Origin of the sequence: Cellvibrio fibrivorans (assembly GCF_031457055.1) — a bacterium.
GTDB classification, from domain to species: Bacteria; Pseudomonadota; Gammaproteobacteria; order Pseudomonadales; family Cellvibrionaceae; genus Cellvibrio; species Cellvibrio fibrivorans.
Genome location: NZ_JAVDVX010000011.1, coordinates 1 through 57,671, shown reverse-complemented (window position 1 = coordinate 57,671; position 57,671 = coordinate 1). Strand labels below are relative to the sequence as shown.

The 57,671-nt window shown below is 46.8% G+C and carries 45 protein-coding genes (1 of these 45 running past the window's edge); 22 read left to right on the top strand and 23 right to left on the bottom strand.

What is annotated here, in order from left to right; all coding sequences use genetic code 11:
• Positions 1-339: part of a hypothetical protein coding region (locus J2X05_RS20535; RefSeq protein WP_310076203.1), annotated on the top strand (this coding region is incomplete at its 5' end). Its footprint begins 579 nt before the window's first position; the window shows 339 of its 918 annotated nt.
• An 80-nt stretch (positions 340-419) separates the two neighbouring features.
• Here the strand turns inward: J2X05_RS20535 and J2X05_RS20530 are convergent.
• Positions 420-857, bottom strand: a complete 438-nt coding sequence (locus tag J2X05_RS20530; protein WP_310076202.1) for a site-specific integrase — start codon at positions 855-857, stop codon at positions 420-422.
• 171 nt (positions 858-1,028) lie between these two features.
• Here J2X05_RS20530 and J2X05_RS20525 point away from each other — a divergent pair, with 171 nt between their 5' ends.
• From J2X05_RS20525 to arsJ, 8 genes are read left to right on the top strand one after another with little or no spacing between them, the layout of a single operon-like run.
• A complete protein-coding gene (locus tag J2X05_RS20525) occupies positions 1,029-1,445 on the top strand; it encodes an arsenate reductase ArsC (protein WP_310076200.1) in 417 nt (138 codons plus the stop codon).
• A 3-nt stretch (positions 1,446-1,448) separates the two neighbouring features.
• Complete coding sequence (locus J2X05_RS20520) at positions 1,449-1,790, top strand: metalloregulator ArsR/SmtB family transcription factor (protein WP_261948128.1); 342 nt, start codon at positions 1,449-1,451, stop codon at positions 1,788-1,790.
• A 35-nt stretch (positions 1,791-1,825) separates the two neighbouring features.
• Positions 1,826-2,317 carry an arsenate reductase ArsC gene (locus J2X05_RS20515; RefSeq protein WP_310076197.1) on the top strand — a complete coding sequence of 164 codons (492 nt, stop codon included), beginning with the start codon at positions 1,826-1,828 and terminating at the stop codon, positions 2,315-2,317.
• 46 nt (positions 2,318-2,363) lie between these two features.
• Entirely contained in the window at positions 2,364-3,083 is a 720-nt protein-coding gene (arsH, locus tag J2X05_RS20510) for an arsenical resistance protein ArsH (protein WP_445343912.1), read from the top strand.
• 27 nt (positions 3,084-3,110) lie between these two features.
• Entirely contained in the window at positions 3,111-4,142 is a 1,032-nt protein-coding gene (gene arsB / locus J2X05_RS20505) for an ACR3 family arsenite efflux transporter (protein WP_310076195.1), read from the top strand.
• A gap of 38 nt (positions 4,143-4,180) precedes the next feature.
• Positions 4,181-4,693 (top strand): cyclin-dependent kinase inhibitor 3 family protein, encoded by a 513-nt coding sequence (locus tag J2X05_RS20500; RefSeq protein ID WP_310076193.1) that lies wholly within the window; start codon positions 4,181-4,183, stop codon positions 4,691-4,693.
• A gap of 23 nt (positions 4,694-4,716) precedes the next feature.
• On the top strand, positions 4,717-5,733 hold the full coding sequence (locus J2X05_RS20495; RefSeq protein WP_310076191.1) for an ArsJ-associated glyceraldehyde-3-phosphate dehydrogenase: 1,017 nt from the start codon (positions 4,717-4,719) through the stop codon (positions 5,731-5,733).
• 2 nt (positions 5,734-5,735) lie between these two features.
• Complete coding sequence (arsJ, locus tag J2X05_RS20490; protein WP_310076189.1) at positions 5,736-6,965, top strand: organoarsenical effux MFS transporter ArsJ; 1,230 nt, start codon at positions 5,736-5,738, stop codon at positions 6,963-6,965.
• 74 nt (positions 6,966-7,039) lie between these two features.
• Here arsJ and J2X05_RS20485 read toward each other — a convergent pair whose 3' ends face one another.
• The 4 genes from J2X05_RS20485 to J2X05_RS20470 all read right to left on the bottom strand — a co-directional run bounded on the left by J2X05_RS20485 (position 7,040) and on the right by J2X05_RS20470 (position 11,466).
• Entirely contained in the window at positions 7,040-7,315 is a 276-nt protein-coding gene (locus J2X05_RS20485; protein ID WP_261948121.1) for a hypothetical protein, read from the bottom strand.
• Between the two features lie 85 nt (positions 7,316-7,400).
• A complete protein-coding gene (locus tag J2X05_RS20480) occupies positions 7,401-8,459 on the bottom strand; it encodes an ArsO family NAD(P)H-dependent flavin-containing monooxygenase (protein WP_310076186.1) in 1,059 nt (352 codons plus the stop codon).
• A 105-nt stretch (positions 8,460-8,564) separates the two neighbouring features.
• The gene (locus tag J2X05_RS20475) at positions 8,565-10,505 is read right to left on the bottom strand and encodes a cytochrome c/FTR1 family iron permease (RefSeq protein ID WP_261948116.1); all 1,941 of its coding nucleotides are present in this window, start codon (positions 10,503-10,505) and stop codon (positions 8,565-8,567) included.
• Positions 10,498-11,466, bottom strand: coding sequence for an arsenic resistance protein (locus tag J2X05_RS20470; protein WP_261948115.1), 969 nt, complete (start codon positions 11,464-11,466; stop codon positions 10,498-10,500). Before J2X05_RS20470 ends, J2X05_RS20475 begins: the two co-directional genes overlap by 8 nt.
• Before the next feature lie 183 nt (positions 11,467-11,649).
• On the opposite strand from J2X05_RS20470, the gene J2X05_RS20465 reads away from it, so the two are divergent.
• A complete protein-coding gene (locus J2X05_RS20465) occupies positions 11,650-12,018 on the top strand; it encodes an ArsR/SmtB family transcription factor (RefSeq protein WP_261948114.1) in 369 nt (122 codons plus the stop codon).
• 15 nt (positions 12,019-12,033) lie between these two features.
• Here the strand turns inward: J2X05_RS20465 and J2X05_RS20460 are convergent, their stop codons facing one another.
• Positions 12,034-12,444: a MerR family transcriptional regulator gene (locus J2X05_RS20460; RefSeq protein WP_261948113.1), complete on the bottom strand. Its 411-nt coding sequence runs from the start codon at positions 12,442-12,444 to the stop codon at positions 12,034-12,036.
• Positions 12,445-12,533: 89 nt separating this feature from the next.
• Here J2X05_RS20460 and J2X05_RS20455 point away from each other — a divergent pair, with 89 nt between their 5' ends.
• Positions 12,534-12,818, top strand: coding sequence for a hypothetical protein (locus J2X05_RS20455; protein ID WP_261948112.1), 285 nt, complete (start codon positions 12,534-12,536; stop codon positions 12,816-12,818).
• Positions 12,819-12,859: 41 nt separating this feature from the next.
• Here J2X05_RS20455 and J2X05_RS20450 read toward each other — a convergent pair whose 3' ends face one another.
• From J2X05_RS20450 to J2X05_RS20415, 8 genes are all read right to left on the bottom strand, one after another.
• The gene (locus J2X05_RS20450; protein WP_261948111.1) at positions 12,860-14,908 is read right to left on the bottom strand and encodes a heavy metal translocating P-type ATPase; all 2,049 of its coding nucleotides are present in this window, start codon (positions 14,906-14,908) and stop codon (positions 12,860-12,862) included.
• Positions 14,909-14,964: 56 nt separating this feature from the next.
• Positions 14,965-15,381, bottom strand: a complete 417-nt coding sequence (locus J2X05_RS20445) for a hypothetical protein (protein ID WP_261948110.1) — start codon at positions 15,379-15,381, stop codon at positions 14,965-14,967.
• 111 nt (positions 15,382-15,492) lie between these two features.
• The gene (locus tag J2X05_RS20440) at positions 15,493-18,612 is read right to left on the bottom strand and encodes an efflux RND transporter permease subunit (protein WP_261948109.1); all 3,120 of its coding nucleotides are present in this window, start codon (positions 18,610-18,612) and stop codon (positions 15,493-15,495) included.
• A gap of 10 nt (positions 18,613-18,622) precedes the next feature.
• The gene (locus J2X05_RS20435) at positions 18,623-19,780 is read right to left on the bottom strand and encodes an efflux RND transporter periplasmic adaptor subunit (protein WP_261948108.1); all 1,158 of its coding nucleotides are present in this window, start codon (positions 19,778-19,780) and stop codon (positions 18,623-18,625) included.
• A complete protein-coding gene (locus J2X05_RS20430; RefSeq protein ID WP_261948107.1) occupies positions 19,777-21,051 on the bottom strand; it encodes a TolC family protein in 1,275 nt (424 codons plus the stop codon). Before J2X05_RS20430 ends, J2X05_RS20435 begins: the two co-directional genes overlap by 4 nt.
• A gap of 754 nt (positions 21,052-21,805) precedes the next feature.
• A complete protein-coding gene (locus J2X05_RS20425) occupies positions 21,806-22,519 on the bottom strand; it encodes a hypothetical protein (protein WP_261948105.1) in 714 nt (237 codons plus the stop codon).
• Positions 22,520-22,605: 86 nt separating this feature from the next.
• Complete coding sequence (locus J2X05_RS20420) at positions 22,606-24,201, bottom strand: alkaline phosphatase family protein (protein ID WP_261948104.1); 1,596 nt, start codon at positions 24,199-24,201, stop codon at positions 22,606-22,608.
• A 1,075-nt stretch (positions 24,202-25,276) separates the two neighbouring features.
• Positions 25,277-25,468 carry a hypothetical protein gene (locus J2X05_RS20415; protein ID WP_261948103.1) on the bottom strand — a complete coding sequence of 64 codons (192 nt, stop codon included), beginning with the start codon at positions 25,466-25,468 and terminating at the stop codon, positions 25,277-25,279.
• Between the two features lie 142 nt (positions 25,469-25,610).
• Between J2X05_RS20415 and J2X05_RS20410 the strand changes: the two genes are divergently transcribed.
• Positions 25,611-26,012, top strand: a complete 402-nt coding sequence (locus J2X05_RS20410) for a PIN domain-containing protein (RefSeq protein ID WP_261948102.1) — start codon at positions 25,611-25,613, stop codon at positions 26,010-26,012.
• Between the two features lie 1,232 nt (positions 26,013-27,244).
• On the opposite strand, the gene J2X05_RS20405 is transcribed toward J2X05_RS20410, so the two are convergent.
• A complete protein-coding gene (locus J2X05_RS20405) occupies positions 27,245-28,153 on the bottom strand; it encodes a carbohydrate-binding domain-containing protein (RefSeq protein ID WP_310076179.1) in 909 nt (302 codons plus the stop codon).
• A 782-nt stretch (positions 28,154-28,935) separates the two neighbouring features.
• On the opposite strand from J2X05_RS20405, the gene J2X05_RS20400 reads away from it, so the two are divergent.
• The 5 genes from J2X05_RS20400 to J2X05_RS20380 all read left to right on the top strand — a co-directional run bounded on the left by J2X05_RS20400 (position 28,936) and on the right by J2X05_RS20380 (position 43,384).
• Entirely contained in the window at positions 28,936-32,205 is a 3,270-nt protein-coding gene (locus J2X05_RS20400; protein WP_310076177.1) for a glycosyl hydrolase, read from the top strand.
• A gap of 88 nt (positions 32,206-32,293) precedes the next feature.
• Positions 32,294-35,401 (top strand): TonB-dependent receptor, encoded by a 3,108-nt coding sequence (locus J2X05_RS20395; RefSeq protein WP_310076175.1) that lies wholly within the window; start codon positions 32,294-32,296, stop codon positions 35,399-35,401.
• A 521-nt stretch (positions 35,402-35,922) separates the two neighbouring features.
• Positions 35,923-38,436 carry a CBM35 domain-containing protein gene (locus J2X05_RS20390; RefSeq protein ID WP_310076174.1) on the top strand — a complete coding sequence of 838 codons (2,514 nt, stop codon included), beginning with the start codon at positions 35,923-35,925 and terminating at the stop codon, positions 38,434-38,436.
• Between the two features lie 390 nt (positions 38,437-38,826).
• Positions 38,827-39,993, top strand: coding sequence for a carbohydrate-binding domain-containing protein (locus J2X05_RS20385; protein ID WP_310076172.1), 1,167 nt, complete (start codon positions 38,827-38,829; stop codon positions 39,991-39,993).
• A 361-nt stretch (positions 39,994-40,354) separates the two neighbouring features.
• Positions 40,355-43,384 carry a two-component regulator propeller domain-containing protein gene (locus J2X05_RS20380; protein WP_310076170.1) on the top strand — a complete coding sequence of 1,010 codons (3,030 nt, stop codon included), beginning with the start codon at positions 40,355-40,357 and terminating at the stop codon, positions 43,382-43,384.
• A gap of 56 nt (positions 43,385-43,440) precedes the next feature.
• Here the strand turns inward: J2X05_RS20380 and J2X05_RS20375 are convergent, their stop codons facing one another.
• The 4 genes from J2X05_RS20375 to J2X05_RS20360 all read right to left on the bottom strand — a co-directional run bounded on the left by J2X05_RS20375 (position 43,441) and on the right by J2X05_RS20360 (position 49,852).
• Positions 43,441-44,925, bottom strand: coding sequence for a glycoside hydrolase 5 family protein (locus J2X05_RS20375; RefSeq protein WP_310076169.1), 1,485 nt, complete (start codon positions 44,923-44,925; stop codon positions 43,441-43,443).
• Positions 44,926-45,021: 96 nt separating this feature from the next.
• Positions 45,022-47,025, bottom strand: coding sequence for a methyl-accepting chemotaxis protein (locus J2X05_RS20370; protein WP_310076167.1), 2,004 nt, complete (start codon positions 47,023-47,025; stop codon positions 45,022-45,024).
• A gap of 1 nt (position 47,026) precedes the next feature.
• Positions 47,027-48,286: an ABC transporter substrate-binding protein gene (locus tag J2X05_RS20365; protein WP_310076165.1), complete on the bottom strand. Its 1,260-nt coding sequence runs from the start codon at positions 48,284-48,286 to the stop codon at positions 47,027-47,029.
• Positions 48,287-48,850: 564 nt separating this feature from the next.
• The gene (locus J2X05_RS20360) at positions 48,851-49,852 is read right to left on the bottom strand and encodes a LacI family DNA-binding transcriptional regulator (protein ID WP_310076163.1); all 1,002 of its coding nucleotides are present in this window, start codon (positions 49,850-49,852) and stop codon (positions 48,851-48,853) included.
• 222 nt (positions 49,853-50,074) lie between these two features.
• Here J2X05_RS20360 and J2X05_RS20355 point away from each other — a divergent pair, with 222 nt between their 5' ends.
• The 3 genes from J2X05_RS20355 to J2X05_RS20345 all read left to right on the top strand — a co-directional run bounded on the left by J2X05_RS20355 (position 50,075) and on the right by J2X05_RS20345 (position 54,488).
• Positions 50,075-51,946: a sodium:solute symporter family protein gene (locus J2X05_RS20355; RefSeq protein WP_310076161.1), complete on the top strand. Its 1,872-nt coding sequence runs from the start codon at positions 50,075-50,077 to the stop codon at positions 51,944-51,946.
• 139 nt (positions 51,947-52,085) lie between these two features.
• Positions 52,086-53,267, top strand: coding sequence for a 4-O-beta-d-mannosyl-d-glucose phosphorylase Mgp130 (mgp130, locus tag J2X05_RS20350; protein WP_310076159.1), 1,182 nt, complete (start codon positions 52,086-52,088; stop codon positions 53,265-53,267).
• 3 nt (positions 53,268-53,270) lie between these two features.
• On the top strand, positions 53,271-54,488 hold the full coding sequence (locus J2X05_RS20345) for an AGE family epimerase/isomerase (protein WP_310076157.1): 1,218 nt from the start codon (positions 53,271-53,273) through the stop codon (positions 54,486-54,488).
• A gap of 285 nt (positions 54,489-54,773) precedes the next feature.
• Here J2X05_RS20345 and J2X05_RS20340 read toward each other — a convergent pair whose 3' ends face one another.
• Both J2X05_RS20340 and J2X05_RS20335 read right to left on the bottom strand, forming a co-directional pair.
• Positions 54,774-54,983 (bottom strand): IS110 family transposase, encoded by a 210-nt coding sequence (locus tag J2X05_RS20340; RefSeq protein ID WP_310076155.1) that lies wholly within the window; start codon positions 54,981-54,983, stop codon positions 54,774-54,776.
• A complete protein-coding gene (locus J2X05_RS20335; protein ID WP_310076153.1) occupies positions 54,983-55,348 on the bottom strand; it encodes an IS110 family transposase in 366 nt (121 codons plus the stop codon). Before J2X05_RS20335 ends, J2X05_RS20340 begins: the two co-directional genes overlap by 1 nt.
• Positions 55,349-55,467: 119 nt before the next feature.
• Between J2X05_RS20335 and J2X05_RS20330 the strand changes: the two genes are divergently transcribed.
• Positions 55,468-55,782: a hypothetical protein gene (locus J2X05_RS20330; RefSeq protein ID WP_310076152.1), complete on the top strand. Its 315-nt coding sequence runs from the start codon at positions 55,468-55,470 to the stop codon at positions 55,780-55,782.
• Between the two features lie 40 nt (positions 55,783-55,822).
• Here the strand turns inward: J2X05_RS20330 and J2X05_RS20325 are convergent, their stop codons facing one another.
• Both J2X05_RS20325 and J2X05_RS20320 read right to left on the bottom strand, forming a co-directional pair.
• Positions 55,823-56,344 carry a transposase gene (locus tag J2X05_RS20325; RefSeq protein WP_310076150.1) on the bottom strand — a complete coding sequence of 174 codons (522 nt, stop codon included), beginning with the start codon at positions 56,342-56,344 and terminating at the stop codon, positions 55,823-55,825.
• 187 nt (positions 56,345-56,531) lie between these two features.
• Positions 56,532-56,711 (bottom strand): hypothetical protein, encoded by a 180-nt coding sequence (locus tag J2X05_RS20320; protein WP_310076147.1) that lies wholly within the window; start codon positions 56,709-56,711, stop codon positions 56,532-56,534.
• Between the two features lie 727 nt (positions 56,712-57,438).
• On the opposite strand from J2X05_RS20320, the gene J2X05_RS20315 reads away from it, so the two are divergent.
• Positions 57,439-57,671, top strand: a 233-nt coding sequence (locus tag J2X05_RS20315) for a hypothetical protein (protein WP_310076145.1), incomplete at its 3' end; no start/stop codon positions are given.

The window sequence follows — 57,671 nt, the reverse complement described above, 5'->3', positions numbered from 1 at the left end:
AACGAGGCGTGCCATGAACTGGAAATTACAAGACATCAGCTCAGGCAATTATTGGATAGCCAAATACTAACCGCAATTCAAAAGCCAAACCGCCTTAATCGGGACTGGGTAATCGACAAAAATCACTGTGAAAAATTTATTCGTGACTTGAGCCTCAAGGCTCGCATTGGAGTGCCCAAGAAGCCCATATCTAGAACTGGAGTCCAGCACCAGGGATTCTCTATAGTTCAGCTAGTTACGGCCATGAAGACTGGAGGTGTTACCTTCGATTTCTCTCCAAACATCGACCACCGCGTCAGTTTTAAACAATTTTCTAATTTCGAAATTAATATTGTGTAATCAAAGCTACAGCTTTCAGGCTGAATACTCCACGTTTGCCAATATGAAACGTGCGAATTATGTATAAGTACGCCTGAGTTTTACTGCGGACATAAAGGAGCATCCTCCACGCGTCCTTGTTGATTAAATCTATCAAATAACCAGACCAATACTTCTTGACGCAGCAATCCGGCAATGAACATCGAATCCCAATTATTTTTCCCCATGTGAGCTTCAGTTAGAGGCGTGATTTCAAACTGCACTGGCTGATGAGTTTTCTGCTGCATCACGGTGGCGCGATGTAAGAGTTGAGTGCCGTGGCTGATATCGCGGACTTTCAGCTTAACCAAATCACATGCTCGAAGCTTGCTATCAATGGCAAGGTTAAACATCGCGAGCTCACGGATTCGATGAGAAATCTGTAAACGCACCCGGATTGCCCATACGTCACTGACTTTTAGTGGCGCTTTTTGACCTATAAGTTTTCCTTTATTCCAGGGTTCTTTGAGTAAGTGTTTATCAATGCTGGATGTAAACATAATGAAATACCTCCTGAGATGAGGGGCTTCTATTATGCGCCTGTGTCACGGAGGTGGTCTGGCTGGACTTCGTTGATGCATTAGATCTGGTGCCGACAAGTCTACCCATACTTGTCATCATATTCGTTTATCCGTATATTTGCATTTCCATATGTACAGGATTGAACCATCATGTCCTACAAAATCCCCGTTCTCTTTGTTTGCACCGGAAATTCCGCCCGCTCCCAGATCGCAGAGGCTTTGCTTCGCCATACGGATAGCCAGAACTTTGAAGTGGCCAGTGCCGGGACCAATCCCAAACCGATCAATCCCAAGGCGTTAGATGTACTGGAAAAGGCCGGGGTTTCGACCGAGGGGATTTACAGTAAATCGCTGGAGACGCTTGCTGATCGACGCTTCGATGTCGTGATTACCCTGTGCGACAAGGCCGCCCAAGAGTGTCAATTGCTGGCAAATCCTGCTGAGGTGTTGGCCTGGAATTTTGAAGATCCCTCTGCAAGCAGCGACCCCAAAGCCTTTGAGCATACGCTGCAAGCGATTCACGAACGCATCAAGTTGTTCGTACTGGTAAAAACTAAACGGAACTAAGTTATGCCCTTGACCCCGGATCAATTCAGTAAATGCCTTGCGGATGAAACCCGTGCCCGGATCGCCTTGCTGGTCGCGGGTGAGAAAGAGCTTTGTGTGTGCGAGCTTACCTGCGCGCTTGATGAAATCCAGCCCAAAATCTCCCGCCATTTGGCGCAACTGCGCACCGGTGGTGTGTTGGCAGATCGCCGTCAAGGTCAATGGGTTTATTACCGCTTACACCCGGATCTCCCGACTTGGGCGGTCAAGACCTTGAAGCTGATGCGCGAGGCACACAGTGACTGGCTCGCTCCCAATGTGAGCCGCTTATGTGGCATGGAAGATCGTCCCCAGCGTTGCTGCTAACTCCGTTCCCAGACCGGTATTCCCGAGGCGTTCCCATGAAAATTTTATTCCTCTGCACCCACAACAGTTGCCGCAGCATTCTCAGTGAAGCGCTGTTTAACCATATGGCACCTAAAGGCTGTACGGCCTACAGCGCAGGCAGTTTCCCCAGTGGTGAAGTTAACCCTCTGACACTTGAGGCGCTGGTACGCGCCGGGGTATCCACAGCTGGCTTGCGCAGCAAATCATCCGATGAATTCGAAGATTTGGAACCGGACATCGTGATTACCGTGTGCGACAAAGCCGCCGGTGAAGCCTGCCCACTGTATCTCGGGCGTGCGGTACGCGCGCACTGGGGGCTGAATGATCCCTCCGAGCTTGCACGAGGTGATGCTGCACTCAATGCCGACCAGGTTGCCACTGCTTTTGACGAGTGCGTGGCAATCATCCGGCAGCGGATCGATACGATGTTGGCCTTACCGCTGGAGGTGCTTGCCCTTAATCGGGATCAACTCCAAGCCGCGTTAAATGGCATCGGTGAGTTGTAATTTTTCGATGCGACAGTAACCCCCTGACTTCTGCTGTGGTGAATTGATGATGACTGATTTGACGCTACCCAATCTCAATACGGATTTGATGGATATTCCCGAGTCCCTGTCTTCCGGGCAGGAAAAGATGTCCACCCACAAACCGCGCATTTTGTTGCTCTACGGCTCTAACCGCCCACGCTCCTTTAGCCGTTTGTTGGTGGAAGAAGCTGAGCGTCTGTTGCAGCACCTGGGCGCGGAAACGCGAGTATTTAATCCCAGTGGATTGCCATTGCCCGACGATGCACCGGATAACCATCCCAAGGTGCAGGAGTTGCGCGAGTTGGTGCTGTGGTCGGAAGGACAAGTCTGGTGCTCACCCGAGCGTCACGGTGCAATGAGTGGCGTATTTAAAGCGCAAATTGATTGGATTCCGTTAACCATGGGCGCTGTTCGCCCCACACAAGGGAAAACACTCGCCGTCATGCAAGTCTGCGGTGGTTCGCAATCGTTTAACGTGGTCAATCAACTGCGTGTGCTCGGCCGCTGGATGCGCATGTTTACCATTCCCAATCAATCGTCTGTTGCCAAAGCATTTCTGGAATTTGACGAACAGGATCGTATGAAACCATCTGCTTATTACGACCGCGTGGTAGATGTCATGGAAGAGCTAGTGAAATTTACGTTGCTCCTGCGCGACCGCAGCGATTATTTGGTAGACCGTTATTCCGAGCGTGTTGAGTCAGCGGAAGCTTTGAGCAAACGCGTGAATCAATCGGCTATTTAATGCAGAAAATTAAAGCAGGCAAAAAACATGGGTTTATTTGAACGCTATTTATCACTCTGGGTTGCATTGTCCATCGCCGCCGGTGTGATTCTGGGCAATTATTTTCCAGCGGTATTTGCGCAGATTGCTGCACTGGAATTTGCCCATGTGAATATTGTCGTTGCAGTTTTAATTTGGGTAATGATTTACCCGATGATGGTACAAATCGACTTCAGCGCGATCAAAAATATCGGCCAGCGCCCACAGGGATTGATCTTAACCGTCGTTATCAACTGGCTGATAAAGCCCTTCACTATGGCCGCCTTGGGTTGGTTATTTTTTAAAGTACTTTTTGTTGACTGGGTTGATCCACAAACGGCACAGGAATATATCGCGGGTATGATCTTGCTCGGCGTTGCGCCCTGTACCGCGATGGTATTTGTGTGGAGCCAACTGACTAAGGGCGATCCCAATTACACATTGGTGCAAGTGTCGGTTAATGATGTGATTATGATTTTTGCCTACGCGCCTATCTGTGCATTTTTGTTAGGCGTCAGCGATATCCATGTGCCTTGGCAAACGCTGATTATTTCTGTTGTGCTTTACGTTCTCTTGCCGCTAATTGCAGGCGTGATGACTCGTCGCTGGTTGGAATCCAAATCCGGCATCAACGCCAGTCTGCAATTGCAACAATTCCTTGCCGCCTGTAAACCCTGGTCGGTGATTGGTTTACTCGCCACCGTGGTGCTGTTATTTGCCTTTCAAGCGCAGACGATTCTGACCAAACCACAAGCCATCTTTTTAATTGCTATTCCACTTCTGATTCAGACCTACGGCATTTTTGCGATCAGTTTTGTAGCCGCCAAGGCGATGAAACTGCCATACAACATCGCCGCACCTGCTTGCATGATCGGTACTTCAAACTTTTTTGAGTTGGCAGTGGCTGTGGCCATTTCACTATTTGGCTTGCACTCGGGTGCCGCGCTCGCCACGGTGGTGGGTGTGCTGGTTGAAGTGCCGGTGATGTTATCCCTGGTCGCGATTTGTAATCGCACCCAACACTGGTTTGATCGACCCTAAATTTAATTTTTATTGTTATCTATTTTTAAGGAAACCTTATGTCACTAGCTCATCCCTTCACGCCGCTTACGATTAACGATGAAGTAGGACAATTATTGTTTACGCCGTGCCCCGGAACCAAAGAGGTGGGTTTACAGCAGTCACTGGAACAGTTAGCCGCTGCGGGTGCAAACGCGATTCTCACGCTTATGCCAAATGACGAAATGCAGCGCAATGCAGTGATTGATTTACCCGAACTCTGTGCAAAGTTGGGGTTGGAATGGTTTCACTTGCCGATTGAGGATGATCATGCACCTGAACAACTTTTTCAGGACGCTTGGCAGAACGCTAGAGAGAAAATTCATGCATTGGTCAATGCCGGTAAAAGCATTGCGATTCACTGCAAAGGTGGCTCAGGGCGCACAGGTCTAGTCGCAGCGCAAATTCTATTGGAGCGCGGCATTCCACTGGATGACGTTATCACGCGCGTTCGCGCGATTCGCCCCAACGCACTACAGGTTCCTGCACATCAGGAATATATCGCTAAGCTCGCACAACAAATCTCTATTTAATGACGTGGATAAAGGATTAGATTATGAAAAAAATCAAAGTCGGTATTAACGGTTTTGGCCGTATTGGTCGTTTGGCATTGCGCTCATCCTGGCATTGGCCAGAGTTTGAGTTTGTGCAAATCAATGACCCCGCTGCCGATGCAGAAACTTATGCGCATTTGCTGAAATTTGATTCGGTACAGGGCACTTGGCCGGAAACGGTTAGTGCAGAAAATGGTGCGCTGATCATTAACGGGAAATCGATTCGCATCACCACCAACAAGGCAATTGCCGACACCGACTGGTCGGATTGTGATCTGGTGATTGAAGCCAGTGGCAAGATGAAAACCGTTGCCGTATTGCAAGCTTATCTTGACCAAGGCGTTAATCGCGTTGTCGTGAGCGCGCCAGTAAAAGAAACTGGCGCACTGAATATTGTGATGGGTGTAAACCAGCATCTGTTTAATCCCGCCGAGCATCGCATCGTCACCGCTGCATCCTGCACCACCAATTGCCTGGCACCAGTTGTGAAAGTGATTCACGAAAAACTGGGAATCAAACACGGTTCTATTACGACTATTCACAATCTCACCAACACCCAATCCATTCTGGATCAACCGCATAAAGATTTGCGCCGTGCACGTGCATCCGGTTCCAATTTAATTCCGACCACAACCGGATCGGCGACAGCGATTGCTGAAATATTTCCGGAATTGCGCGGCCGCTTGAATGGTCATGCGGTACGAGTTCCTTTGGCCAATGCGTCACTGACGGATTGTGTCTTTGAAGTGGAACGCGCCACCACGGTTGAAGAAGTGAATGGCTTGCTGAAAGCCGCCAGTGAAAACGAACTGCTGAATATTCTGGGCTATGAAGAGCGCCCCCTGGTGTCTACCGATTACTGCGGTGATCCACGCTCGTCAATTGTGGATGCTTTATCCACCATGGTGATTAACGGCACCCAGGTAAAAATCTATGCCTGGTACGACAACGAATGGGGTTATTCCAATCGCACGGTTGAATTGGCAAAACTGGTCGGCCTTGCGGACGCAGGAGCATAAACATGGCAACTACCGGGGCTGGCAAGCTGAGCGCAGAGATAAAACAATATTTTGTTGTCACCGGCAATTATTGGGCATTTACCTTAACCGATGGCGCCTTGCGCATGCTGGTGGTGTTGCACTTTCACCAATTGGGTTATAGCCCGCTGCAAATTGCTGCCCTGTTTTTGTTTTATGAAATTTTTGGTGTGGTCACTAATTTGGTGGGCGGTTATCTCGGTGCCCGCATCGGCCTTAACCGCACCATGAATATCGGCCTCGCGCTGCAAGTTATCGCACTGTTGATGCTGGCAGTGCCCACGATCATGCTCACCCCGATTTGGGTCATGGGCGCTCAGGCGCTCTCGGGTATCGCCAAAGACCTCAACAAAATGAGTGCAAAAAGTTCGATCAAATTATTGGTGCCGGGCGATCAACAGGGCAAATTATTTAAATGGGTTGCGCTGCTGACAGGCTCCAAAAATGCATTGAAAGGCGTTGGCTTTTTTCTCGGTGGCGCATTGTTGGCGCTGATGGGTTTTACCGGTGCAGTCGTCGCTATGGCCATCGCGCTGGGTGTGATTTGGCTGGCGAGCCTGATGCTCCTGAAGAAAGATTTAGGCAAAGCCAAAAACAAACCCAAGTTCAGTGAATTGTTTTCCAAAAGCCGTGCAATCAATATTTTGTCGGCCGCGCGCCTGTTTTTATTTGGCGCGCGCGATGTGTGGTTTGTGGTGGCCTTGCCGGTATTTTTAAGCAGCCAGCTCGGTTGGGATTTTTGGTGGGTGGGCGGTTTTCTGGCGGCCTGGGTGATTGGTTATGGCATTGTCCAATCTATCGCACCACTGATTATCGGCAAAGCACAAGGTAAGGTTCCCGGTGGTGGTCACGCCTTCCTATGGGCACTTATCCTTACTGGTATTCCTGCGGCTATTGCACTGGGCATGAGTGCGACCAGCTTGCCGGTGACTCAAGTATTGATTGGTGGTTTGTTGGTATTCGGCGCCGTGTTTGCGATCAATTCGTCACTGCACAGTTATTTGATTGTGAATTACGCGAAGTCCGACGGCGTTTCATTGGATGTCGGTTTTTACTATATGGCAAATGCCTTGGGGCGCTTGATAGGCACCTTATTATCTGGCTGGGTTTATCAGGTCGCCGGGCTGGAAGCGTGTTTGTGGGTATCGACCGGTTTTATTGCGTTGGCAGCGTTAATTTCATTGGCGTTACCAAAACAGGTTGCTCCAACGTAATTTTTCTCTGTGATAAGCCGAACAAAAAAAGCCCGACTATTTTTGCAAATAGTCGGGCTTTTTAAATTCCGGATTTACTCTGCTTTTGCAAGCAACTTCAAATACTCTTCTGCGGTTTTCATATCATCGGTCTTGAGTGTTTTTCCTTCAGGGCCTTTACCAATCAACGTGACTTGTTTTGCTGGCTCGCCATGCTCCTGAAATTGTTTCAAGGCTTCAGAATCCGTTTTAAATACCCACACACGGCCATCTTTTTCAAAGGTGACGAAACCTGGTTTATCGTAAGGGCCAGCGAATACAGACATCGAAACAAACGCAGTCAACGCGGCAATTGCCAATGATTTTTTCATGAAATTATCCTCGCAGTGTTTAAATTTACCGGGAACAATTTCAACAGCGGCAGGTTACGGTTTTATGACAGCTGTAACATTTCCGTTAAGATTTAGCCAGATAATGCTCGATTTCCTCTGCTGTAGTTCGTGCCGTTCGCCCCACGCCAATCAGCGTGGCAGAGGCCAATCCCGTCCACTCGCCGTAACCGACTAACCACAAGCGTGGTTCCTGTACTGAGCGGGTACCCTCCACATCAACTTTGCCTTCAGAATTGATTACGCCCAATGAATGCAAATGCGAAAGTGCGGGGCGAAATCCGGTACACCAGATCACGGCATCTACCGAAGTCTCGGAACTATCTTCCCAGATAACACTGGTCGCCGTGAACTGTTTGAACGGCCGCACGGAATGCAGCACGCCACGTTCGCGCGCCTCTTTAACGGGTGGCACCATGACCACATCGCCCAAACCACCCACGGGTTGATCGACCTCTCGCCCTTCAAGATGCGCTTTCCAGCGATCCGTAGCGCGCTGGAATAACACGCGCCCATCCACATCATCGGGCAAAAACAGCGGTTCACTCGGAGTAACCCAGGTGCTATCAGCAAGGCGCGATACTTCCGCGAGAATTTGCGCCCCGGAATTGCCGCCGCCTACGACCAGCACTTTTTTATTTTGGAAAGGTATAGGGGATTGGTAGTGAGCCGAGTGGAGCTGAAGCCCTTGGAATAGATTGATACCGGGATAAGGTGGTATGAACGGATTTCGCCAGGTACCGGTGGCACTGACCACGACACGCGCATGCCAAGTCTGGTGTTGGCTGACAACTTCCAGATGATCGCCATGGTTATTCACGGCATTGACTAACAGCGGACGCTGCACCGGAAATTCGTACCGGGATTCATAGTTGGCCAGATACCGAATTACTTGATCGCGACTTGGGTAAGTTTCCTGCGTGGGTGGCATTTGCCAGCCCGATAACGAACTCCAGGTGGAGGGCGAGAAAAGACGCAAACTGTCCCAGCCATGTTGCCAGGCACCGCCGGGGGAAGTCTCTGCATCCAGAATAACGAAGGAGTAATCCGTGCGACGCAGATAGTAAGCTACAGAGAGTGCGGCCTGACCGCCGCCGATAATAACGACATCAACCATTGTTTCCATTACAACGAAGATCCTTTATCCAAACTCATCAAGAAAGCATTAGCGCTATGCCCGTAATTTCACATGACAGGATAGCGCTAATTTAACCAAAGCCATTCATTTGAATTATTTGATCGTATTGTTGCGAGTTTTAAACCAACTCCAACCGAAGCCACCTGCTGCAACAAAGGCTACGATTATTTGTGAGATAAATGTCTCCAGTGTGGGATAAAGTCCGAGCCATTCGATACGTGGGATCGTAATGAGCGTTACGCCTATCCATCCTGCCTCTTGCAAAGCGGATACGCCCTTGCCAATTAACACTACCGCAAGTACAACCACCAAAATGGAGGTAAAAGAGAAGAATGTTCCAAGCGGCATACGTGCGCTTGTGCGCAGCAATGCCCACGCGATTATTATCAATAACACTAACGCTGTGAAAAAACCGGCCATCAACGCGCCGCCATTTCCATCTGCTGCCAGTGCGGAATAAAACAACACAGTCTCAAAAACCTCTCGATACACTGCGATGAATGCCAGCGCGAACAATGCCCACGCTGAACCCTGCGACACTGCCTTTGACATTTTCCCTTTCAAATAATCTTGCCACTTGCCAGCGCTGCTTTTCTGGTGCATCCACAATCCAACACTAAGTAAAACAACTGCTGCGAGTACTGAGCCAATTCCCTCCGTCACCTCACGATTAGCACCGCTAATGCCGATTAGATAAGTTGCTACGACCCACGTCAGCACGCCAGCGAGCAAGGCGCTTATCCACCCTCTATGGACATGGCGGAGTACCTCAGGTCTATCTGTTTTTTTCAAGAATGTAATCATGCCGATCACAATCAACAACGCTTCGATACCTTCGCGTAAAAGAATCGTGAGTGCTCCAACAAACGTTGTTGTAGGGTCAGCTTTCGCTTCTTGCATTAGCGCATCGACTTGTACAAAAAGTTGTTCCAATTGAACTGCCGCAGTCTCAGCTTGTTCAATGGTTCCTTTTGTAATTGCTGAGCGATAGGTGAGCATCGCGGTTTCAACGGCAATCATCAAAGCACCGTCACGAGTGGCCACTATAGGCTCCAGTGGTTCGAATCCATCCAGGTATGCTGACAAGCTCAAACGTGTCGCGAGGTTTCGATCTCCGGCTCGTGCAGCGGCCAGACTTTCCGCAAGACGCAATCGGGATAGCGCCAAACCAACAGGTTTATTTTTTTCTACAACATCGGGGTTGTTTCGTAAGTAAGCGGTGACAGCGCGAGCTTTATGTTCTTGTATGGTTTCGGCCAGTGCTGCTTCGGTGATTGTCGTAAGCATGGTCAAATCAGCGAAGTGGCTCTTTATTTGTCCATCGTTATTCCAGAATTGCTTACCTTCTTCGCGCATGGATTCATCGTAAGAAAGCGTACCGATATAAAATGCGAGCGCCCATCGATCTGCTTCTGGGAGTGCTTCAAAACTCGCCATCGATGTGCCTTCCACTCCTTGCGAAATCACCTGATATAAAGCCATCAGGCTGCGTGTGCGGGCACGCTCTGCATCCGTAAATGCAATCGGCTTGGGTTCCAGGCTTTCAGCAAGCGGACCATCACCTTTTCCATCCACACCATGGCATGCAGCACATTGCGCCGCATAAAGAGTTTGTCCGCGAGCAAGCTCGGGGACTGTTGCAGGAGCTACTGGAAAGGGATAGGCAGTTATCAGTGATGAATTTGCCTGATTTGCTAGTCGGCTGACTTCGGCGCTTGCCTCTTTACGCAGGACAGCTGCGCGCAACTCGGCAATTTTTTGGGCAATAGCGGGTTTGGATACGTGCTCCGGGAGAGACTGTAATAACGAGCCCGCATTCTCTGTAAAATCCAGCATCTCAGCGTATTCCGCCTCGCTGATGATGACACCATCGGCGACAGCCCCGCTGTAATCTACCGCAACATAATCAAGCAGCTGCCATAGCTGCTTTGCATCGCCCGATGCTCCAGTTTGTGCGAATGCAGTGCCTGAAATAAGAAACCAAATAGCAACAACACTGGCGATCCGCGTAAGAAAACGTTTTTGATTATTCACTTTTATTATTGCCTCCAAGTTTCGGGATCAAGCGGATATAAATCAGCTCGCTAATAAGCTCGACCATCGTTTGCGTCACGATAATGGCGGGCAATACGGGAATAGCACCGGGTACGGCCAATGCCAGCGGCAGTATGACCAGTGAATTACGGGTGCCCGCGCTGAATGCGACGGCTCTGCCAGCAGCTGCTTCAAGCCGCAACAGGCGAGCAACAATCCATCCGAGTAGCGGAGCAATTACTGCAAATGCGACGTACACCGGTATAACTTTTAATGTTGCATCGATAGCGGTTTCAAGTTGGGGTATCAATGCTGCGATAACAATGAATAAAACCAGCGCGGTTGCTGGCACTGGTAATAAGCCGAGTGCATTGGAAACACGTTCACCAACGGAGGTTCGTGTGGCCCATAATTGCACTAGCGCTGCTAATCCGAGTGGGACGGCAATTAACCAAATGAAGGCGTGCACAAATGGGCCGATTTGTACGAGATCTGCCGCTGCCTCTCCCAAAAACATCTTGAGATAAGCGGGCAATAAAAGCATTTGAGTAATGAGTAGCGCCGGAGTTGCTGCCAATAATAAACGGGCGTCAGCACGCCCCAAATGTGAGAAGGTAACAACGTAATCGATACAGGGCGTGAGCAATACAAACAGGACGCCTAGTCTAATCATCGGATCATTGGGTAAAAACTGAATCAAGCCCGCAACGAGCAATGGAACAATAAGAAAATTAGTGATCAGCAATGCGCTCAGGAAGCGAATTCGAGTGAAGGCGCGACCTAAATCGGCCACAGGAACTTGAAGAAAAGTGACAAAAAGCATTAACGCTAAAGCAGGATTGATTGCGCGTTCCAGCATGCTCATGCCCGGTACCATTAGTGCAATTACTGCGGCAACGATGACCGCAACAAAGTAAATTATGACCTGCTGATTTTCCAGTTTTTCACGAATGTGTTGCATAGCTTGATTCCATTGTTATCAAATACCCGGCGTTTGCAGGAGGGCGCACCCTTCAGGAGGATGGCTTGTGCCAAAGCGCGGTTATAATAAATGAGACTGTTTATCATTTCTATATTTGTTGAAGTATTAAAATACTGGTGAATCTTTTTGGGATCACCCTATTTACCTAGTGAGCATTGTTATATGGAACCATCTCGTATGATGGCTGAGCAGCAAGCACTTGCCAGCTTCGCTGCCATCGCGCAGGAAACCCGGCTGCGTATTATTCGCATGCTTGTTGTGGCAGGTGCAGACGGCATGGCGGCGGGAACTATTGCAGAGCAATTAGGAGGGGAAGCGCCGTCTCGTATCTCATTCCATTTGAATCAGCTTGAGCAGGCGGGTCTTATTGAGAGCAGACGCGATGGGCGATCAATTATTTACAGCGTGATTTTTTCAACATTGTCGGATCTGGTTGCATTCTTAATGCACGACTGCTGTCAGGGTCATTGCAAATATTGCGATAGAGCAATTGAACTCTTTGCCAAATGCGAAGGCCGTCCGAGTGATTAGCGATCTATGCGATACTTAGTTTTTCAGATTGGATAAGGCATCAACAATAGTACATTCAGGCGCTCGGGCACCTGGACAACAACATTGGCAATCCTTTGCCATTTGCTCCAACGCCTTTTGGATACGCTGAAGCTCGACAATTTTTTCGCTCACTTCGCATAAATTATTATTCACCAAGGCTAGTGCATCTGCACAGGATCGTTCCGTGTTTTCCGCAAGGCTCAACATCTCGCGAGTTCGCTCCAGATTGAATCCCAAGCCACGGGTTTTCAGAATAAATGAGAGACGTTTTTGATGGACAGAGTTGTAGAGGCGATGGCCGCCTTCAGACCTGAAAGGTTTTTCCAATAGCCCAAGCTTTTCATAATAACGGATGGTATCAATCGGGCAGCCGGTGGCATGTGAAAGTGCGCCAATCCCAAACATAGTTAATCCTTGATAAAACACTTGAATCTGTAGTTACTCCAGATTTTACGCTAAAGACTCCTGTGCCTTCATTCAATTTTGGAGTTTTCATGAACAACCGTAAATCAGTATGGTTAGTATTTACAGCGGCTATTGCGTGTATCGGCTGTTGTGCAGTCCCGCTGTATTTAGTCATTGCTGGCGCGTCTTCAGCAAGCTTGATGGCAATAGTAACTGGGCCGAAAAGTGTAGATCTACTTCTATGCCTCCTGCCTGTAGCAATCCTTGGTATTATTTATATGGCGACTCGTCGTAAAAAACAGTGCTGCCCTGAACCTTCCGATGAATGCGGTAAGAATCAGTGCAGCACCTCCAGCATAAAAAATGCAGAGTAACGCTAAATTATTCCGATGGCTGGCGCTATGTCGATCTTCTCTCAAAATTTCATTCGCTGAATTCGCACCGCGTTCAAAATCGCCAGCAGCGCTACGCCAACATCCGCAAAAACCGCTTCCCACATTGTGGCTAAGCCTCCAGCACCCAGTATTAATACGATGGCTTTTACACCGAACGCGAGGGAAATGTTTTGCCAAACAATGCGTTTGGTTTGTTTACCGATGGCGATGGCAGTGGGAATTTTGCTGGGTTTATCATCTTGAATAACAACATCGGCTGTTTCGATTGTTGCATCGCTGCCAAGGCCGCCCATCGCTATACCGACATCGCTCAGGGCAACGACCGGTGCGTCATTAACACCATCACCTACGAATGCAACGGTTTCATTGCGCGCTTTGATTTCTTTTACCTTGTTAACTTTATCTTCTGGCAGCAGATCACCAAAGGCATTCGCGATACCTAATTTCTGTGCGACAAATTGCACCACGGAATTTTTGTCACCGCTAAGCATGGTAATGTTGACACCGAGTTGTTTCAGCGTGTCTATCGTTAATTGCGCATCCTCTTTTATGCTGTCAGCAATGGTGATGTAACCCGCGAATTTATGGTCGTAGGCAATCGCAATGACGGTATACACAATCGAGGCCGGATCAATATCGTAGGCGACGGCGAATTTATCGAGCAGCCTGAAATTACCGACCAGTAACACTTTGCCATTCACGTCGGCTTTCAATCCATGACCCGATATTTCTTCAACATTGTTCAATGTAATGCTGCTATCGATATCGCCTACATATTGATGAATAGCGGTCGCTACCGGATGCGTACTCTGGCTTTCCAGCGCATTAACCATTTTCAGGATTTCATCGCGATTGAACTCGGGCTTCAGGTTGACCTCTTGTACTTTAAAAACACCTTCCGTCATGGTACCGGTTTTATCCATCACCACGTTTTGAATGGTAGAAATGGTGTCCAAAAAGTTACTGCCTTTGAATAAAATACCGTTTCGACTGGCTGCGCCTATGCCGCCGAAATAGCCCAGTGGAATGCTAATGACCAGTGCACACGGACAGGAGATCACCAGGAAAATCAACGCACGGTACAACCACTCACTGAATACATAAGTCTCCACAAATACGTATGGCACCACACAAATCGCAACGGCCAACGCAACTACAATAGGTGTGTATATTTTGGCGAATTTTCGGATAAATAATTCGGTAGGCGCTTTTTGCGCAGCAGCGTTTTGTACTAACTCTAAAATTCGGGACAGTTTGCTGTCGGTGTAGGCAGTGGTTACTCTGACTTGAGACACTGCATTGAGATTAATCATGCCCGCCAAAACACTATCACCTTTGGTTTTTGTGTCAGGTTTGCTCTCGCCGGTCAGCGCAGCGGTATTAAATGAGGCGGTTTCAGATAAGAGTTCACCATCCAATCCTAATTTCTCACCTGCTTTGAGTTGGATAATATCGCCAATGCTGACGGTCTCTGCTTTGAGAGTCATCGCTTGATTATTGCGTAACACGGTTACTTCGTCGGGGCGTTGATCAAGCAGGGTTTTAATATTGGTTTTTGCTCTTTTCACGGCGAGGGTCTGGAATACTTCACCGACAGAATAAAACAACATCACGGCAACACCTTCCGGATATTCACCAATAGCAAAAGCGCCGATGGTGGCAATACCCATCAATAAAAATTCAGAAAACACTTCACCTTTGACGATGCTCTCAACGGCCTCTTTCAACACGGGCAGGCCGACAGGTAAATAGGCGGCAACATACCAGCCAATACGTACCCAGCCCGTAAACCAGGTTTGTGGAAAATAATTATCCAGTGCTATTGCAATCAGCAGTGCAACGAAACTCAGTGCGGCAGGTAGAAATAGCCTGATATTGTTACCATCCTCACTGGCATGATCGTGGTCATGACTATCATCATTGGTATGCTGATCTTGATCGTCACCGGAACAACTACAGCTTTTCATGGGGCTATTTTTTATTAGCGCATTTGCTGTGTTATTGATTTTTGCTTCTTCTGTGCAACACAGTTGTTTGCCCTGTTCATCATATTGGTGTGTATGTTCCATAGCGTATCCTTTACTTGAAAATAGTGATGGAAAATGAAGAGTCATATCACAAAAAATCAATGAGGCTCATGCGGCTTTTTTTGATAGCTGGCTTTAATAATCAATGTCTGCGGGTGGATATTATTGATCACTATTGAAAAATAACCCGTGCGTCGGGTATTCGGCTTGAAGTGAAGATGGCAGGGAGAATAATCAGTGGCGATGGTTTTTAATAACACGCCTTGAGTGTCGAATAGCTGCAATTGTATTTGACCGCACTTCACATGCACTTGCTTGTGTTCGGGCCAAACACCACCGCTCAAGGTCAGGGTTCCCTTATCAAATTTGGCCGCCGCTTTCACAAGACTCAAGTGATGTTGCCGAAGTTCACCATCCTCAAACGCGACTTGGGGCTGAGTCATTGATGGTGATTGGCAGGCATTTAGTAATATCCCAATCGATAGCAAAATAATTAATTTTTTAAAGGTGGTCATAGTCAATGCTCCTGTGAAAAAACCGGTTGATGACCGGGCACTCTGTGCCCCGGTCATCGGTTTTCATCAAATCGGTACAATCAGCGCCAAACGTTGAGCCTTCGAAGGAAATTAATTCTTTGGCCTGGTCGCCCCAAATTTGCTATGAAGCCAGTGATATAAAACGGGTAACACAAACAACGTCAGCAGCGTCGAGGAAATAATCCCGCCGATAACAACGGTTGCCAATGGACGTTGGACTTCTGCACCGGTTCCCGTGTTCAGTGCCATTGGTACAAAACCAAGACTTGCTACCAATGCGGTCATCAGAACCGGTCGTAAGCGAACAAGTGCGCCTTCGGTCACAGCCAACATCAAATCCCCTTTTTCGTGCCAGAGATCACGAATAAAAGCGAGCATGACGAGGCCGTTGAGTACGGCAACACCGGAAAGCGCAATAAAACCAATACCTGCCGATATGGACATGGGCATATCTCGAATGGCTAGCGCCAGCACTCCACCCGTGAGCGCCAAAGGCACGCCACTAAAAATAATTAACGCGTCTTTTAGCGAGCCAAACGCCATAACAAGAATGCCGATGATCAGCAGCAGCGTCAGTGGCACCACAAGAGACAGGCGCTTACTGGCCGATTCGAGTTGCTCAAATGTTCCGCCGTAATCCAGCCAATACCCTGCGGGCATATCCACCTTGTCGGCAATTTGCGCTTTAACATCTTGCACAAAGCCGCCCAGATCGCGTCCCCTTACATTTGCGGTCACAACCACCCGGCGCTTGCCATTTTCCCGGCTAATTTGTGCAGGTGCCGGAGAAATGTCGATAGTTGCTACTTCAGCGAGCGGAACGTAATCGCCGTTAGGCAGTGGCACCGGTAAAAACTTGAGCTTCTCGACATCGCGCCGCACAGCTTCCGGTAATCGCACGATGAGTTCAAAGCGCCGATCACCCTCATACAATATGCCCGCACTTTCACCGCCAACGGCAGCGGCGACCCAATTTTGAAGTGTTGACACATTCAATCCATAGCGGCCCAACGCGCTTCGCTTCGGAATAATTGAAAGTGTCGGCAACCCTGTCACCTGTTCAACGCGTGCATCGGCCACACCTTCTACCTGATTCAAGGCTTCGAGTATGTCGTTAGCGGTCAACACCAGTTGATCAAGGTCATCGCCAAACACCTTGATACCCAGGTCGGCTCTGACACCTGAAATGAGTTCGTTGAACCGCATTTGGATGGGTTGGGTGAACTCATAATTATTACCGGGTAGTTCCTCAAGCGATTTTTCCATTTCCTCCACCAACTGCTCTTTGGTCTTATCGGGATTGGGCCATTCGGATCGAGGCTTTAAGATAACGAAATTATCGGCAACATTCGGGGGCATTGGATCGGTCGCAACTTCGGCAGTACCTATGCGTGCAAAGACTTTATCTACTTCGGGAAACGACTTGATGCGCTGTTCGAGAACTTCCTGCATTTCGACCGCTTGTTCGAGGCCGGTACCGGGGATTCGCATGGCATGTAACGCGATATCGCCTTCGTTAAGTTGCGGAATAAATTCAGATCCCAGTGTTGTGGCAAGCCACGTGCAAATGATGACAAGACCGGTAGCACCGCCAATCACAAACCAACGGAATTTAAATGCCAGCAACAATAAAGGCTTATAGATTTGCTTCGCACTGCGAATGGCAACGCCTTCTTGTTCACTGATTTTCCCGCTTAAAAAAACCGCGACCGCAGCCGGCACAACAGTGAGGGATAAAACCATTGCGGCGACAAGTGCCATCACGACCGTTGCGGCCATGGGGTGAAACATTTTGCCTTCCACGCCGGTGAGGGAAAAAATCGGGATATACACAACGGTGATGATCGCGACACCAAACAGACTGGGCCGAATAACTTCAGAGGTTGCCTCAAAAACCACGTTCAAGCGTTCGCGCAGGCCAAGAGCGCCTTCACGTTGAGCATGGGATAAACGCCGGATAGCGTTTTCCACGATAATCACAGTGCCATCGACGATGATCCCGAAATCCAATGCCCCAAGGCTCATTAAGTTTGCGGACACCCCGGTGTGTACCATGCCGGTTATGGTGGCAAGCATCGATAGTGGGATTACTGCCGCCGTAATCAGTGCTGCACGCAAATTCCCGAGTAACAGGAAAAGCACCACAATCACCAATAAGGCGCCTTCCAAAAGGTTTTTACTGACCGTTGCAATGGCTTTATCGACTAACGCTGTACGATCATAAACGGGTGTCGCAACAATGCCTTCGGGGAGTGAAGCTTGAATATCAATCAGCCTTGCCGCTACGTCTCGCGCTACGGTGCGTGAGTTTTCTCCGATGAGCATCATGGCCGTACCCAGCACCGTTTCAACACCATCCTGGGTTGCCGCACCGGTTCGAAGCTCTTTCCCGATGGCAATATCGGCAACATCACTGATTTTGACGGGAACAGAATCCTGCTGCGCAACAATGACGTTGGCGATGTCATCCAAGGTTTGCAGTTGGCCGGGCGAGCGCACTAGTAATTGTTGCCCATTGCGCTCGATGTAACCTGCACCACGGTTATCATTATTGGATTCAAGCGCATCAACCAGGTCTTCCATCGACACCCCGAAGTGCAGGAGTTTCTGTACATCTGGCGTAATGTGGTATTGCTTGTTATAGCCACCAATACTGTTTACCTCTACCACACCCTTTACCTGCGCCAACTGGGGTTTGATTATCCAGTCTTGAATTTCACGAAGGGCAGTAGAATCGTATGGTTTACCGTCTTGCGTTCGCGCCTCGGGAGTCGCTTGAACGGTATACATAAATATTTCACCCAATCCTGTCGAGATGGGTCCCATTTCAGGTTCCATACCGGTAGGCAGCACACTTTTCATCGATCCCAGTTTGGTGTTGATAAGATTCCGGGCAAAATAGATATCGGTACCTTCGTCAAACACCACAGTAACCTGTGATAAACCATAGCGAGACAACGACCGCGTATAGGATAGGTTGGGTAACCCTGCCAACGCGGTTTCTATCGGGTAAGTAATCCGCTGTTCGGCTTCTAACGGCGAATAACCTGGTGCGGCGGTATTAATTTGCACCTGGACATTGGTGATGTCGGGCACCGCATCAATAGGGAGTTTTTGATAACTCCAAAATCCGATGCCGACGATTAATAAAACAAAACTTAAAAATAGATAACGCCGCTCGATGGCTAAGCGTAGTAGTGAATCAATCATGCTACACCCCTTAGTGTTCGTGCTCGGCTTCGGATTTTTCGATATCGGCTTTAATGAGATAGCTATTTCGGGTTACGTATTCTGTATCGGGTTTCAGGCCAGATATGACCTCGGCATAGCTGTCATCTTTTCGCCCCACGACCAAAGGAATAAATTCGTATTTATTACCATGTTTGACAAAAACCCCGGTGCGCCCTCCCAGGGTTTGCAGTGCATCTATTTTTACCGCTACGTCTACGTTAAATTCATCGATAACAATACGTCCTTCAGCCATTGCGCCTGGAGAGAGCATTGACTCATGGTTGTTTAGTTTTGCGCGCGCAATGAGATATGGCTGCTCATCACTGGCTGGGAGGAGGTGCTCAATTTTTGTTTCAACTTTTTGCTCGCCCATACTCAGAAAAACTTCTTGCCCGATAGCAACAGAGGAGCGTTGAGCGGGAAAAATACGCAACTCGGCCCACAAGTTATCAAAGCTCGAAATTGAAAACAGTGTTTGATCTCCTGTAACCTCGCCCGAATTAGCGTGCCGTTGCACGATCATTCCGGCAATGGGTGCGCGGATACTGTATTTTCTCAAACTCTCGTTGGCTTCAACTTCAGCCAGAAGATCACCGGCTGCCACTGTCTCACCAATAGTGACCTGTACCGACGTTATAACACCTGAAAATCGTGCGCGCACATGGCTGGTTTGCTCGGGAGCTGTGGTTAATCGCCCATAGGTAAGAACGGTTTGATGAAGTGTTTGTTCACCAGAGCGTTCCGTCACAATACCCACAGTTTGTGCCATGGGGTCTTCAATTTGAGTGGTTCCCTCTTCATCTTCATGACCGTGTCCGCCACTCTCCACATGACCATGCCCATCTTCACTTTCCTGTTTGCTTTCATCTCCGTGCTCTTCGTGCTTCCCTTCATCTCCATGCTCTTCGTCTTCGTGTTTCCCTTCATGCTTCTCGCCGTCCCCATGGTCATGTTCATGGGAGCCTGCTTCTTCAGTATGTTCATCTTCTTGATGTTGGTGATCATCGCTAGTCGTTGCTGCACTGGCCATATAAATATCGGCCAAAAACATCACCAGTAACAGCGCCAAAATTAAAACCACGCCCGGAGCGGATTTCAGCAAATTTTTCGATGAAGGTTTCGCTAAATGTTTGTTCGATGTTTTCATGGGTTAACCTCAAAATTCTGTTCGTTCAGGGGGGAGCCAATCATTCGCTCCAGCTCAATTCGAGTTTCCTGCATGCGGGCAGCGGCCCCTACCAAGGCTTGCTGGGCATCCACCAATTGGCTTTGCGCAAGGTTTAATTCCAGATAGCTGTAACGCCCCCGGTCAAATGCATTGGCAGTACTGCGCATGGCTTTTTTTAGCGAAGGAAGGACCTCGTCACGCAACACATCCACTTCATCAATCGCTTGCCGATGAGCCTCATAAGTGGAGATCAGTTGAGCTTCTAATTGCACTCGCGCGCTGTCTCGTTCGAGTTCAGCACTTTGTTGATTGGCATTAGCGGTTGTGATTGCGCCACCGGCTCTACTGCCTGCGCCTAAAGGCATGCTCAAGCCAAGAACGACAGCAGAATCCTCGGAAGCCTGAAGACGACGAACGCCCGCATTCCATTCCAGCGAGGGGCGTCGTTCGCTACGCGCTTGTTGCACTTCAGCAATGCGAACATCGACTTCTTTAGTTAATTGCTCCAAATCCGGATTGCCTGACAACTTGTCCAACAACGTCGGTAAAGGCATTGCCGTTGGAACCGCATAAAGATCGGCTTTTACCGCTGTAAAATCCGGCGAGGAATCTGCCCAATAAGCGCTGAGTTTGACTCGCTCGCTACTCACGATTTGTCGGGCTTGTTGCAAGGCAATTTTGGAACGCGCCAATGCGGCGTTTCCGCGCAAGAGTTCACTGTCCGCCGTACCGCCTGCCTGAACCTGCCTGGTCAGTGAGTTGAGGGTTTGTTGGATTAACTGATGCGACTCTTCCTGCAATGCCAGTTGTTCCTGCGCGGCCAGTAATTGAATGAATTGATGAGTCACCGCTGTAATCACATCCAACGTCAGTAGGCGCTGGGTGGATTGCAATTGCTGTTGGCGGGCGGTCACGACATTCATGCGCGCATCGCGCTGACCACCCAACTCAATAGCGGATGACAATGAAATGGTCAGTTCGCTGGCTTCGGTACCGCTAAATTCACCGGAACCTGCGACATTCTCAAGGTCAGCGCTGATGCGGTACTCGGGCCGCAGCGCGGCAGTTTGCTTTTCTCCTGCCAAGGCATTGGCCTTAAAGGTATAGCCCGCCAGTTGAGGATTTTGTTGCAGTGTTGCCCGGACTGCCTCACTCAACGTGAGTGTTGATTGTGCAGCTGAGGACGCCGCATAGGCACTACAAGTAATGGCAATAACCGAGACGGTTAATGCCCGATGGATAAATTGCATAGAAAGCTCCAGCCATATAGGTATTTCCCGGCGCAGCACGTGGAAGCACAATGGAAATACACGAATTACCCCTGTCAAAAAAAGGGGCGTTATGGGTAATCAGGCTGGAGTGACGGGAGGTGCGCGCGATGGTGGACGTAAACCGACAATACGGCGTGGGTGAGCGGTTTGAGAAGCCGGGAAGAATATTGCGGATCGAGGCAATACCTGAAGCAAAAAGGTCGCAACGAGCAACAACGCCAATGGCGTATCAAATTTCAAAACTTTCGTGATAACCGATTGAGATAAGTCTACATCGATATCCTGATGCGATTCATCTGCTGAATGGACCTCGTGCCCATCTACTACGTCAACATGAAGGGAGATTGGTGGCTCCTGTCCGTCAAAACAAAAGTGCCCGTGCACACCGCTCCAGCTGATCATCAGCCAAAACAGCAATGCCAGAAGCGCAAACGTTTTATAACGGGAACTAATTCTCACCTGAGAAGCACCTAGCTAGTTAAGCGATTGAGGATAAAACAATTTGCCTGCTATAGCCACCGCCGAAGCTGCTGGTATGTTATGAACCCGCGCTCCTTATTCACTGAACCATGTAACTTTTAAGGCAAGAACCCAAGTGACAAACGCACGCAACAATCCTCGGCGTGCAAATATTTAACTCGTAGATCGGGATTAAGTCGAAATAAAAAGGGAAAACCGTTGGAAATAAAGCGCTATCCCAAGTGCAAAGGAACACCTGGGATAGTGAGTAGTATCAATGGGAATGTTCGTGCGCGCCCAACAGGGAATGCTGGACTTTCATTACGAAGGGATCGCGCTCCATATCACCCAAATCAGAATACTCAATAAACCGGTAGCGACTAATGTTTTGAGGGGCTTTTGAATCATCTGACGTGAGCAAGGGTTGTTTTAATTCGGTCACGCGGGTTACTCCTTTTTCTACCGTCTTGACCCGTGTGGCCAGCGCAAGTTCGGGCAACCAATCTACTTCATAAGTGACCTGATCAATGGTGCCGCGATACTGAATTCGATTCATGTCGCCCAATGGACTGATTTCACGAGTTTTGGGTAATTTTTGTAGCAGCGCAGGATTGATTGCAGCTGCAAAGGATTGCCATGCCGGGGCAACCTGAAGCAAATTCAAATCCACTGGGGAATATTCGATGACCTGTTGATCAGCATGAAATGCTTTGCTGTAGAACCACAGGTTTTGACTGGTTTTTGTCCATATCTCACTGGTATTCGTGGTGATGTCCAGCCACTCAACCCGTGTCGGGGATCGCCACAGGTGCCCGTGAGTTAGGGCGTCACTTCCAGTACCGTAAACGCGTGTAGTGAATTCCGCATTGACCGTTGAGAGACTTGTTGCGATGGAATTTTGCGTGACACTGGGCGGGGACGTTTGATGAGTTGTGCATCCTGCCAGGGGCATCAATACGAATAGCAAAAACAGCAATTGTTTCTTCATTTGAAAATACACTCTTTTAACAGGAAAACACCGCTGCCAATAGGCAACGGTGTTGTAGGGTTGGTAAGGCGTGTTCTTATCCGGCGTTAGCGACCACGCTTATTGAGACCCAAAGCATCAGCCATGATGTGGTAAATCACATGCTGTTCTTGCACACCACGGAACAGGTGCGCGTTCGGACCTTGTGCATACAAGCCTACGTCTTCACCGGCATGAGTTTCCGAGCCAAGCGGAACGGTTGCTTCTTGCATATAGGCGGGGCTGGTAGTGTCCACATAAGTCAGATCCGGGCGAGCTGCACCACCTTCATAAATGGCTGGTACCGGGCTCTCGTTGGTGCCATTGAACTCACGGCGAGTAAATCCGCCTGTAAAGCCAGGGCCGTTAGCGTAGGACACTGTGGTGTAAGGCAGCCCCAAACTATCCTTGGCGGCCACACCATTAACCGCTGCTTTACCCAGAATAGGGTTGCCGCGCTCCGGGTAACCGGCAATAGTGAACACATGGCTGTGGTCTGCTGTTACCACGATCAAGGTTTCGCGCGGATCAGTCATCGCCACAGCGGCTTTGACCGCATCAGACAGGGCGATAGTATCGGTCAGTGCGCGGAAGGCATTCCCCGAGTGATGGGCATGATCGATACGACCTGCTTCAATCATCAGGTAGAACCCTTTTTTGTTTTTCTCCAGCATCTTGATCGCTTTAGTCGTCATTTCTGCCAGCGATGGCTCACCGGCAATATCCTGCGCACGATCAGCTTCATAACGCATGTGGGAAGGCTCGAACAGTCCCAGCAGGTGGTTTGTCTTGCGAGGATCGATGGCATCAAACCCTTTTTTATCCCACACATAAGCTGCTTTCGAATATTTGCTTACCCACTCTTGATGCAGGTTGCGCCCGTCGCGGCGAATACCGGTGCGACCGGTGTATTCAGGGTCAGCTTCAGTTTCTGCCGAGAAATAACGGCGTCCGCCACCTAACACGACTTCCAGGCCATTGCCGTAAGGGAATTCAAGCAGCTGGCGGGCGATATCCTTCACTGTTGCACCAGCTGGCAAATTGGCATCGGCTTCCCAGTCACGATTGGGCGTATGTGCGAAGTTAACGGCTGGAGTCGCATGGGTAACGCGTGCGGTGCTCACTACACCGGTAGACATACCGCGCTCTTCCGCTTGCTCAAGAATCGTTTTCACGCTGGCCGCAGCCACAACACTGGCATCTTTTTCACTGCGTGACACGGTTTGATTAACCGAAATAGCACCGTCATTGGCTTTAATGCCAGCAACCATCGCCGTCGCGGTTGGTGCTGAATCGGATGTTTGTTGGTTAGCACTGGCAGTGACACTTAGCGCAAAATGCGGGAGTTGTTCGAAAGCCAATCGATTGCTCTCACCGTCACGATTGTTCAACTGTCCCTCAAGAATACGGGCGGCGGTGACGGTGGATACACCCATGCCATCGCCCACAATCAGAATGACATTCTTGGCGTTGGTACCGGCATACGCCTTCCGCTTGGCTTCAGCTAACGCTTCCTGCCCAGACTCGTACCAGTAGGCAGGGGTATTAAATTCAGCTTGAGGTTTATCGGGGTTGTGAGGGTTCTTGTGGGCAGCGGCCAAGGGAGCAGCCATGGCTATGGCAAGGGCTAATGCGCTCGAAGCGAAGGTCTTAATGTTATTCATGAAATAGCACCTCTTGGATTGAGACGAAAGTGTCATCTCGATAATCTAAAGGGGTTTATTGACAGAATAATGACGAACAAAAGTCTTTTGTGTGACCAACTTGAATTAGAGGCAAGAAATTGACTATACGAAGAGGTTTAATAAGGTGTCAGTTCGGTGGTAGATATTTGCAAAAAAAGATGAAATAAAAGTTATCTTCAGCGCAATTTTAATATTATAGGCTTACTTACCAATTTGGCCGCTGACATGTCACCAATGTCCACTTTTGGTTGGGCGCGCGTGACTTGCCAACTTCCGGTATTGGCGTGCGCCGTGATAAGGCGGCGCTTTCCCCGTGGGTGAAAATCCCACTCGGCTATCGCTCCAGCCGAAAGCAACCGGAGCAACTATGGAGGCAACGAAATGGTTGAAGCCTCCGGTGAAGCGTGCCACAAAATACGGTGGCAGCGCGAGTGTGCAGGCCGTAACGCGAGTGAGCGCCGAGCAATCCTCGAAAAGGACGTTGCACAGGCCGACCTGACCGTCATATCGGGGAAGGCTGATACAACTGGGGGACTTGAGCAAGGCTGATCCCAGTTGCTGTGCCGGGGTAGTGGCGACAGCATGTACACAAGGGAGGCGCGCGCAACACGGGAAGCCCCTCTGCGTGATCTGGGGAGATCAACCGAACACCCGCGAGGGAGCGTTCGGGCGCATTGGGGTGGCGGAGAGGCTCGTAGTACCGTAGAAGCCGGGTAATGCCAGTGGAGGAAAGGGGCCTCAGTTCAAAACCAATGTTTAAAGTAGGAAAGGATCAGGAGATTGGGCAACCTAGCAACTCCAATTAGCGTTCGGAAACTACAGAGAACATTACACGTAAAAGCGAAGACTGAAGATAGCTACCGTTTCTACTCCCTCTATGACAAATTGTATCGACAAGATGTTTTGGCTCATGCCTACACCAAGTGCCGCGCTAACCTTGGGGCTCCGAGTGTAGACCGACAAGATTTCTCGGATATAGAAGCATACGGTGTTGAGCGAGGGTTAGGGGAAAAATTACGTCAGTGACCTGCTCAAGAGAATACTCTGCTAAAGGTTACGATTTCTTACTGGGAGGGTCAGTCGGCTTGGGGTCGGGCTGAGCATCAAGCCTAACGAAATTGTCTGGTGAATATGTAACAGATAAATCCAATGGATCGGCAGAGAAAAAAGCGTCGCCTGCTTTGCGGGTATTTGGAGAACGAATACGTGCTAGCAGAGCATCAAGTTGGTCTTTCATATCGGACACAGGTTTCACCTTAAGGATAGTGATATCAGAATGAACAGCATTCCAGACTTCAATAGCCGATTATCTCAACACCGACACATTGAATACCAAATCCCTTTTTCCATGAAATGTACACGCTCCATTCCTGAGGGAGCACCCAAGCATGGTCGGCTCTACAGACATGGATCATCCTCCCGAGCAACAGCCAAAGTCAAACATCGAAAGGTTGATTTCGACATCAACCAGCGGGAAGGGGTACTACTCAATGGATAAGGCTCATGCCGTAGTTTACAAATCTCCGCCAGACAAAACCGATCGTGTGGAGGTTTGGAAGCTTGAGGAAAAACAAACTGAAGTTGCTACGGCGCTTACCGCTTACTGGGGTGCTCAAAAGGGCAATGCTGAGCAGCTAGTCTTTATTTCAAATGACACCGACCTTGAACCAGCCCTCATGGCCATCAGAGAAGACTATGGTAACCAGGTTCAGATCGGCGTCGTGTTGCCCATTGGTGAGCGCCCCCAAGGCACAGTGCGCCGCCCGGGAAATAACCACTGGGTGTTTTAACTGATTGGGCGCGTGGTGTCGTTTAAAATGATGAGATCGCTTCAAGCCAGTTACCTATGACGAGAGCAACCAGAAAAAAACCCATCAGGAAGCCTCATTATTGATAACGGTTTCCAAACAAGTCCGTGAGGATCTTACTGTACTGTCGGGCTGCGAAGCCTTGCTTTATATAATATTCTTTTTAGCAACTACGTAGGATCACTCAACCCGCAAATCCATGCTATCAAAGAATACGACGCCCTGAGCTTCTATATAGATTTTCCCTCGGGGTTAGCAGTGCCTATTTCTCCTTTTTGCTGCGGCAGTTGAGATTTGGTGATTTAGAATCGCGGCATGGAATTTTTTATAAACTATTCCTATAAATTTGTAGCGAAGCAATTCCTATAAATCGTCCATAACCTAGATGGTTCCGCGCCGGATTTATAGACTTATCCCATAATCCGCATTAATGTAAATTAGTGCATAAAGTTGAACAGTTCGACATAAGCTTGAACAAATAAGCACATAAGCTTGAATAAAAGTGTGAATTACAGGTAAAGTTTATAAATTTATAGGATAAGGTTATAAATTTATAGGATAAAATTATAAAGTAGAGTATTTTTTGAGCAAGGATGCTTAGGAACTGCTCGAAATGAATATTCCCGCTCGTAAGCTCAAAAGGTCAGCTGTCAAGAATATTGTTCGCTTTCCAGCGATCAAGGCAAATGGCGGTAAAACCATCCTAGTGGAATCGATCTTTTGTCGCCAGTGGCGTTCGCGAAGCTGGCGGCTTAACGTGGATATCTCATCCTTGAAGTGGTGCTGAGATTGGGGATAGGTCATGTCTTATAACAATAAAGTTATCGATTTTTTGCTTTGGCCTATTCGCAATGAATGACTTTGAGTTTCTGAAAATTAATTAAACAGTGAAGTAAAGATAGCCTCAATTGCCAGATAAATTATTATGAACACTAGGCAGATGCATAAAAGTGCCAAATAGAATCGTTTCCTTGACATCTTATTGTCCTCGCATTTTGATAATTGATGTATTCATTATTGAGGAGGTATAGTTTCCGATAAATAGTGAGGCACTGGATTGTAGAGACGCATCCTTGAATTCTCGATCAACAAATTCCTTGGCAATTTCCAACCAGGCCTCAAGCAAAAAAATAAATGTCTATTCGGATAGCTCTCTTTTTGCGATTCTAAAAAATTACAGTTAAATACTGTTCCTTTCGTTGTCTTTTCTGAATTTAGATTGCGGGAATGCTTACCCAAAAGCGTACGTCATCACACTCATGGCCAGCGAGTTGGTTGTATGTCCAATTGTATCCTTCACGAAAATTGTTGATGTCTTGAGTATTAGAATTACTTAGGCCTGATGAACCATTGCGGTGACCAGCAAACCATTGATCGCCGTAATAATTGCGGCATTCATTATAAATTTGAACATCCATGGAGCGACTGTTATTTAAAGCAGATGACACTGCATAATCATTTGATCCATAACTTCTCCACGCTGAGTGACATTGTCTCATCATGCCCCAATTTTGCTTGGCTGCACCGGCATTAAAAGCATCTCCAGTTTTATTATCGCCATATGCATAACTGGTATTCATTTGTTCAGTCTCCATCATTGCTGATGCAAGAAAACTTCGATTGGCACCAGCATTATTGTAAGCCTGTTTATTGGCTCCTAATCCGGAAACGGTGTAGCACCCGCAGCTCATCCCACTTGGGCAACTTAATGACGTCGGGCAACTACCAGTCCCGCAACTGCCGCTAACTCCGCTATTGCTCGCCACTTGACAGCTTTGATTGTTTTCCCAGCCCCAGCCATCACCATCAGGATCTGAGGAGGCGCTTCGGCATTCTGGATAATTATTGGAGCTGCCGTTGTCAGTGCTGCTGACCACCTGACAGCTTTGGTTATTTTCCCAGCCCCAACCATCACCGTCGGGATCTGATGAAGCACTGGCACAGTTTGGATGACTATTTGTATTTGTGGATACAACGCGACAGCTCGTACTGTTTTCCCAGCCCCAGCCGTCACCATCTGGATCAGAAGCGGAATTGGCGCAATTGGGATAGTCCTGCGCAAAGCTAGTCGAGCTAAAAAAAATTAACGAAAAAAATAGAGCGAGATATTGGAAATTTTTCATCTTGGATCACCTCATTATTATTAAAAAATGGAGTTACCTTCCAACTGAGTGGAAGGTGAACAAAAGCCTCTGGGTATTGAATTCCCCAGACGGACTCTCGGGGAGGAATTCCCCCGATTCGATAGTTGCCAGCGGACGAGCTAGCAACTAAGAAAGATGGATTTTTTACAACTATGCGCGATTATCGTTAGTTCGGGAGCTGTCTGCCGGCTTCTCACACGCGACTAACGGACACATCCTCTTCGAATATTTTCTAGATGAAATGTAATCGTCTAAGAATGGTATGAATCGATGTAACCGATTACAAGTGATTTTTGCGCAGTTGGATTTTTTTGTGATGGAAATAGTCACAAAAGTAGAACACGGTCATGTTTGGAAGGTTTTTCGCCGTATAAATGTTCAGTTTGTCGCTCTCTAAAGGTGCTGTCGTCACCATTTGTAACGAAAATATGTATACGGTTACACAAGGTAATAGCGATAGATCTATATTGCTATTATGTAATTTTATTAACTTAGTTCGTTAACGTCATGTTTTTAAACAAAAATTATAATTGGAAAGGTTGTTGTCATTTTTACCCATGCAAATGTCGCCTGAAAAATCCCCATGATTTGTTTGAAAATGTAATCGATTACACATAGCATGGAATAGGGAGGACTAATTATCTTCTTTTCTTCTAACTGGTGCTTTACGCGATGTCGCGATGATTTAGCCCTCAGCAGCAGTGAGAAGGCGATCCCAAAATACTTATAACCAGACCGGAATCTACCATTCGAGGTGCCCAATGCTCATATCAAAAAACCTATTGCGGGTGAACATTTTACTGTTCTCGTCGCTTTGCTTCGGCTTTTTACCTGGTTGTGGAGGTGGAGGCGGATCAGAAATCAATAATGACGATGTAACCTACATCCCCGAAGTCCGTCCGCTGGGCGTCATTGCTGGTGCCGATATTGAAGCGCCACCGGGTCAAACCGTAGCCTTGGGTGGCCGCTTGGTCGGGACTGTGACGTCCGAAAAAGTAATGTGGGAACTCCTGGGTGGCGACACTATTGAGGGGATCAGTGACTGGACCGCCCCTAACCTTACATTCGTCGCCCCAACTGTTGAAGGCATCAAGAAATATACCTTCAAAATCACCGCACTATCCGCTAACAACGAGCCACTGAGCGACAAGGACGGCAACCTGCTAACCGACGAAGTATCGGTTGTCGTGTTTGATCCAGCAGCGATGATCAATATCGAAGTTGAAGACACTAACTTTGTAACTCTGGGTGGCGTCGAGCTCATAAGCCAGGGTCATAGTAATTACATTATTGACGGCGCCAGTGGCCAACATACTAATGACTTTCTCCCCGGTGCTTACGCTACTTATAACATCCCATCTGGAAGCTTGGTCGACGGTAAAACCCTATCGGCCGGATATTATTATCTCTATGTAAACGCAGCTATACCGGCGTCAGGTTATGGTGCATCCAAAGTCGCTAACGTCACTGTTAGTGGCGTGGAAAATGAGTTGGTTATTTATGCAGGCGATGCATTTAACAAGTACAGCCTGGGCATTATCAAACTCGAAGAAGGCAACAACTCCATCAAAATTGGCGGCGGTTGGGATTATTACCGTGTCGACTCCATCAAGCTGCTGGCTGCGCCAAAACCTGCAAAACCACAAGCAGTTCCGACTACTCTGACCAATGAAAACGCCACTAAAGCCACTCAGGATCTGATGGTATTTTTGGCGGGTAGCTACGGGTCCAAAACTATCAGCGGTCAAACCGAATACATGGATTACAACGATCTGGGCAATAAGACCGGTCTACGTGATTTTAACAAAGTGACTGAAATCACCGGCGGCCAATCACCGGCGATTGTGGCATTTGATTTGATGGACTACTCCAGTTCACGCATCAATTGTGGCGCCGAACCTGGCTTCCTAAGTGAAGATATGATTGCCGAGCACGATACCAAAAATGTCATCCTGTCACCGCTCTGGCACTGGAATTCACCCACCAAGTTGAAAGATACAAATTGTAGCGGCAGTGGTGAAACGGCTTGGTACTCAGGTTTCTACACTACTGGCACCAATTTCAATTTGAAAACCGCGTTGGCCGATACCAACAGTGCAGACTACCAGGCACTGATCTCCGATATGGATGATATTGCCGCTGAATTGAAGAAATTTGCTGATGCCGACATTCCACTCCTGTGGCGTCCATTGCACGAAGCGGAAGGTGCCTGGTTCTGGTGGGGCGCGTCTGATGCCGCATCCTTCAAAGCTCTGTGGGAAATCATGTATCAACGCTTTACCGAAGTGCATCAACTCAACAACCTTATTTGGGTGTACACCGCTGCGGGCAACCTGAGTAATGACTGGTATCCGGGTGATGACTATGTGGATGTGGTGGGCTATGACGGTTACGACGGCAACAATGCCAACAATCCATTCAAAACCCAATTCAACACCCTACGCGACCGTTTTGATGGCAAGAAGCTAGTGGCGCTGACGGAAGTTGGCACTATTCCTAATGTGTCATTGCTGCAAGAACAAAATGCATGGTGGGCTTACTTCGTCACCTGGAACTCTGAAGGCAGCACCGAATACGGCCCTGAAAACGCTGATGCAACCACCGCCAAGGCCGCTTATGAATTTGAGGGCACTTTGAACTTGGACGATGTTCCAGGCGGCCGAGCGAAAGTAGAAGCAGGCTTGTACGAAGGCTTTGAATTCTCGGCATCTGGTTGGAGCGCGCAAATCAACTGGGGTGATGTACCAGGTGCAATGGTATCTAGTGATTGGTCAGCTGCTGGTGAGCACGCACTGTCAATCACCAAAAACCTGAGCGCGGAAACTGCACCTACCAGCGTTGTACTGCAAACCTATCCAGAAGGCGGTATTGAAGTAGGTGATGCAGAACAACTCACATTGGTTGTTCACTCTGCCAACGCCGGTGCTGGTACCACTGCCAAGTTGTTCGTTAAACACGGCGACGACTGGACTTGGGTGGATTCAGGTGCTGTATCTGTCGCGGGCGAAACGACCCTGACCTTGAACGTTTCTGAACTGGAAACCCTGCAAGGTATCGGCGTGCAATTTGAAGGTTTTGATGCAGCCAGCACCAACGCTACCTTTGCGATCGATAAAGTCATGCTCGGCGATGCGGTGCTGTTTGACTTCGAGCCATCGGTTTCACCGTGGGAAGCGCAAGTAAATTGGGCTGCCACCACTGGCATCACTCTCTCTGATAGCTGGAGTAGCACTGGCAGCAGAGCCTTAGGTGTAACCAAAGACTTAACCACCGAAACCGATCCGACCAGCGTTGTATTACAAGCCTACCCAACCGGTGGCATTGATGCGACCGACAAGCAAACCCTCACGCTGGTTGTCCATACCGCTAATGCAGGTGCAGGCACCACCGCCAAATTGTTTATTAAACATGGCGATGACTGGACATGGGTAGATTCAGGTGCAGTTGCTGCGACAGGTGAAGTGACTCTGCAAATCGATGTCTCCGCATTTACCACTTTGCAAGGCTTGGGTGTGCAATTCGAAGGCTTTGATGCCACCAGCACCGCTGCTGAGTTCCACATCGATACCGTCAAGCTGGACGATACAGTGCTGTTTGACTTTGAAGGTACCGGCAAGTGGGAATTCCAAAAGAACTGGTCCCCTGAGAACGGAATCCACCTGAGCAGCGACTGGAGCAAATCTGGTGGCCAGTCACTGGGCGGTACTACTCAACTGCAAGACGGCGACGACAACATCATCCTGCAGGTCTATCCAACTGGCGGTCTGCTCCTGGGTGATGTGACTACCCTTAAAGTATCGGTTCATGCGGTTGATACCGGCAGTGCCACCCAAGTACAGCTCTTTGCCAAAGATAAGGATTTTGCCTGGAAAGATGGTGGCGCCGTTGCGCTGGTAAACGGTAGCGCCGAATTGTCGCTCGATGTTTCCACCATGGGCGGCGAGTTGAGCGGGTTTGGTGTGCGCTTTATGGGACCTGTCAACAGTGCGACCGAATCCAGCTATTACGTCGATGACGTTAGCTTTGAATAACTAAAGCCTGACGACATTAGGGCGCCCAGTTGTGGGCGCCCGAACCACCGAACTTAAAAAGCTATCGAATTTAAAATAGGAATGAATCATGTCTTCCCAAAACCATTTATTTAAAAGAACGGTTTTTAAAAATAATATGCTGTCTGTGGGTATTGCACTCGCCATACTGCAACCCACTGGCATTGCCCTGGCTCAAGATGACGCGGTTGAAGAAGTTGTGGTAACGGGGATTCGCCAGGCGACTGTTGACTCGATCAACACCAAGCGCAATGCTGCTTCTGTCGTTGATGCCATTTCCGCCACCGATATTGGCAAATTGCCTGACGCAACTATTGCCGACTCGCTACAACGTGTTCCCGGTGTTCAGATCACTCGTAGCGGTGGTGAAGGTACCGGCGTAAATATTCGCGGTAATTCCAACGTCACTACCACCCTCAACGGCGAGCAAATGCTGTCGGCCGGATCTATCACCACTGTGTCGCCCAACTTTGCCGATATCCCCTCCACCATGGTGTCAGGCATTGAAGTATTTAAATCAGCCGAAGCCAAAAATGTCGTTGCCGGTTTGGCCGGTACCATTAACCTGAAAACCAACCGACCGTTTTTATTGGATGATGGCTTTACCGCTGTCGGAAAAGTAGAGGCTATTCAGGGATCATTAGGTGAAGAGACTGATGGTGTTTACTCGGGTTTTTTTGGTTACAACAACGATAACCAATTCGGAGCATCACTTAACCTCTCCTATGGCACATCCTATTTGGCTGATTATTGGAATGGCATTATGGGAGGTAGCTCTGGCAACTATGCTGGTTGGGGCTTTAGTGCTAACGAAGCCAATAGCTTTCCGGAAGCGAATGTAGATATCAACGGTGATGGCGATTCAAACGATTCCTACTACGTCGCTGAAGGCCATCAGGCTGCTAATCGTTTTATCGACCGCGAACGTACCGGTATCAACGGTTCAGCCCAGTACAAATTCAGTGATTCCCTCGAACTGACTGGAGACGTGTTCTACACCAAACTGGATGAGCATACTTACTCACGCGCATTCCAAGCTGAACATGGTTGGTCAAACGTAGGCTGGACAACCCCGGACGCCGACTCAGTCACCATGTATCGGAATATGGTGCAAAACGATGCTGATGGCAGTGTAAGTCAGCAAGATGGCAACCTTTACACCATGACATCAGCGTTGCTGCAGGCTCGTCGTGTAATTGCGCAAAGCCAAACCATCGCCGCCGAGAAAGAATCGCTCAATACCAATTTGGAGTTGGCATTTGATAATGGCGGTGCCCTTACCGGCAAACTGCGGTGGGTTCACGGTGAAGCTAATGACGATTCAGCAAACAGCACCATCGATTCACTTTTGAATGACGGCTCCCAATTGGGGGAAACCTACCGTCCAATTGATGGCGAATCCAGTTCGGCTAACCCGGGCGGCTACGGCAGTTATGATGCGTTAATGCCCGATGGAACCCCGATTGACGGCGTACAAGACAATATTCCTATAGGCATTTCCTATTCTGGTAGCAAGCAACATTGGTCGTTACCAACCGGCGCATTACCTATTACTGATGCGGATGGTAATGCCACTACTGTTAACGAAGTTTTTGGTAGCAACCTCGATCGTTACGGTCTGAAGTCCACCAACTTGACTGGCACTTACTCCAATGCCGATATGGATGTATTCCGCGCCGATGGTAACTATGACTTCGGTTCACCAGTGCTCAATACCATTACTTCGGTTGATGTGGGCCTGCGTTACTCCGAGCGCAATGTAGAAAAGAACGGCTGGATTGGTGCATTGCTACGTACTAACGCATACGGTGATGCATTCCTTGCACGCTGGAAGGATGTCGATTCACCTGCACCAACTACCGGCGAGTCCTATGTGCCGCCTATTTCATTCACTGACTTGAATGCACGCGGAATGATCAGCGGCACCGACGATTTCTATGGTACCAACGGACTGGGCACCATTTACTTTGTCGATCCGGAAGCTATGGATGATCCGGTAGCGTGGCATAAGGAAATCTATGGTCAACATATCCTGGTACCTAATGCGGCGACCAGTTATGACCTCAAAGATGAAACAACGACTTTCTATGTACAAGCCAATCTTGAGCAGGAGCTCTGGGGGCATGGCCTGAGAGGTAACTTCGGCCTGCGCTATATAGAAACGGAATACACCATTACCCAAAGCGTTGGCGGATCAACACTTGGTGCAGAAATTAACGGTCAATACTATTTGTTTGGCCCAGGTATGGAGGCGACCGTTGGCGATCAAATCACTACCGTCAATAAGTATGATGAAATCCTGCCGGCACTTAACCTGAGCATGGATTTAACCGAAGATCAATTGCTGCGTTTCTCGTACACAAAAACGATAGGCACTCACGATACAGACAGCCTCGGTGGTGGTTTCAGCGTTACCCGTACCAACGGCTGCGGCATCACCCGGCCTAACGGTGGCCCAGTTGCCTGTGCTACCCGTGCGAATCAGTTGGGTAACCCTAACTTACTGCCCAACATGCAAAATAATATCGACCTGAGTTACGAGTGGTATATCAACGACAGCAGCATGCTGAGCCTAGGTTTGTTTTGGGTCCAGGGGCTGACCAACACCAAGCTGATCACAACTCAACGTAGCGATATTCCCGACGATGATGGCGTAGCTCGCTTTACCATTCCGGTAGACCAAACCGTCAGCTTCGACGAAAAGGGCGATGCGGTTGAAGGTGTGGAAGTCAGCTACAAACAGTCGTTTGATTTCCTGCCCGGCTTCTGGAGCGGCTTTGGTATAGATACCAACTTCACCTATTCACCGAGTGAAAGTACCAATGTCGATTACTACGGCGATACCTCTCCGGCAAGCAAGAACTCTGAATACCAATCCAACTTTGCCCTCTGGTATGAGATGGATGGTTGGCAGGCGCGTATTGCACACAACTATCGCAGTGAGATGTTTGTGAGCACTACCAACATTTCCAACCGTAACTTCGCTTACTACCAAAAGCCCACAAACTATGTTGATGCATCGCTCAGTTATGAATTCACCGACAATATAACTGCCGCACTGCAAGTCACCAACCTGACCGAGGAGCACCAGGAGTATTACAACCAATGGGAGTCCAATATTGATTCGTACTACTTTAACGAACGCCGTACCAGTTTGAGCCTGCAAGTGAAGTACTAAATTAAAAAAGCATAAGCCCCTGATGTGAGTTAGGGGCTTTTTATTGCAAAAATTTACGAAGGGGAAACTTATATCTTGTTTGGGTTCTTCAAATTTTCACGCGGATGTTTTTTTTGCTGAAATGTAACCAATTACTATTCTTTGAAATAATTTCCTAAATTTAAATGTCTTTAAAAACAAAAAAGTTAATTTTATTTTAGTGAAGTGCAATACATTTTTTATGTTCACTCAATTCTATCAATCGGCATATAATGTAACCGGTTACAGAGCTGAGGACGTTTGTTCTAATGGCGATAAAAATAAACAGCTAGTTATCAAAGTTTTGCGATTTCAAAACTTCTGGAGCGGATATCCAGATACTAAAAAAATAAATAGTTTTTATACGGAAAAAAATAAAACCCCGGAGTGGGGTTTGAGGGGATTCGCAAGGGTGTGAAGGTTTTATTCGGCGATTGCCGAATTTGTTATTTCCCGATCTTGCGCTGGTTCACATAAATCTAATATCAATCGGCAGGTATTCTATGAAGTTTCCAACTCTTTCCCGAGCCTTTCTAGGGCTCGCAGTAACTGCTATTGGCTGGCAAGCCAATGCAGCATGTACAACTACGGCCTGGTCATCTTCCACTACTTACAAAGGTGGTGAATTGGTGGTTTATCAAAACGCGGAATACAAAGCGCGTTACTGGATAAATCCCGGCAAAATCCCTAATCCATCTGACCCTTGGGATGCATGGCAATTCACCCAGGCATGTTCTGGTACCCAGACATCATCAAGCAAAAGTTCTGCGGCTACCAGTGTTGCCAGTGGTAACCAATGCAATTGGTATGGCAGTGTTTACTCGATTTGTACCCAAACAACCAGCGGGTGGGGTTGGGAAAATAGTAAGAGCTGTATCGCATTGGCAGATTGCTCCAAACTCACCAGTCCTAATGGTGTGATAGGAAATGCATCCACCTCAAGTAGCGTGGTTTCTTCAAGTTCACGTTCTTTAAGTGTTGTTTCATTATCCAGTTCTTCGTTGAGCAGTATATCGACGAGCCGCAGCAGTTCACTCAGTTCCTCTAGTATAAAAACCAGCTCTTCATTGAGCAGTTCTTCAAAAATTGCGAGCAGTATTTCCAGTTCGTCATCTTCAGTGACTGTACCTGTTGGCAATACCTGGATTTATTATCCTAGCACCGCAACTATCACGGCTCCTGCGCAAGTAGTAGCAGGCGTAGGTGAATTGCAAGGCGCAGGTAGTGCGGTGATTTGGACCGTTGATGCTCCTGTAACAGGCGAATATCGTATTAGCCTGGATTGGAGTTCACCTTATGGTACCAAAACGAACTCGCTGGTGATGGATGGCACTGCACTGAGTTACAGCTTTACTGAAACTGCAACGCCAGTCACTTACACACAAACTAAAACACTCACCGCTGGCTCACATACTTTCGGTATCCAAGTCGGTGGCAGCGATTGGGGCTATGTAAACGCCCACAGCGTGAAATTGGAATTGCTGGGTGGTCTTACTATTAGCTCGCCAGCAAATTTCGCGCAATTGCCATCAGGTAGTAATATTCAAGTTGTTTATCAAAAGTTGGGTGCCGGTAATTTAACTTACAGTGTGAACGATGGTGCTACTGTGGTTTACCAAGGGGCAAGTCCACTGACCATTCCAACACAAGGTGACGGTGTTTACCGCGTGAAATTTGGTATGGAAGGTACGACACTCGGTACTACATTGCGTGTAACTGTAGGTACTACCAATTTGCCAACATTTGTAGAAACTTCAGGGACCCAATTCGTATTAGGTAACAAGCCATTCTACTTTAATGGTTCGAACCAATATTATTTGATGTACAAACCGGAAGGCATGGCGAATGATTTCTTTGCGCGTGCTGCTGCATTGAATATGAAAGTTGTGCGTACCTGGATGTTCTGTAATGGTTCATCCACACATGATGGTGTATGCATCAACAAAAAAACTGGCAGCAGTTTTATTTTGGTTAAACCTGAAGCTGAACGCACCGCCGAAGAGAAAGCGCTGATCGCGCGAAGCTTTGAATTGTTTGACAACTATGTTGCACAAGCAGAAGCCTACGATCTGCGTTTAGTATTGTCGCTTTCTGACTACTGGGATTACTTCGGAAAAATCGAAGACTACGGTCCTTACTCAAGTGCAAGCGGTCGTGCACTGTTCAAAACATTCATCACCAATTTGCTGAACCATGTTAATCCATTAACGGGTAAAGCTTATAAAGATGATCCGACTATTATGATGTGGGAGTTGGCCAATGAACCGCGGTTTACCACCAGTAACTTCCCCGATTTTAAAGTGTGGGTTGCTGATATTGCCGCACATATTAAATCCATTGCGCCTAATCAGTTGGTTTCAATCGGTTCTGAGTCTTCGTTTGGTCTTGCATTTGAAGACACTTATGCATCATTGGCGGAATTAAATCGCGACCCAAATATTGATGCGATTAGCGGCCACTTGTACCCAACTGCCTGGTCAATGACTGACGAACAAGTTATCGGCAATATCCAAAAGCTAGCCGATCTCGCGCGTGAAGTCGGCAAGCCTGCCTACATCGGTGAACTCGGTTGGCCAGTTGATAAAAAGCGCACCACTGGTTCGCAAACTGAAAGCATTCCTTCAGGACAAGCTGCTATTGATGCATTCCTTGCGGTGTCTTTGGCGCAACGCGCGAGCTATATGGAAAGCTGGTACGCCAAAGCTTATGCCAATAAGGATGCAATTGGTGGTTTCCTGATTTGGCAATTGTCCGGTAAAGAGTGGGGTAATGGCGGAACACCGTTACAAGGTTGCCAATGGTGCTCAGGCCCCTATGGTGAACCAACCGGTGGTTGGTCCGGTAACCATGATGGCTATCAATTCTATTGTGCATTGGATGCAGCGGAAATGTCGTTAACCAAACTGGGGGCTATCGGCACCAACAAAGAGGGCGACAAAATCCATATGGATCTACATAAGCCTAGTTGTGATGTGATTAAAAACTATTCTGAAAAGTATCTTTTGTTAATCCAGTAAAACTTGAGAACAACTCCATCGCTGATCAAATCAGTGATCCTCTTCCCTCAGTTTGGGCAACCGGCTGGGGGCTTTTTTGGTTTCTATGGAGCCAAAAAATGTAATCGTTACCATTTTTTATGGTTAACTTCTTAGTTGATATGCTTTAAAGCGCCAAAAAATGGCATTTTAGATCAAATCAATATTGTAACCGTTTACATATTTGATCACAATACAAGCTATTCATAACCTGAATTTTCCCTGGATTTAGTTATGAATGCAGTTAGTTACATAATAATTTTTGTTTCAAGTTCACGTTTTATTAAAACCTTCATCACCTTCGTGGAATCGTTTTTCTCCTGCAGATGTTCTACGTCGGAATGTTCAATTAATAATAATTTTGGAGATCTTATGAAAAATTTACTCAGTTCACTTGCACTACTGATTCTTGCTGCGGTGAGTACATCTGTATCGGCAAACCAATGTGATTGGTATGGCAGCATGTACCCACTTTGTACGACCCAATCATCCGGCTGGGGATGGGAAAGTAACCAAAGTTGTATCGCTGCAACATCTTGTACGTCCGGCGGTGGATCTTTAACTAACGCTGTAAGTGGATGCGGTATAACGACAAGTGGCTATCCGCAATGTTGTAATGGTAGTGCATCAGATCCAGATGGCGATGGTTGGGGTTGGGAGAACAACCAGAGCTGCGTAACTTCAAAACCATCAACTGCTTGTAATTGGAATGGAATTAATTATCCCGTCTGCACTGGTTCAGATAGTGGATGGGGATGGGAAAGCAATCAAAGCTGTATCGGCAAGAGCTTGTGTGCTGGTGGTAACGATTCAGCCCCTAAATGGGAGAGCTTGATTGATGGTAATTCCTTCTCAAATTATTCAACTTTTGAGAAGCATTGGAATTACCTCTATCCTTGGGGGTCCGACCACAACGGCACTGCTCGCATGTATGGCAGTTCTGCTAACCATAAACAAATTTATCTTGAAAACGGAAATGTATTGGTTTTAAAAGCGACGCCAGTTAGTGCTACTGAAGGGAAGAGTAAAGCGGATCCTTATTTAACTATTAAATATCACTCGGGTGCGATTCATGCTAAAACTCAAGTCTTGGTGAATGATCAATATCCCAACTGGGAAGTCAGAGGAGAATTTCAAGCTCCAACATCGAAAGGCACTTGGCCTGCATTTTGGTTAACGGGAGCCTGGACTTGGCCACCAGAGCTGGACATTCTGGAATTCAAAGGGAGTGCAACAAATTGGTTTAACACCTTTCGCACTTCAAGTGATGTGTCGACTACTAAGGTTTCAGTCTCATCTCCAAATAATTGGCATAAATATCGTGCATGGATTACGAAAGTTAATAGTACCGATGTCGATGTTCATTATTATATTGATGAAACATGGTATGCAGTACATCGAGCAACAGGATTTGTAGGAAAACCGATGTGGGTGATTATTAATTTACAAATGGAAGGATCAGCCGGCGCACCAGGACCAACATCTGATACCTATTATCGTGCTAGGAATGTTTACATAGGACGCACAAGTACTCATTGAGAGGAAATTTGCTGCTTCTAGTTCAAGCGGGCTTCCGAGAAATCGTGAAGCCCATATTTGTCGTGCAGAGCAGATCAGCTAGTGGATGAGTAAGAGTTAAACGCCTCGTAAATCAGTCCTTGATATGGAAAGTCAGTATCCGATAATGCTAAAGGGAGGTTCCGCAAAAAATTAAAATAATTCTAGTTTGAAGTCCGTCATTAAATCCCCAATAACAAAAAATACACATCTTTAATTTTATATAACTCTTAAGTATATGCCTTGCCAAATTACTGGCTCTAATCTGCTACTCTTTAAGCATTAAATTTTAAACAATCTAATGCTACGTCCGCACCTAAAAGGCATTCGCTTGAAGTCAGTTATGATCAGAATTATGGCCCGCATTGGAGCTTGCGCTTTGATGCTAGCTTGTTGTTGCTCCAGCGTCTTAGCGAACGGGAAGGGCTTTGACTTCGTTGATATGAGATTTACCACTCCTTTTGATAACCGGGACAGGGTGAGTCAGGAGCTTGGCAGTGTAAATACAATAGTCCAGGACAAACTGGGTTTTATCTGGATCGGCGGGGAGAATGGCCTGGCACGCTACGACGGTCGAACCTTGGTTCATTACAAATCTGATCCGAATAATAGTAAAACATTACCTTCAAACTATATCTTCCAAATGGTGGTTGATGCAAAAAATATTTTATGGCTTGCAACTGAGGGTGGATTAGTAAATTTCGATGTGAGAACGAACAGTTTCACCAGAGTAAGTCATGTTGGGTCTTCTCAAATTGCGGTTGACTCTGTTTCTGCTCTTGAGCTTGCCGCCGATGACAGCTTATATGTAGGTACAGCTAGAGGTTTATATATTATTGATGCTGATCGTCAATCGATGTCATTTTTTCTCCCTCAACCTCCTATTCCTATCGAGCCAAATATTGAACAAATACGTGATATTTTTATAGATAGAGACAAAAATATTTGGTTAGCCACGGCGGGTATGGGTGTAGCAGTTTTTAATTCGCAATCAGAAAGCTTTCAATATTTTTTGCATAATCCTGACAAGCCAGACTCTTTGGCTCATAACAGCGTGCGATCAATTCATCAGGATCGGAAGGGTAGAGTATGGTTAGGCACCTATGGTGGCGGCATAGACAGATTGGATCCTGGTTCAACTAATTTTATTCATTATCCTTATCGACCGGAGGTTCCAGGCTCGATAGGTGGCAATGTGATATGGGATATAAAACAAGATTCTTCGGGTACGATTTGGTTTGCAGTGGATCAAAGTGGCTTGGCAAGGTTTGATGAAAATACGGAACAATTTATCCATTATCGACACCGATCTTACGATACAACAAGTTTGGTTTCAGATCAGCTCCGCGTAATCTATGAAGATCAAAACCAAGATCTGTGGTTTGGTGCTTCGCCATCGGGCATTAGCTTTTTTAGCCGTCGTACTCATGTGTTCAGGCACTACACCACCAAACCTTCTGATCCCACCAGTCTTTCTCATAATACAATTTTGCGAATCATAGAGGCAGAAAACGGCACCCTTTGGATTGGCACTGAGGGTGGATTGAATGCGTTAGATCCACAGACGGGAATATCCAGGCGTTATCTTGCTAATCCTGCTGATCCACATGCATTACGGGCAAATGCTATTTTAGCGCTTGAAGAGGATATTGATGGCCAAATCTGGGTCGGTACTTGGGCTGGTGGATTACACAGGCTTGATCCGAAAACAGGAAAATTTGCGCGCTATTTTCCCGATAAAAATAATCCAAAAGCGATAAATAGCGACTTCATTTGGGATATAACTCGAGATAGCAAGAATAATATTTGGATCGGTACTGAAACTGGTGGCTTGAATCTCTATGACAGAAGCACAGACAGCTTCATTCATTATTATCACGATCCAAAAAAACAAAATGGAATAGCTGGAAATTTTATTTCCTCGTTGATGGCGGATAGCAAAGATAATCTTTGGATTGGAGGTTATACCGGCGTTAACGTCTTTAATCCTACGACACAAATTTTTACCCATTTACCTTATGAGACCGGTTTAGCTGATTCAACAAATAGTAAAAACACAAAAGCTTTTTTTGAAGATAGCAAAGGCCAAATATGGATCGGCACGCAACACCGCGGGGTGAATATTTTTGATCCTAAATCAAAAACATTTCGCTACCTTGATGTCAGAGACGGCCTACCCTCTCAAAATGTCTCGGGGATACTCGAAGACGATAACCATAACATCTGGCTGATAACTGGAAACGGTTTAGTCAAAATAGATTCACTTACACAGGCAGTTACCATTTTTGGAAGAGAGTCTGATTTGGCGGGGAGTAATTACAATCGGGAAGCATTGTTAAAAGATCGGCATGGACGTTTATATTTTGGAAGTTCTGAAGGTATTACCAGTTTCCACCCTGCAGAGTTGAGGGATGATTCTGGAAAGTTTCCTGTTCGCCTTGTCAGTTTCCGTATTTTTAATAAGGAAGTTGAGATTGGAAATAATTCGCCGTTGGTCCTTCCAATTGTGATATCTGATCAAATCACTCTGCCTCATACAGATACAATGTTTTCATTTGGATTTGCTGCACTTGATTACCGCAATTCTAAAACCATGCATTACAGCTATAAATTAGAAGGGTTTGATCGTGAATGGATCGACACCGGGCGTCAGGCAACTGCCACATATACAAATTTAGAGCCGGGACGTTATACGTTTCGTGTTCGCGCCTCTAACGATGATGAGAACTGGCAGGAAGCAGAACCGCTGATAATGCATATTCAAACACCGCCTTGGAAAACCTGGTGGGCATACACTATTTATGCGGCGCTGATTTTCGCTGCGTTGTATTACCGCCATAATCACATTGTGTTGCGTGCTCGTGCAGAAGCCTATAGAACCCGTGCGATTACCGATCCGTTGACGGGTATTTATAATCGATTTGGTTTAGGGCAAATAGCCGAAGGCGTCTTTGCCAACAACGAAACTAAAAAAGGAATCGGGATTGCGTTGTTTGATATCGACCACTTTAAATCGATTAATGACCAGTGTGGCCATGATTCCGGTGATCGAGTGTTGGTGAATGTCGCACGAATCGCTAAAGATGTTATTCGTCACAGTGATAATTTCGGGCGATGGGGTGGTGAAGAGTTTGTGCTTATCTGTACGATTCGCGATTCCACGGAGGGTGTTGGATTGGTGGAGAAGATTCGCATTGCTATTGGCGAGTATCCGTTTGGACTGGAAACGATTCCCAAAGTAACTGTTAGCGCGGGTTTTGCTATGGTTTCACCCTCAGACTCATTTGAATCTGCGTTAAAACGAGCAGATATAGCGTTATATGAAGCAAAAAGAGCAGGGCGCAATCGTGTCATTCTCGCCAGTGAAAATTGAACTAGCGAGAATTGACATTGCTGCTTTTAAAAGATTAATTTAAGCACGATAGATGATCAACGAACTTCCAGTTTTTCAATATTTGAGGGTGCAGATTCCCCTGATTCATTGATGGCAATTACCCGGTAATAATAAACTCCCTTGGATAATTGTTGTTTGTCTGTAAACAAAGTCATTGTAGCCGGATCAAACCTATTAATGCCGTCCGAAATTTTCTCGGCGAGTATTTTCCACGGTCCTTCGAGGTTAGTGGCTCGTTCAAGTCGATAATTACGTCCAACCGCTGAACCCATCCAACGTATATTCGCTTGGCTAGTGATGGGACGTAGTATCGGCGGCAATGGTTTTGGTAAAGGCGCTACATTTTTATCGCCATTTAATGCAGCAATTGATTTGCGCACCAAGTCCACTACAGCCAATTCCTCATTGTGTTCTCCTTCCTGAAAGCCCGGAATATGATAACTATAGGTTTTGTTATTGGCGGGCTCGAGATGCCAATAAAAGCCCCCATCATGACGATGACCACGTAGTCCCCAGATAAAAAAACCTGCTGTTTTATGGCCGTGGTAATCTTGCTCTATGGCGGCGTTTGCGATGGCCGATAGTTGAGCGATATCCAATAGACCAAATTCACCAATAATATAAACTTTGTTTCCAGCAATTTTTCTCAGATCAGCAGTTACTGTCGCAGGGGTTAAATTTCCTACATTTTCATAGTAGTGATTAGAAATAATATCGACATTGGGATCTTTAATCGCAAAGTCGTGAATTTGAATATAGTTACCATCCACTACCAAATGGTTGGGATCCAATGATTTAATATGCGCCGCAGTTTTTTGTAAAAAACTGGCTGTAGTATCTTTTAACTCGTTTCCTGTTTCCCACGCCATAATCGCTTTTTCATCGCGGTATAAGCGACCGGTGATGGTATTTTTACGGTTTATGACCTGCTTGATGATGTTTTGGTAAGCTGCATAGGTTTTACTTTCTGTGTTATAAAAATCTTCAGCTTGTTCGCCGTAAAATGCTGCTAATTGTTCGCGTCCCCCCCACCAAGGCCAGTGATCAATAAACGGAAGGATCAGGCGGATTTTATACTTGTCCGCTAACGCGATCATTCGGTCGTAATGAACCATCGCATCTTCATTCAAGCGAGGAAACTGTTCCCCAGCCAAAGGCTTTGATATATGAGTTTCACGTTGGCAGAGTGGATCGGATTCTTGCTCTACGGATAGTACGTAAGTGCGCATGACCTTATGGCCAGTAAATGCAAGGGACTGAAACCAGTTTTCCTGTTCGTCCGCTGTTGGCCATTTAAAATACTGGCCCCAACCACGCGGATCTGCTTTACATACCCCTTTGGCATCATCCTCAATTCGATGAAGTTCTGGTGCTTGCAAACCAGCGAAGCGCAACGTTTTCCCTCCATCCTTTAAGAGCGATCCATCCCGCTTAATAAAGTCATCGAATGCGTGGGTGTGATGCGCAATAAGTAACGCTGCCAATAAACCAATTTTTTTAAAGCTGTTTCGATACTGCATATGTATTCCTACTGTTAAAGCAATGGCGATATTTACTGGATGAAATGATAGTAACGATATTTACATAAGCATGAATGCTAGTTGGTGATTCAAAAATTACCGAAGCACGAAGCTATTGGTAAGGCGTTCTTGTTCTCTTGCCATTTGTGTTAATGTTCCACTGGATTGTTCCAGTTCTATGGCTTCGCGTTGCACGCTATCAGCGATATCTGACATGCTAACCACTCCTTTGGCTAATTCAGTAGCTACACTGCTTTGTTCACTGACTGCCTGAGCTATCGCCGCTGTCATATCTTTAATTTGATCAAGACCATTGGCGATACCTGCAAGTGCATTACTGGCAAGATCAGATTGTTCAACGCAGGAGGTTGCGACGGCTTTATTGCGCAGCATGATATCGGTTGCTTGAACTGCGCTTGACTGCAGATTTGCAATCATGTCGGTAATTTCCGCAGTGGATTTTTGGGTCTGTGTTGCCAGAGTGCGAACTTCATCGGCCACTACCGCAAAGCCCCTTCCTTGTTCGCCCGCGCGTGCTGCTTCAATTGCAGCATTAAGGGCAAGCAAATTAGTTTGAGCTGCTATGCCATTGATCACCGAAATAATAGAGCCTATGCCATCGGAGTTCTTACGCAAACCTTCAACAACAGCGGTAGCCGTATTCAGCTCGTCATTTAGATTCCCAATTAACTCTTTGTTGCGATTTACTACCTGTTGACCAGATTTTGTGGACGAATAAATATCAAAGACCACATTATTGGTATCGCGAGCATTATTAGCCACATGGCGTGCTGTTTGTTCCATTTCAGTAACAGCGGATGCCAGAGTTTCGGCTTGGGATTTTTGTGCATCAATTTGCTGACGTGAATTTGAGCTGATTCGATTAGCGCCGTCTGCCATCACTAGCAGACGTCCGCTTTGATCTTTCAGATTGCGGATGATCGCAGTCAAATTGTTAGTGAGTTTATCCAGTGACGTGGATATTTCTCCAAATTCACCCGTAGTGGATTTTTCATGGGAATCACGCAAATCATTTTGGGCGAGTGACTCCAGTCTACCTACCAATTGTTTGATAGGTTTACGCACTCCCGATACTACTTTTGCTGCAACAGCAACGCCTACTAATAACGAAATAAAGAATACTATCCAAATAGTGGCACCACCGCTTGATAGTGCTGCCCGAGTATCGGTGCTTGAGTTATCAGATAATGATTTGAGGTGATCGTTAAGGGCTGCAAGTTTTTCCATGCTGTTATCCAGTTGTTCCACCAACGCTTGCAGCAGGCGACGACTGTCTGACTCAGACGCCAATAGCTGTTGTTGTTGATTTAATACGCCATCATCAGCGGCAATATGTTTTTTTAATATCGCAATGGATTCCTGCAACGGCTCTGCAACTGCTGGAAACCGCTGTCGCATAACAGAATATTTTCGTTCGATATTTCTCCAGAAGTATTGAAGCTCTCGTGTACGCTCGGCTAATTCGCCCGCTTCATGAATGGAGGGTATTTTTGAAAGTAATGCCGATGCCTCATTAGCGTCTTGCTCAATGGAGTTTAATATCCATTGTGATGGAATATCCGCATCTGCCATATTGAAACGGATGTCTTTCATTTCCGCGTTAAAGTATTGCCATTTATCTTCAAATTGGCGCAATGCTTGAAATTCGCTGTCACGAGCGCGAAGCATTTTTTCATGTGCTTTAAGATGAAATTCAGCTTGGGTGAAGGTAGATTCCGTAGCCTGATTAAGTGATTCAAGCCGCTCGGCGATTTCGGGAATATCCTCGCCATAATCTTCGGCATCACGGTATTCACGGCGATATGCCTCCTGATAGGCACTGAACTTCGTTTGCAAATCCTTAAGTTGGGTTGATTCCTGTTCTGCAGCATGCATGCTGACGGCTTGCGCTGCACCCTGCAGGTTTTGCGTTAATAAGGAACTGGATTGCAGCAAGGGAGTAACGACACCAGATGACAAATCTATATTGCCTGAAAGGTATTTTTGACTGGTAACGCTGAATGCGGCCACTACAAATTGCAGTACTAATAGCGCCGCAAAGCCGGAAATGACCTGCGCAACTATGGATAATTTATTCATGTTATTCACCAAAGGTAGTTGCTTGGAAATTTTCTTTTGCCTGACGCCAGCGTTTGTTCCAATACGCCATGCTGCCATCAAAATCAGGACTTATTAAGATGTTGCGGATGTAGTTACCGCTCATGAAATCCATACCTGCTTTATTTGCCATACGAATAAAATCATTACTTTCTGGCGCGGCTTGGATTATTTCCGGTTTATAGTCCATATATTCGGCTAGCTGTGGCATGGCGGTATTGCGCGATTTATCCGTTGGGATAAAACCAGCAACATCGGCAAAATCGGATTTGGTAATCATGAATCTAATCCATGCTTTAGCTGTGTCTGGGTTTTTACTGTAACGGCTGACAGCCATGCCCCAATCAAAATTTAAAATGGCTTTAGGCTTGCCGCTATTATCAAAAGGGAAAGGGATAAAACCTATATCGTCGCTACGCATTCCTGACTCAATTAATTGCGGAATCACCCAGTTACCTAGAAAAAACATGGCATTTTTATTAGCGATAAAGTCGCGCTTGGATTGTTCCCAATTATTAAGAATAAAATCGGCTTCGCTATACTCCGAGGCGAAAAGGGTATGGGCAATTTTTAGCGATTGATAATAGGGTTTACCTGAGGAAAACGGCGCATCGTCTGTAATCATACGGGCAAAGTAATTTCCATCACTCGCCAGTGCCATCGCTGATTTGTCCCACTGCTGCAATGGCCAAGCCGCACCTAAGTTAAGCGCAATCGCCACTTTGCCTGCTGATTTAAGTTTTGCTGCATTTGTCATTAATTCATCAAGTGTTGTAGGAAGTTTTTCAATGCCAGCAGATTTGAATACCCGTTTGTTATACACAAGCCCTTCTGCAATTACACCTTGCGTATAGGCATATTGCTTGCCATCAAATTCCCAATTATTGGGAAAGTAAATTTTGTCCTGTAATTGCAAATCATTAAGCGGTAAAAAATATTTTGAGTAGGTTTGTTTGGGCATATCCCGAGGTACCAACATTACGTCGCCATAATTGCGCGCTTCAAAACGCTTGGGCATGCTTGCTTCGTAATCGGGAATTCCTTCAACTTTTACACGTGCCTGAGGGTAGGATGTTTGAAACTCTTTTACCCAGCGGGCATAACTACCGTTGGTAACCAAATCGACGCGGTTAGAGTAAAAAGTGATTTCGCCGGTAACAGCTGCATAGCAGATATTGTTGAATAGGCCCAGTAAAAGCCAGCCGGTTAATATTGCCAGCAAAAAAGAGGATACAAACTTCATAAGAGATACCAGATAAGGGAAAGCTTATTCTTGTAATTGAAAATATCCGGCAATTTAAGTAACCGGTTACATTCTTCCTTTATACTAGGTTATGAAATGCCGTGGGGCAAACGAAAAACATAGGCAGAACGGGAAATTTTTATACAAGTTAGAGCTAAATTATCGTGATTTACCTGGTTTTGGTGATAAGAGCGGACCAGGTATGTTTGCTTGCAGGGCGAGCACAGCGATCAAGTCATCAAATATATCGGCCATAATCCGCGTCCCGCGACGGAGAAGCAGTAGCACAATAAATCCTCGCCGACTATTTGATCGCCTCGTGAATACACAGTTTCGGGAAAACAATTGTAACCGGTTACATATTTGTGCATAATGCATCCCGCTAAGGCCTTTCTATTCGCACATATACATTGATGGTCGGTTACTTTTTTCGTTTTTGGCGATGAGCAGTGATCTTTAATTATCCATTTATATTGGCGATAAATTGTTCAGTCATAGCCCGCTGTTGTTGTTTATCCCCGGCTTGCCGGGGTTTTTTATTTGCGCCTGAACAATCTTCCAATATCATTTTTTCCCTGGAGCTGGCCCGGTACTTTCGCGAATAATAAATTCGGTTGGCAATACGTATTCGAGTTGGCTCAGCGGTTCGCCTTCAATCACTTGCACCAACATGTCCATCGCCATCTTGCCCATCTCTTCCGCCGGTTGCGAAATAGTAGTAAGGCTCGTGTCGGAATATTTCGAGTAAGCAATGTCGTCGAAGCCAGTCACAGACATGTCTTCCGGGATGCGGATGCCCTTATTTTTCAAGATTTGCATTGCGCCTATGGCCATTTCATCATTCATTGAAAAAATGGCGGTAGGGCGTACTTTCATATTGCATAACTTGACAGCAGCATTGAGGCCGGACCACATGGTGAAGTCACCTTCGGTGACTAGGTCTTTCTCGAACGGTATACCAGCTTCCGCAAGCGCTTCTTTATAGCCATTAAGACGATCAATAGCGTGCGGATTGTCTTTCAGGCCGGAAATCACACCGATGCATTTATGCCCGAGCGATATTAAATAATTCACCACTGTCTTGGCGGCAGAGCGATTGTCGATTCGGATTGCTGGGCCAACGGTGTATTCGCAGCCGCATGCATTCACGCAAGGTATATCAGGCGGCATATTGTTCTGGGTTGTCTTCGAGTCGGGGCGTAACTGCACGATCCCATCGGCCAAGTGGGATTCTACGCGGCGGATGTATTCAATTTCGCGTTCTGGAATACCGCGAGTATCGCCCAAAAGCACTGTATAACCTTTTTGCTGGGCACGGTCTTCCAGTGCGCGAATAAAAAGTGAATAAAAAGGATTGGAAATATCGGGTACCAATACTACAACGGCGTAAGCGCGCGCAAAACGGAAATTGCGGGCCATCATATTAGGGCGATAGCCAACCTGTGCGATAGCTTTACGGACTTTTTCAAGGCGTTCGTATGAGACTTTTTCTGGGTGGCTTAGGGCTCGTGAAACAGTGGCAGCAGATACACCAGCCAAGCGAGCAACATCGCGAATGTTGGACATAAAACGACCTTTAGGAGCCGAGGGAGAACGTGAATTAACTGATTTATTGGAAATTTGATTATTTGCAGAAATATTTACTGCAGCTCATGACAAGAGGCTAGCATAAGACAGTGTAACCGGTTACATTGGCGGCGGTGTAATTCTGAATGCTGAGAAGTATGTCCGCTCAGGAGAGTGCTGAAAGATATGGTTTATTTTCAATAATAATTTCGGAATGTGTTCATGAATCTTCCTTTTTTGGATATAGCCATCATTCTTGCTTATATCCTCGCAACGCTGGTGGTGGGCTTCTGGATCTCCAGTCGCGCATCAAAAGATATTAAAAGTTATTTCCTTGGCGGCAATAAACTTTCCTGGTGGCAATTAGGTTTATCTAACGCCTCGGGTATGTTCGATATTTCCGGCACTATGTGGCTGGTGTATTTGTTGTTTGTGTACGGGCTTACCAGCGTGTTTATTCCCTGGTTGTGGCCAGTGTTTAACCAGATTTTTTTGATGGTATTCATATCCACTTGGCTGCGTCGGTCGGGCGTGATGACTGGCGCTGAGTGGATTACCTTCCGCTTTGGCGAAGGCAGGGGCGCACGCCTTTCACATTTGATTGTGGTGTTGTTTGCGCTGGTGAATGTGATTGGATTTATTGCGTACGGATTTATCGGTATCGGTAAATTTGCAGCGGTATTTATGCCGTGGCAATTATCTACCGATTCACATATGAACGATGTCTATTACGGTTTGATCATCACTGCTATCACCACACTCTATGTTGTGAAGGGCGGCATGTTCAGTGTGGTTTTCACTGAGGTGTTGCAATTCATCATCATGACAATTGCCTGTATTGCAGTGGGCATTATTGCGATGCAGCGCGTTTCACCGGAAATGCTCAATGCTGCAATTCCGGAAGGCTGGACAAGTATTTTCTTTAGCTGGGAATTGCATCTGGATTGGTCAGAAAAACTGGCTGCGGCCAATGACAAAATCGACGCAGATGGTTATGAATTGTTTGCTATCTTTTTTATGCTGATGTTATTTAAAGGTACATTACAAAGCTTGGCTGGGCCGCAACCCACTTATGATATGCAGCGTGTACTTTCATCAAAATCGCCGAAAGAAGCCGCCAAAATGAGTGGCCTTGTTACTGTGGTGTTGATGTTTCCGCGCTACATGTTGATTGCTGGTTTAACCATGCTTGCGCTCGGATTGTTTATGGGCGACTTGAATGCGATGGGGAAAGATGTCGATTTCGAGCAAATTTTGCCGATGGTGTTAGCGGGAGAAATTTTGCCCAGTGGGTTGTTGGGTTTATTGATTGCCGGTTTGCTTGCTGCGTTTATGTCTACCTTTGCCGCAACGGTAAATGCCGCGCCCGCTTATGTCGTGAATGATTTGTACAAGCGCTATATCAATGCCGATGCCGCGCCCAAAACGTACGTGCACATGAGTTATTTTATTTCAGTGTTGTTTGTCATTCTCGGCGTCATGATCGGCTTTTTTATTCCTTCCCTCAATCAAGTCATTCAATGGCTGGTGAGCGCGCTTTACGGTGGTTACACCGCGTCCAATGTTTTGAAGTGGTATTGGTGGCGCTTTAACGGTTACGGTTATTTCTGGGGAATGATCGCCGGTTTTGCAATCGCATTTCCGTTGATCTTTACCGATATTGCTCCAATCAATGCGTTCCCCTTTATGTTTGTTGCGTGTATCGCCGCTTGCGTAATTGGTTCGCTATTGACCAAACCGGACGATATCGCTGTGCTGAAAAAGTTTTACACCAAAGTGCGTCCATGGGGTTTCTGGGCGCCGGTATTAACGGAAGTGCAAAAAGATCACCCACACGTTGGCGCTAACAAAAATTTCGCGCGCGATGCAATCAATGTGGTGGTGGGCATTGTGTGGCAAACCTCGTTGGTGGCTGCGCCTATCTTTATGGTTATCAAACATTGGCCGGAATTTATTGTGGCCATGGTCGTTGCTATTGCTACCAGTATTTTTCTTTGGTTCAACTGGTACAAAAAGCTGGAGGACTATGCCGCCGATACACCTGCCTCGCTTCTGCAAGGCACTAATGATGAGCACTTGTTAGTTAAAAATTGATAATAAATTTTGCGCTGTAGAGTAATCTGCGGGGCAAAAATTTTTGACTGCAATGTAATCGATTACTTATAAAGTCTGCTGTGCCATCAAATGTATAGCGGAGTGACACACAAGCAAAACTCATCGGAGTACTTAGAACATGAGTAGTTTTAAAGAAAAAGCCATAGCACTGTTACAAAAACACGATGCATTGATCACCAAGAAGAATGCCGTTAGAGCAACCGGTAACGGCATTTACGATTGTTACGAAAATCCAATTCTCACAGCTGAGCACGCGCCGATTTTTTGGCGCTACGATTTGAACGAAAAAACCAATCCATTCCTGATGGAGCGCCAAGGCGTTAATGCGGCGTTCAACTCAGGCGCGCTCTATTGGAACGGCAAATATATTTTGGCCGTGCGTGTTGAAGGTGTAGATCGCAAATCGTTTTTTGCAATTGCCGAAAGCCCTAACGGTATCGACAGTTTCCGCTTCTGGGATTATCCGATTACCCTGCCGGAAACCGAACGCCCGGACACCAATGTGTACGATATGCGTTTGACTGCGCATGAAGATGGTTACATCTACGGTTTATTTTGCACCGAGCGCAAAGATTTAAATCACCCGAACGATACCTCTGCTGCTGAAGCGCAATGTGGTATCGCGCGCACCAAAGATTTAATTACCTGGGAACGTTTGCCCGATTTAATTACTTATTCCGGCCAGCAGCGCAACGTGGTTTTACATCCGGAATTTATCGATGGCAAATACGGTTTATTCACGCGGCCGCAAGATGGCTTTATCAGTGTTGGCGGCGGTGGCGGCATAGGTTGGGGTTTGGTGGATGACATGACCCGCGCCGAAGTGAAATCGGAAGTGATTGTAGACGGCAAGGTTTATCACACTATTAAAGAAGTCAAAAATGGCCAAGGCCCGGCGCCGATTAAAACGGCGGAAGGTTGGTTGAATCTGGCACACGGTGTGCGCAATACCGCTGCCGGTTTGCGTTACACCCTCTATATGTTCATGACTGAATTAGAGCGCCCATGGGTTGTCAGCCATAGCCCGGCAGGTCACTTTATTGCACCGCACGGCGCTGAACGGGTGGGCGATGTGTCCAATGTGGCGTTTGCCAACGGCTGGATTGTGAATGAAAAAAATGACGTCTTTATTTATTACGCGTCCTCGGATACCCGCATGCACGTTGCGACATCAACCGTGGAAAAGCTGATCGACTATTGCAAAAACACGCCGGAAGATGGTTTGCGTTCTGCTGCCTCTGTTGCGGTACGCAATGAATTGATCAGCGCAAATTTAAATGTACTCAAGGATTTGGTGTAACCCATGCAGGTCGCTAGTCTCCCAACGCGTTTTACATCCTTGCAACAAGAGTTCCGCCAGGAATTAATTGCAATTGCTGATTGGTGGGCCGCGCATACGGTTGATTATGAACAGGGGGGATTCTACGGCGAAATTGATGCTGAGAATCAGCCTGTCAAAAATGCGAGCAAAGGTATTATTTTAAATGCACGCATTTTGTGGTTTTTTAGCGAAGTCGCACAGGAAGTTGATAATCCTGCTTATCGCAGCTGCGCAACGCGCGCATATAATTATGTCATCGCGCACTTCTTCGATAACGAACAGGGCGGTGTGTATTGGGAGTTGGATGCGGCCGCTGTGCCCATCAATACCAAAAAACAAGTCTATGCGCAGGCGTTCACCATTTACGCTCTCTGTGCTTACTACCAGCTCACGCGCGATGAGCAAGCACTCGAGCGTGCGCTGGAATGTTTTAAGTTGGTTGAGCAATACGCAATTGATCACACGCATCAAGGTTATCTAGAGGCCTTTACGCGCGAGTGGGATGTACTTGAAGATTTGCGCCTCAGCGATAAAGATTTGAATTTCCCCAAGTCACAAAATACTCATCTGCATATCTTGGAGGCCTATACTACGCTGTACCAAGCGAAGCCTTCCACGGAAATTAAAGCGGCGCTTAAATACAATATTCTGATGTTCGATAAATACATCATCGATAGAAATACGCATCATCTGCGTATGTTTATGGATCTGGAATGGAAAGATTTTTCTCCCGGCTATACCTATGGTCACGATATTGAAGCCAGCTGGTTAATCGCTAAAGCGTTGGAGTCATCGGGTGACGATGCATACCGCGATGCGCTAACCCCGACTCTAATTAAAATAGCTCAGGTTACTATGGATGAAGCAATTGGCGAGCAGGGACAGGTGATTGATTCCTATGATTTCGCTACGTGCAAAATTAATCCAGATACTGTCTGGTGGGTGCAGGCGGAAGCTTTGGTTGGTTTTGTCTACGCCTATACAACTTGTGGTGAAGAAAGGTTTTATCGCGCCGCTGAAAACGTCTGGCAGTTTATTAAAACCTATCAAATTGATCACAAGCAGGGAGAGTGGCATTGGTTGTCCAACCTGGATGAACCCGATATGGATGCCTATTATAAAGTCGGCTTTTGGAAATGCCCTTATCACAATGGCCGTGCCATGATGGAAGCTATTCGCTATCTAAATAAATTGGTTTGATTTTTCGTTTAGGGAGGGGGGGATAAATAGGAAAATTTTTGCATAACGCTATTAGTCTTGTCTCAGGCATCGACGACGATAGCTGAATCGGTCCACATTCAGTTTCTGAACGAATTGCGTAAGCTTAAAAAGTTGGTCTTGCTGTACGGCAAGGCAAAAAGATAGCATGGAGTTAGTTCGAGCCGACCATGGTTTGTAGGCTAATCCATTGAAAGATATTGTTCCAGGGGATACATGGGGTTTTGTGTGCTTGCTTTGATCTTAATGCTCGTCATCTGGCGAGTGTCATCCATACGCTAATAAATCCCTAATATAGCGGACTTTTTTACTGTTTAATGGCCTGACGTCGGGTTTCATCACTGCGCCAAATTGGGCGATTACTCGCGAATCTATCTTGTCTGTTTCGGCATTGACACCTTGTGCTTTGGCGAATTGACGCACCTGCGTAGGTTGCACAATGATGACCGGCAATTCCTTTCCAGTGCAGGCTTCCACTAAGCCGCGTTCGTAGCGACCGGTTGCTTCAACCAGAATACGAGTAAGGTTGTAGCGATAGCTTTTTGTGCTTCACAAATTGCTTCGGCGTCTTTGTTGTCGTTCTTGCCGCCTTTGCGGAAAGGCGCGATAAACTTGATGGCAATAATGCCGACCTTGTGACCCAAGCGGGTAAATTCTCTCACCAAGTAGTGCGCACCGCTACACGCTTCCATGCCGATTAGGCTGGCTGGATACTGGGCAATAAAAGGTAACATCTGAGCTCGCTTGAGTGTTTTGCGTAAGACTACCTTCCCGTGCTGATCCATGCCGACCAGGCTAAAAGAAGTTTTCGCTAAATCGATACCGAGTGTTGTAAGATTCATGGAAATCGCTCCTCTGGTGGTTGTGGCATCACCGATAATTTACGCTGGCACGGGGCTGCGTGTTAAGAGGGGGAGTCCATATCATTCGTTAAAATATCGAAGCAAAGGAATACCATTCAATGAAAGAATATATAAGGCTAATAGAAAGGTTACACCCTGACTCAGATGTACTCTCAATCAACGAGAAATATAAAATATTGGCCGGAGTTTTAGCTGAAACAAAAAGGTTACGAATAACGGTCGGTATCTTTGCATTTATAACTGGTGCAGTTATAGCGGGCTTGGCATTTACTGTTTTAAAGGTTTCGCTACAAGAACCACTTGTATACATCGTAAAGGGTTCTATTGCTTCTGCATTAGCTTTTCTCAGTTATTTTGTTTCGCAAAGAATAATCCTTGAAAAGCACCTTATGAAAAGGTACACAAAATTTTAACAAGCGACTGTGGTAAAAAATCAACATCTGCAACGCAAATTTAATTCGCTTGCCACTCGCAGTTATCGCGCACCATGGCATTAAAAATAGTCATCATTTTTCGCATGCAGGCAGTAAGTGCAGCTTTCTTGTGCTTACCCTGCTCGACGAGTATTTGGTAAAATTTCTTCATTACTGGATTGCACTGAATCGCGCTTAGCATGGCCATGTACAGCACTGTGCGAATCGGTGCGCGACCGCCTTTAATTCTGCGCCGTCCCTTCATCACGCCGCTATCGCGATTAAATGGCGCTAACCCGCAGAGCACAGCGATTTTGCGTGGCGATAACTGGCCTAATTCAGGTAACTCTCTCAAGAGCGTAAACGTAACACCGTCGCCTACACCCGGCACCGAGCTCAGAATCTCATAAGTGCGCTGCCATTCAGTGACTTCGCTAATGGTTTTGGTGAGCAACTTGTTGATGCTTTCAATTTCTTTGTCGAGCACTTTCAACATGCGTTTATGGGTTGCTGCAAGAATCGCAGGCGCTTTGTGCTGACGGTTGAATTCTTGCGTCCGCAACTCATTCAGCTGGCGCTTGCGTGAGAGTAAATCCCTGATATAGCGTGCTTTTTTGTCATTAAGAGGCCTTGGCTCCGGTTTCAAAATGGCACCAAATTGTGCAATGAGCCGCGAGTCAATTTTATCTGTTTTACAAAAACACCGTGCGCTTTGCCAAACTGACGAACCTGGGTTGGCTGGACAATAATCACTGGCAATTCCTTTCGGCGCAGGCTTCCACCAAACCTCTTTCGTAACCACCAGCTGCCTCAACCAGAATACGCGCGAGGTTGTAACGCGATAGCTTTGTGATTAATTCCCGAATCCCTTCCGTTGTATTGGGGTACTGCAAATAAATATCGAGCTCAAAAATGCAGACATCCAGCATGCTTTTTCCGATATCGATTCCTATGTTTCTTTCACTGCGATCAATGTGTGTTGCGGTAGTTTTGTGATGTTTTGTCCGAGAGCCGGAAGCGGGAAATCTGGACGTCCGGTTCGATGAGCGGGGGCTGGAAACGTGAGCAAGGTAGAGGGAGTGTCACCTGCATTAAATCAGAAGAGCAGGAGTAGGAAGCCACTACCTAAACTCGGCTCGCCAGTCTTCGACTCTACCGCATTACTGCCGGTACATTAGCTCTTTGATTGGAAAACTGCGGAGGGACTTTGATATAATTTTGAAATACGTCTTTGGGTTATATCTACCTTTACCAAAACTTGGTCGCCCGCATGGTTTGGAGCGTAGTCCCACATGCGGTCCCGGCCAGTCCATTAGCAGGACGAGCAATGCCGCATCGTTAGCTCCACATCACTCACATTAGCCAGGTAACATCGTCGTTCGATACGATTTCAAGTTATTGCGCCTTTACTAGGTGATGCTAATAAAGAACCGCGGGATGGTAAATTTTTATAAATTATTCCTATAAATTTATAGCGAAACTATTGCTATAAATTGTCTGAAACGTAGGTATTTCGGCCCTGTTTTTATAAGCTTTCCCTATAATCCACATCTAATGTGAATTATAGGTAAAGTTTATAAATTTATAGGATAAGGTTATAAATTTATAGGATAAAATTATAAAGTAGAGTATATTTTGAGCAAGGATGCTTAGGAAATGCTCGAAATGAATATTCCCGCCCGCAAGCTCAAAATGTCAGCCGTCAAGAATATTGTTCGCTTCCCAGCGATCAAAGCAAATGGCGGTAAAACCATCCTAGTGGAATCGATCTTAGAGTCTAAGTATTGTCTTCACCTCGAATTTGATTCTACGGTCGAAACCTATATCCCCCAGCCTAGGACTTTCGCTATCCCTAGTGAAAGTGAGGAAAATAGGTATACCCCGGACTT

Excerpts from the sequence above, each read along its gene's own strand:
- J2X05_RS20320 (WP_310076147.1), bottom strand. The coding sequence starts at position 56,711 with ATGCTGGATGTCTGCATTTTTGAGCTCGATATTTATTTGCAGTACCCC.
- mgp130 (WP_310076159.1), top strand. The coding sequence starts at position 52,086 with ATGAGTAGTTTTAAAGAAAAAGCCATAGCACTGTTACAAAAACACGAT.
- J2X05_RS20525 (WP_310076200.1), top strand. The coding sequence starts at position 1,029 with ATGTCCTACAAAATCCCCGTTCTCTTTGTTTGCACCGGAAATTCCGCC.
- J2X05_RS20470 (WP_261948115.1), bottom strand. The coding sequence starts at position 11,466 with ATGCAACACATTCGTGAAAAACTGGAAAATCAGCAGGTCATAATTTAC.
- J2X05_RS20380 (WP_310076170.1), top strand. The coding sequence starts at position 40,355 with ATGATCAGAATTATGGCCCGCATTGGAGCTTGCGCTTTGATGCTAGCT.
- J2X05_RS20410 (WP_261948102.1), top strand. The coding sequence starts at position 25,611 with ATGGTCGGCTCTACAGACATGGATCATCCTCCCGAGCAACAGCCAAAG.
- J2X05_RS20360 (WP_310076163.1), bottom strand. The coding sequence starts at position 49,852 with ATGTCCAACATTCGCGATGTTGCTCGCTTGGCTGGTGTATCTGCTGCC.
- J2X05_RS20365 (WP_310076165.1), bottom strand. The coding sequence starts at position 48,286 with ATGAAGTTTGTATCCTCTTTTTTGCTGGCAATATTAACCGGCTGGCTT.
- J2X05_RS20530 (WP_310076202.1), bottom strand. The coding sequence starts at position 857 with ATGTTTACATCCAGCATTGATAAACACTTACTCAAAGAACCCTGGAAT.
- J2X05_RS20495 (WP_310076191.1), top strand. The coding sequence starts at position 4,717 with ATGAAAAAAATCAAAGTCGGTATTAACGGTTTTGGCCGTATTGGTCGT.
- J2X05_RS20435 (WP_261948108.1), bottom strand. The coding sequence starts at position 19,780 with ATGAAAACATCGAACAAACATTTAGCGAAACCTTCATCGAAAAATTTG.
- arsB (WP_310076195.1), top strand. The coding sequence starts at position 3,111 with ATGGGTTTATTTGAACGCTATTTATCACTCTGGGTTGCATTGTCCATC.
- J2X05_RS20405 (WP_310076179.1), bottom strand. The coding sequence starts at position 28,153 with ATGAAAAATTTCCAATATCTCGCTCTATTTTTTTCGTTAATTTTTTTT.
- J2X05_RS20455 (WP_261948112.1), top strand. The coding sequence starts at position 12,534 with ATGAACAACCGTAAATCAGTATGGTTAGTATTTACAGCGGCTATTGCG.
- J2X05_RS20345 (WP_310076157.1), top strand. The coding sequence starts at position 53,271 with ATGCAGGTCGCTAGTCTCCCAACGCGTTTTACATCCTTGCAACAAGAG.
- J2X05_RS20400 (WP_310076177.1), top strand. The coding sequence starts at position 28,936 with ATGCTCATATCAAAAAACCTATTGCGGGTGAACATTTTACTGTTCTCG.
- J2X05_RS20390 (WP_310076174.1), top strand. The coding sequence starts at position 35,923 with ATGAAGTTTCCAACTCTTTCCCGAGCCTTTCTAGGGCTCGCAGTAACT.
- J2X05_RS20370 (WP_310076167.1), bottom strand. The coding sequence starts at position 47,025 with ATGAATAAATTATCCATAGTTGCGCAGGTCATTTCCGGCTTTGCGGCG.
- J2X05_RS20430 (WP_261948107.1), bottom strand. The coding sequence starts at position 21,051 with ATGCAATTTATCCATCGGGCATTAACCGTCTCGGTTATTGCCATTACT.
- J2X05_RS20330 (WP_310076152.1), top strand. The coding sequence starts at position 55,468 with ATGAAAGAATATATAAGGCTAATAGAAAGGTTACACCCTGACTCAGAT.
- J2X05_RS20420 (WP_261948104.1), bottom strand. The coding sequence starts at position 24,201 with ATGAATAACATTAAGACCTTCGCTTCGAGCGCATTAGCCCTTGCCATA.
- J2X05_RS20485 (WP_261948121.1), bottom strand. The coding sequence starts at position 7,315 with ATGAAAAAATCATTGGCAATTGCCGCGTTGACTGCGTTTGTTTCGATG.
- J2X05_RS20500 (WP_310076193.1), top strand. The coding sequence starts at position 4,181 with ATGTCACTAGCTCATCCCTTCACGCCGCTTACGATTAACGATGAAGTA.
- arsJ (WP_310076189.1), top strand. The coding sequence starts at position 5,736 with ATGGCAACTACCGGGGCTGGCAAGCTGAGCGCAGAGATAAAACAATAT.
- arsH (WP_445343912.1), top strand. The coding sequence starts at position 2,364 with ATGATGACTGATTTGACGCTACCCAATCTCAATACGGATTTGATGGAT.
- J2X05_RS20385 (WP_310076172.1), top strand. The coding sequence starts at position 38,827 with ATGAAAAATTTACTCAGTTCACTTGCACTACTGATTCTTGCTGCGGTG.
- J2X05_RS20515 (WP_310076197.1), top strand. The coding sequence starts at position 1,826 with ATGAAAATTTTATTCCTCTGCACCCACAACAGTTGCCGCAGCATTCTC.
- J2X05_RS20425 (WP_261948105.1), bottom strand. The coding sequence starts at position 22,519 with ATGAAGAAACAATTGCTGTTTTTGCTATTCGTATTGATGCCCCTGGCA.
- J2X05_RS20355 (WP_310076161.1), top strand. The coding sequence starts at position 50,075 with ATGAATCTTCCTTTTTTGGATATAGCCATCATTCTTGCTTATATCCTC.
- J2X05_RS20395 (WP_310076175.1), top strand. The coding sequence starts at position 32,294 with ATGTCTTCCCAAAACCATTTATTTAAAAGAACGGTTTTTAAAAATAAT.
- J2X05_RS20445 (WP_261948110.1), bottom strand. The coding sequence starts at position 15,381 with ATGACCACCTTTAAAAAATTAATTATTTTGCTATCGATTGGGATATTA.
- J2X05_RS20450 (WP_261948111.1), bottom strand. The coding sequence starts at position 14,908 with ATGGAACATACACACCAATATGATGAACAGGGCAAACAACTGTGTTGC.
- J2X05_RS20335 (WP_310076153.1), bottom strand. The coding sequence starts at position 55,348 with ATGAATCTTACAACACTCGGTATCGATTTAGCGAAAACTTCTTTTAGC.
- J2X05_RS20375 (WP_310076169.1), bottom strand. The coding sequence starts at position 44,925 with ATGCAGTATCGAAACAGCTTTAAAAAAATTGGTTTATTGGCAGCGTTA.
- J2X05_RS20460 (WP_261948113.1), bottom strand. The coding sequence starts at position 12,444 with ATGTTTGGGATTGGCGCACTTTCACATGCCACCGGCTGCCCGATTGAT.
- J2X05_RS20480 (WP_310076186.1), bottom strand. The coding sequence starts at position 8,459 with ATGGAAACAATGGTTGATGTCGTTATTATCGGCGGCGGTCAGGCCGCA.
- J2X05_RS20440 (WP_261948109.1), bottom strand. The coding sequence starts at position 18,612 with ATGATTGATTCACTACTACGCTTAGCCATCGAGCGGCGTTATCTATTT.
- J2X05_RS20520 (WP_261948128.1), top strand. The coding sequence starts at position 1,449 with ATGCCCTTGACCCCGGATCAATTCAGTAAATGCCTTGCGGATGAAACC.
- J2X05_RS20465 (WP_261948114.1), top strand. The coding sequence starts at position 11,650 with ATGGAACCATCTCGTATGATGGCTGAGCAGCAAGCACTTGCCAGCTTC.